Genomic DNA, 57,398 nt, shown 5'->3' on the forward strand with positions numbered 1-57,398 from the left:
CATTGCCATCCGCATTGTGGATGACATAGGCGAAATCAACCCCCGGCGCTGGCGAGGAACGCACCGTCAGGATCTGATCGGCACCGACGCCGAAATGACGGTCCGCCAGAAAACGGTATTGCGCCGCCGTCAGCCCATAACGGGTCCGGGTTTCGTCCAGCACCACAAAGTCGTTGCCGGCACCCTGCATCTTGGTAAAAGGAACTCTCATGGGCGTGATTATCTACGCCTGCTGCGGGTCGGCCTCGGGCCGCGCCAGCCGTCCGGGCACCGGGTGTTTGATGGCGTTTTTGCGCATCTTGACCTCCACCGCGGCCGGGATGTCAATGGCACAGTGGTCCGCCAGCTGCAGCAGGTACAGCAACACATCGGCCACCTCATCGGCAATGCGCTGGCGCGTCTCGGGGCAACCCGGCGCGGCCTGCGAGGCCTCGGGGCTCATCCACTGAAAAATCTCGGCCAGCTCGGCGGCCTCCACCATCAGCGCAGTGCTCAGATTTTTCGGGGTATGAAACGGCTGCCAATGGCGCTCGACAGCAAACTGACGCAAACGCGCCTGAAGGATTTCAATATCCATGCCATGGTTTCCTGAAAAAAGAGGGATCGGCTCGCCCGCTGGCGAGTGCCTGCCCGCATGGTAGTGCGCTTGTCAGACCGCCGCTGGCCCAGCGCAGGACTGTGGCATTTCGTTGCAAAATGACCGCATGCCCCGTTCCACCCAACTCCTGCACCCCCCTTGTCCTCCTGCCGTGCCGCGCCTGGCCGCCACGGTTTTGTTGCTACGCGACAGCCCTGAAGGGCTGGAAGTGCTGATGACCCGGCGTTCGGCCAGCGCCAGTTTTGCCCCTGGCGCTTATGTGTTTCCAGGTGGTGGTGTGGACGTGGCCGATGCCCAGTGCCATCACCTGGCGCGGCACCGCCCCGGCCAGAATGAAGTGTCCCTGACCGAAGCCATTGCCGCCATCCGCGAAAGTTTTGAAGAACTCGGCGTCTTACTCGCCCACCACCCGGATGACCAGTGGGCCAGCCAGGCCGATATTGACGCGCTGCAACGGCAAGGTGACTTCGCCGCCCAATGCGCCGCCCGCGGCCTGACCCTGGCGGCGGACCAGGTGTTTGTGCTGGCGCGCTGGATCGGCAGCCGTGATCTGCCCCGCCGCTTTGACGTGCCGTTTCTGGTCGCGCGCATGCCGGACGGCCAAACCCCGGTGGCCGATGAGTCCGAACAGTTCGAGCCGGTCTGGGTCCGCCCGGCCGAGGCGCTGACGCGCCATGAGGCCGGCACGTTTTTCATGATTTTCCCAACCATCCGCACGCTGGAGCGTCTGCAAGCCTTTGCCACGGTGGACGCGGTGCTGCAAGCCTGCGCCGTGAATGAAGAACCGCTGTGGACCAGTTGCCCGCGCGGTGGGTTGCTGGGTGGGCGCGATGTGCGCTACATGGAGCACGAGCACCCCTATGGTGAGCTGGCGCTGGTCTGTCCCGACGGCCAGGTGGCCCATCCGCTGGACTGGCAAAGCGAAAATCCCGTTGCGCTGCTGAAAAACGTGCAGCGCCTGACCGCCCCCAACCCCGGCGCCATGACCGGTCCCGGTACCAACAGCTATCTGGTCGGTGACCCGGGCACCGGGTATCTCGTGATTGACCCGGGGCCGGCAGACCATGAGCACCTGGACAAACTCTGGCGCGCCGCGGCAGGCGACATCCGCCTGATCGTCTGCACCCATTCCCACCCCGATCATTCACCGGGCGCCCGGCCACTGCAGGCCATGTGCCAGGTGCCGCCGCCGATTCTGGGCCTGCCCAGTGCCGCCACCGCCCGTGCCGCCAGCCACTTTTCGCCCGACAGATCACTATCAAATCATGAGCTACTCAGGCTTTATCCGTCCGGGCTAGAGGGCGATTTTGCTTATGAAAGAGGGCATACCCTGCGGGTCATCCACACCCCCGGACACGCGGCCAATCACCTGTGTCTGCTGTTGCTGCAGGACGGCCTGCTGTTCAGCGGTGACCACATCCTCAACGGCAGCACCACGGTGATTGACCCGCCCGATGGCGACATGAACGCCTACCTGGACTCGCTGGACCGGCTCAGCGAACTCTGCGCCGAACACCAGGTCAAGTTCATCCTGCCGGCCCATGGTTATGTCATCGGCGGCCCGGGCGACGAAGCCCAGGCCGCCATCAGCCGCCTGAAACAACACCGCCTGCAACGCGAAGCCAAGGTGCTGCAAGCCATGCAACAGCTGCCAGAAGGCACCCTGGACGACTGGCTGGCGCTGGTCTATGACGACGTGCCGAGCCGCATGTGGCCGGTGGCCCGGCGTTCCCTGATGGCGCATGTGGCCCGCATCGAGGCCATGGCGCCCTGACCCTGCCCGTGCGCGCCACCGCCCGCGCCTCTTGAAAACGGCGGCAGCGGGCCCAGCTACCGGCCTGTTACCCCCGATATCAGGAACCCTGCCATGCCGGCCTTCATCCTTTTCTGTCTGGGCCTGCTGCTGGTGTTGTGGTTCACGCTCCAGCCCTGGTGGCAGAGCCGCCGCCGCCGCGCCTGGCGCGCCCGCGTGTTTCCCGCCGCCTGGCGCCGTATCCTGCAGCGGCGCGTGCCTTACCTGCGCCGCCTGCCCGCTGACCTGCAGCAACAGCTCAGGCAACACATCCAGGTGTTTGTCCAGGAGAAAGTCTTTATTGGCTGCAACGGCCTGCAGGTCACCGACGAGATGCGGGTGACGGTGGCGGCCCAGGCCTGCCTGCTGATCCTGAAGCGGCCGGGCGGTTATTACCCGAATTTGCGGCAAATCCTGCTCTACCCCGACAGCTTTATCGTCGAGCGTGATCAGACCGACGGCATCGGTGTGGCCCACCGCAGGCGCCAGGTGCTCGCCGGGGAGTCCTGGTCACAGGGCCAGGTCATCCTGTCATGGCAAGACACCCTTGACGGCGCCGCCGTGGACGATGACGGCCACAATGTGGTCATCCACGAATTTGCCCACCAGCTCGATCAGGAAAACGGCAGCGCCAATGGCGCCCCGCCGCTGGCCAGCAGCGCCGATTACCAGCGCTGGTCCAGTGTGCTGGGCAGAGAATTCAGCACCTTGCAGGCCCGCCTGACCCGCGGCGAACCCTCCCTGTTCAGCGACTACGGCGCCACCGATCCGGCCGAATTTTTTGCCGTGGTCTCCGAAGTATTTTTTGAACAACCCGAGCAGATGGCGCAAGACCACCCGGAGCTGTACCGCGAGTTGAGCCAGTTTTACCGGCTCGACCCGCTGAACTGGCACTGACTCGCATTGGTGCCCCCACACGGTTAACATCCCCGGCAATGACCAAGTCCCCCAAACCCACACCGGCCACACCAGCCCCCGCCGGAGAACGCCTGTCCAAACGGGTCGCCCAGCTCAAGGCCTGCTCGCGCCGCGAAGCCGAGCAATACATCGAAGGCGGTTGGGTGCAGGTCAATGGCCAGGTGGTAGAAGAGCCCATGGCCCGGGTGGCCGACCAGACTGTCACGGTCGACCCGCATGCCAGCTTGATGGCGCTGACCGAGGTCACGCTGCTATTGCACAAGCCGCCCGGTTTTGACACCCTGGCCCTGCCAGGCGAGGCTAACAAACGGGTCAAACCGGCCCAGCAGTTGCTGCAACCAGCCAGCCATTGGCCGCAGGATGCGTCAGGACAACGCCTGCTCAAGCGTCACTTCAGCAAACTCAGCGCCGCGGTTGCGCTGGAAACCGGCGCCAGCGGGCTGGTGGTGTTCACCCAGGACTGGCGCGTGCTGCGCAAGCTCACCGAAGATGCTGCCTTCATCGAACATGAATTGCTGGTCGAAGTGCAGGGTGACGTGTCTGCCGACACCTTGCAGCGTCTGAACAGCCCTCACGCCAGCGAGCGTGACACCTTGCCGGCGGTGAAAGTCAGCATCAACAGCACCAGCGACACCACCACGCGGCTGCGTTTTGCCTTCAAGGGTGCTCACCCGGGGCTGGTGGCCTACCTGTGTGAACGCAACGGTTTGCCCATCCACAGCATGAAACGCCTGCGGATCGGCCGAGTCATGCTGGCCCAGTTGCCGCAGGGCCAATGGCGCTACCTGATGCCGCACGAGCGGTTTTAGGCGCCGGCCTCAGACGCCAAACAGCTGGCCTCGCGCCGCATCGGTGATGGCCTGGACACAAGGGTGACTGATGCGCCGCTCGACCGACACCGCATAAAACTCCTCAATCAGCTCGGCCGTGCGCCCAATCGCGGCCACCCCAAACTGGCTGCAGGTTTCCTCCTCCAGCACACTGGGGGCCATGAACACGCCCTGCCCTTCGCGACCAAAGGCCTTCATCAGCGCCGCGTCGTCGAATTCACCCACCACCACCGGCGCCACCTGGTGTTGTGCAAACCAGCCCTCCAACTGCCGCCGCACCGACGATGACGCCCCCGGCACCAGCATCGGCACAGCATCCAGGCAAGCCGGAAAAGCCCCTTGCAGACGCGGCATCAGCGCCGGCGCCGCAAAAAAACTCATGGCGCTGCGGCCCAGGGCGTGATTAAAAGCCTTGACGCTGACACGACGTGGCATCGGTTCGTCAGCGATCACCAGATCCAGCCGATGCAAGGCCAAGGCGGCCAGCAAATCGTCAAACTTGCCTTCGCTGGCCAGCAACTTGACCGGCTGAGCCAGTGAAAACGCCGGCTCCAGCAAACGATAGGCGACGGACTTGGACACCGAATCGGCCACTCCCACGCGAAAGTCCAGTCGGCGCTGGGCCCCCCGGACCTGCCGCAGCGCGGTTTCCAGGTCCTGCCCCAGACTGAAGATCTGGTCGGCGTAGCCCAGGGCCAGGCGGCCATGTTCGGTGAGTTCGAGCTGCCGTCCACTTTTGCGAAACAGCTGGCGCCCCAGCCGATCTTCCAGCAGCTTGATCTGTCCCGACAGGGTCTGGGGCGTGGTGTGCAGCTGTTCCCCGGCCCGCATGATGCCGCCGGCACGCGCCGTTACCCAGAAATAGTAAAGGTGCTTGAAATTCATGCCAACGGCCTCATTTATTTAGACAATGATTCGTTTTTATCGAAGTTTAATTCTCATAAATACGAATTTACACGAAGTGATATGAACTTTATAGTTTCCAGCGTGTCCACTTCTTTGACACAGACAGGAGAAACCAAATGCGTTTAAGTACCAAAGGCCGTTTTGCGGTGACCGCCATGATTGACGTTGCCCTGCGCGAAAAGCTCGGGCCGGTGCCGCTGTCAGACATTGCCGTGCGCCAGCAGATTTCCCTGTCCTATCTGGAACAGATGTTCAGCAAACTGCGCAGCCAGGGCCTGGTCACCAGCACCCGCGGGCCGGGCGGTGGCTACACCCTGGGTCAGCGCTCCGACACCATCACCGTGGCCGACATCATCAGTGCCGTCGAAGACGCTGCGCCCAAAGCCAAGGTCCAGGGTGACTCACCGGCACAGGACATGGCGCAGGATCTGTGGGACTCGATGAACGCCAAGCTGCTGGACTTCATGCAGTCCGTCACCTTGCGCAGCCTGGTGCTGGAGCAGCTGGCCAAAGGCGTGCGGATCGAACAGAAACCCGCGCCCAACCGCGGCGTGTTCAAGAAACCGGCGCCACAACCGGTGCGCACCACGGCCCCCAACTCGGTGTTTGCCCTGGGACAAACCCTGCTGGCGCGGGGGTAGACCGGCACCACCCCAAGGTGCCGCGCCATTCATCAAAAAGGTGTGAAGCCCACCGATAAGCCGGATTCTGTGCACGCCGGTTGCCCGGCGTGTGACTGCCATTAATCTGGGCCACGGATCGCTCCGTGGCTCGGTGCTACCTACCCGCCAGCTCTGGGGGCCCCATCAACGCTGGCCTACTTGGTATTGCTGCGCGTAGAGATTGCCCGTTTCACCCATTGCAGGCAGAGCCTGCAATGGGTGGCTATGCGCTCCCGGTTGCCCGGGGGCTGGCTTACGCCAGCCTACACGCATAGAACACCCTCCACAGGGTACCTACACTGACTCGTCTCTGTTGCTCTGATCCTCACCTTATACCTTGCGGCTTTCAGTGGACAGCCGTTAGCTGCTACGCTGCCCTATGCAGTCCGGACGTTCCTCCAGTGCTCTGTTTCCAGAATTGCACCAGCGGCAGTCTGGTGGGCTTCACACGACCATTATCGCGGCTGGCAGCCACCGGCCACAGGCCAGGGCCAACAAAAACCTCAGCCCGGCAACGCTTTATCATGGAGGATTGCTTGATCACCACGAGCCCCATGATCCGCCTGACTGAACTCAAACTCCCCCTTGCCGCCTTGCCGGTACGCGCGCGCCGCGCTGCCGATGCCCCCACTGAAACCGAGGCCGACCGCAGCCCGGTGCCCCACCCGGTGGACGCCCTGAAACAACTGTGCTGCCAGGTCCTGGGGCTGGAGGCTGCAGCCATTGCCGATCTGCAGGTCTTCAAACGCAGTTTTGATGCCCGCAAGGCCGAGCTGCTGGCGGTGTACATCGTTGACCTGACGTTGACCGATCCGGCGCTGGAAACCGCTGTGCTGGCCCGGCTGCAAGACCACCCGCACATCCTGCCGACGCCCGACATGGACTACCAGCGGGTCGCCCAGGCGCCGGCCGGGCTGCCGCTGCGCCCGGTGGTGGTGGGGTTTGGTCCCTGCGGCATGTTTGCCGCCCTGCTGCTGGCCCAGATGGGGTTCAGGCCCATCGTGCTGGAACGTGGCAAACCGGTGCGCGAACGCACCAAGGACACCTGGGGCCTGTGGCGCAAACACGTGCTCAACCCAGAGAGCAATGTCCAGTTTGGCGAAGGTGGCGCTGGCACCTTTTCCGACGGCAAGCTGTGGAGCCAGATCAAGGACCCACGCCATCTGGGCCGCAAGGTGATGACCGAGTTTGTCAACGCCGGGGCGCCGCCTGAAATCCTGGTGGAAGCGCACCCGCACATTGGCACCTTCAAGCTGGTCAAGGTGGTGGAAAACCTGCGCGAGCAGATCATCGCGCTCGGAGGCGACATCCGCTTCCAGCACAAAGTCGTCGACATTGAGGTGCCAGCCAGCTCCGACCGACGGCAACTGCGTGGCCTGAGCGTGCTCAATCAGGCCACCGGCCAGACCGAGACGCTGCGTGCCGACCAGGTCATCCTGGCGCTGGGCCACAGCGCCCGCGACACTTTTGCCATGCTGCATGAACGCGGCGTGGCCGTGCAGGCCAAACCGTTTTCGGTGGGGTTTCGTGTCGAGCACCCGCAAAGTGTGATCGACCGGGCCTTGTGGGGCCGCCACGCCGGCAACCCGATTCTGGGCGCAGCCGCCTACAAACTGGTGCATCACGCCAGCAATGGCCGCTCGGTGTACAGCTTTTGCATGTGCCCGGGTGGCACGGTGGTGGCGGCCACCAGTGAACCGGGGCGGGTGGTGACCAATGGCATGAGCCAGTATTCACGCAACGAACGCAACGCCAATGCCGGCCTGGTGGTGGGCATTGAGCCGTCCGACTACCCGCAGGACGATCACGCCTTTGTCCACGCTTTTGGCGAAAGTGCCGGCGCCCGTTACGCCGAAGAAGCCCGGCGACTCCAAGACGGTGCCCCGGACGCCTGCCATCCGCTGGCCGGCATCAATCTGCAGCGCCAGCTGGAGTCCAACGCCTACCTGCTCGGTGGCAGCAACTATGAAGCGCCCGGACAACTGGTGGGCGAATTCATCGCAGGCCGGGCCTCCAGCAGTTTTGGCAGCGTGTTGCCCTCGTACCGGCCCGGCGTCAGGCTCGGTGACCTGCACCCCAGCCTGCCTGGCTACGCCATTGCGGCGCTACGTGAGGCGCTACCGGCCTTTGGCAAGAAAATCCGCGGCTTTGACATGCCCGATGCGGTGCTGACCGGAGTGGAAACCCGCACCTCGTCACCCTTGCGCATCCCGCGCGGCGACGACTTCCAGAGCCTCAACACCGACGGACTCTACCCCGGTGGGGAAGGCGCCGGTTACGCTGGAGGCATTCTGTCGGCGGCGGTGGACGGCATCAAACTGGCCGAAGCTGTGGCGCGCCGGCTTTCGCCTTGAGTTGCCCAGAAAATCACCCTCCAGCCCGGATAAAACAAGCCTTTTTAGCTATTATTTTAATAGCAATCAAACCGAGCGTTTGAACAGCGCCAGCAGCGAACCGGCCAACACAAACAGGCTGCCAAAAATGCGGTTCATGGCGCGGATGTGTGACGCTTCTTTCAAAGCTCCCAGCACCCGGGCGGCCAGCGCGGTGTAACCCGACATCACCACCAGGTCGGTGAAGGCCAGCGTGGCGCCGATGGTCAAATATTGCGGCAGCAGCGGCTGCGCCAGATCCATGAACTGCGGCAACACCGCCAGCAAAAACACCGTGCCCTTGGGGTTGACCACATTGATCATCCAGGCCCTGAGAATCAGCGAACGCCGGCTGGCGACCGCCTTGGTATCGGACAGCGCCACCATCGGCCGCGCCGGTGCGCGCCATTGCTGAATGCCAAGCCACACCAGATACGCCGCCCCCAACCACTTCACCACGGTAAACGCGGTGCTGGAAGTCGCCATCAGTGCGCCCAGGCCCACCCCGACGATCAGCAGTTGTGACCAGATGCCCAGCACCAGCCCGAAGATGACGACATACCCGCTCCTGAAACCGTGGCTGAGCCCGGCACTCATGGCGGCAATGGCGCCCGGCCCGGGCGAGAGACTGATGGCCCAGGAGGCGGCAAAAAAAGCTAACCAGGTAGAAAGTTCCATGACCCAAGTCTAGCGGACACAAGCTGGTGTGCCGTGCCACCAGGCCATAAAGCCGCCGCACAGCCATGGCGGGCGCACCCATGACCAGCCGGTTAAAGTGGCCACTCCGACAAATGTCCAAGCTCTGACCCGACCATGACAACGCCCGAATGGCAGGATCGCCGGCGCCTGCTGCAATGGCTCAGCGCCAGCGCCGCCACCCTGTATGTGCCCCGCAGCGCTTGGTGCCAGCCGCGCTGGGCCAGCAACCCGTTCACACTGGGGGTGGCCAGTGGTTCGCCCACCGCCGACTCGGTGCTGTTGTGGACACGGTTGCATGTACCCGGCATCCCCGCCGCCGGCCTGGGGGCGCAGCCCATCACGGTGCACTGGGAACTGGCCCATGACGACCAGTTCAAACACTTGGTCCGCCGTGGGCAAGCGATCGCACCGGCCGAGCTGGCACATTCGGTCCACGCCGAGGTGGCCGGTCTGGCGCCCGACCGCTGGTATTTTTACCGTTTCATGACCGGTGATTTTGTCAGCCCGGTGGGGCGCACGCGCACCTTCCCCAGGCCCGAGGCCGTGGTCCAGCGGCTGCGCCTGGGTTTTGCCTCCTGCCAGAAGTGGGAAGACGGCTACTTCACGGCGTGGCGCCACATGCGTCAGGAAAACCTGGATCTGGTGATGTTTCTGGGCGACTACCTCTACGAATACCCAGCCAAACGCAGCAAGCTGCGCACCCCGCCGGGCGGCTGGCTGCACACGCTGGACGATTACCGCCAGCGTTATGCCTTGTACAAGGGTGACGCCGATTTGCAGGCCATGCACGCCAGCTGCCCCTGGCTGATGACCTGGGATGACCACGAAGTGCAAAACGACTATGCTGGCGTGCACGCCGGACACAGCGCCGCCAAGGACCCGGCGGACCCGGCCCACTTCCTGGCGCGCCGGGCGGCGGCTTACCAGGCCTATTACGAACACCAGCCGATCCGCCCGGCAGTGCTCACCCAGGCCATGACCGGCTTGCTGACAGGAGCCGAGATGCGCCTGTATGGCCAGCGGCCCTACGGCCAACTGGCCAGCTTGTACCTGCTGGACACCCGCCAGTACAAAGACCTGCAGGTCTGCACCAAAGAGGCGACGCTGGGCTCGGGCATGGTCGACCCGGCCCGCTGCCCGCAGTGGTTTGAGGCGCGGCGCAGCCTGCTCGGCCTGGAGCAGGAGCGCTGGCTGTCCACCCAGTTCGCCAAGCCGACTTCCGCCCGCAGCAGCTGGACGGTTTTGGGGCAGTCCACCCTGTTGGGCCAGCGCGACGTCAAGGTCGGTCCCGGACAGCGCTTGTGGAACGATGGCTGGGACGGTTACCCCGCTGCCCGGCGCCGCCTGACGGATGCGTTGCACCAGCACGCGGTGCCCAACCCGGTGGTGTTGGGCGGTGATGTGCACGCCAACTGGGTTGGCCACGTCAAGGCCGACTACGCAGACGCCAACAGCGCCAGCGTGGGGGTGGAGTTCTGCGGCACCAGCATCACCTCACACGCCGGTGATGGCGCCAGAACGGCCGAGCTGCTGGCCGAGAACCCCCACTTCATCTTTGCCGACGCGCTGCACAGAGGTTACGGGGTAGCGGAATTCACCCCCGCCCAACTGACCACCACCCTGCGAGTGGTGGATGACGTCACCCATCAGGACAGTCAGATCGACACCCTGGCGCGTTTTGCCGTCCAGTCCGGCCGGCCACTGGTAGAGCGGGTCTGACGGCCTGCGGATCACTGTGCGTTTTGCAGCGCGGCGATCCGGTCTTCCAGCGGCGGGTGGGTCGAGAACAGCTGGCCGATGCCGCCGGTGATGCCAAACGCCGCCACACTCTTGGGCAATTCGCCCGGCTGCATGCCGCCCAGACGGGCCAGGGCGTTGATCATCGGCTGGCGGCGGCCCATCAGCTGGGCGGCTCCGGCATCAGCACGGAACTCGCGCTGGCGGCTGAACCAGGCCACCACGATGGCGGCGGCAAAACCCAGCACGATGTCGAGCACGATGGTGGTGATCATGTAACCAATGCCAGGTCCGGAGTTTTCGTTGTCACCCTTGCGCAGGAAGCTGTCCACGGCATAACCAATGACCCGGCTCAGGAACACCACAAAGGTGTTCATCACGCCCTGGATCAAGGTCATGGTGACCATGTCGCCGTTGGCCACGTGGGCAATTTCATGGCCGATGACAGCCTCAATCTCTTCGTGCGTCATGCCTTGCAACAAGCCGGTGCTGACCGCCACCAGCGCGGAGTTTTTGAAGGCTCCGGTGGCAAAAGCGTTCGGGTCGCCCTCAAAAATGCCGACCTCGGGCATGGCGATGCCCGCCTTGTCAGCCAGTTTCTGCACGGTGTTGACGATCCAGGCTTCGTCCGCATTGGCGGGCTGGTTGATGATGCGCACCCCGGAGGTCCACTTGGCCATGGGTTTGCTGATCAGCAGGGAAATGATGGCACCGCCAAAACCCATCACCAGGGCATAGCCCAGCAAGGCGCCCAGGTTCAGGCCGTTGGCGCTCAGGTAACGGTTGACGCCGAGCAGGCTGGCCACAATGCCCAGCACCGTCACCACCAGCACGTTGGTCAGCACAAACAAAATGATGCGTTTCATGATTTCCTTTTCAAAACAGGCGGCTTGGCCGCGAAACAGTGCAAATGGTAGTGGCGAACCCGGCAAATTCAAGCCAAACCGGGTTCAATTCCCCACAGCGTCAAGCGATTTGACCGACGCCGGCGCAACGGTTCTGGCGGCCCGGAACACCGACGGGTCGTCGTAAAAACCCGGAGCCTCATTGCCCGGCCACCAGCCGGGCACCCCCAGCACTGGCAAATGCGCAAACGGCTTGGCGGCCAGTTTGTCAGCGCTCAGGTCGGCCGCCACCCAATCGTCCAGACTTGCTACAGAATCCGTAGCTGAAAAGACCCGATAAACGTGGGCTGTGATGGGTTTTCTTGGGTAAACCAGTTTTTCCAGCAAGGCGTGGCCAAACAACAGCAAATGGGTTTGTTGCCACAGCGGGCGCAGGTCGATGAAGACGCGCCGCCAGTCTTTGGCCACCAGCGCCTGCCACAGGGCCTCGGGGGCGCGCAGCAAGGCGGCGTTTTCGTCAAACAGCGTCAGGGCGTCCCGCGCCGGACCACGCACCGGCGCGATACCGGTTTGGGCGATCTGGTCCACATGCAACTGGTTGAGCCGGCGCTTGACGCGGGGAAAGTGCAGCCAGGCCAGGCCATTGAAAAAGTCGTGCAGCCCCTCACGGGTAGGGCACTGGTGGTACTCAAAAATATAACTCTCGTAGGCCACCCCCGCAGGCAGGTCGGACTGCGGCACAAAACACACCGGCGCCTGTCCGGCGACCGGCCAGAGCGTTGATCCCACGGCATTGAGCGCCTGCGGTTGTGTTTGGCCAGCCAGCACCCGCTGGGCGGTGGCCTGCCCCAACCCGCGCCAGGGCACCAGCCACGGCGCGGACCAATCAATGGCATTCAGATCACTGACGAGCGGTGGACTCAAGCGTGGTCTACCGCACGAGGTAGCGTACGGTGTTGGGGTTGACCGCCGGCAGCAGTTCAAAGCGGGCGGGGAATTTTTTGAACAATTTGGGTGAAGCGGCCTTTTTCCCCAGCAGTTGGGCGGCTCGCAAAGCCTGGGTAACGGCATTGATGTGCTGCGGCTGCCCGGTTTGCAAGGCGGGCACCGCCTGCAAGATGTCTTCCAGCTGGACCGCCGCCGACACACTCTCTGCGCTGTCGGCGACCACAACCCGCGGCGAGGGCTGTTGAGGCGCCACCGGGTTGACGCTGACTTTTTTGGCGACGGGTGTTTTGCCCGTTGCTTTTTTGGCACTGGCCTTTTTGGCGGGCGTTGGCGGCGCCGGAACGTCACCCGCAGCGGCTGGTTTGGCAGCCGTTTTTCGGGCGGTAGCCACTCGTCTGGCCGGGGCCTTGCCCGAGGATTTTGCCGAGCTGGGCTCTGGCAATGCGGGCTCCTGCCCCACCAAAATGACACGGTCGTAAGCGGAGACGGCTTCGCGGCCCATTTTGCTGCGCTCTGAGACACACACCATGCGGATGCCGCGTTCACGCAGGCGCACCACCAGCGGCACAAAGTCAGCATCACCGGAGCCGATGATCAAGGTCTGGGGCGGTGGTGTCCGGCAGGCCAGTTCCATCGCGTCGACGGCCAGCGCCACGTCGGTGGTGTTTTTGGTCAGCGGCAGGTTCACAAAGGGGCGCACCGCCCAGGCGCGCAAGGTCTCGGCCAGGGCTTTGAGGCTGTCGGCGCTGCCATAGGCGCGGCGCACCGGCATCCGGCCTTCGGTTTCTTCCAGCACCCGGAACGCCTCGTCCAGCCATGGGCCGGAGTTCAGATTGTCGGCATCCAACAAAAAAACATTCATGGGAACTCCTTGCTGAAATGACCAGCACCAGCTGGGAAGAGGATCAGCCCGCCACCCGCCAAGCCAGCGCCTCACCGCTGGCCAGCGGCTTGAGCTCGGCCTGACCAAAAGCAAAGCGCTCGGGCGGGGTCCAGCTTTCACGCTTCAAAGTCAAGGTGCTGGTGTTGCGCGGCAGGCCGTAAAAATCGGCACCGTTGAAGCTGGCAAAGGCTTCGAGCTTGTCCAGCGCACCGACCGAATCAAAGGCCTGGGCATAGAGTTCCATGGCGGCGTGGGCGGTGTAACAACCGGCGCAGCCAGTGGCATGCTCCTTGAGGTGCACCGGGTGCGGCGCGCTGTCGGTGCCCAGGAAAAACTTGGCGCTGCCGCTGGTGGCGGCCCCCAGCAGGGCCTGGCGATGGGTTTCGCGCTTGAGCACCGGCAGGCAGTAGTAGTGCGGGCGGATGCCGCCGGTGAAGATGGCGTTGCGGTTGTACAGCAGGTGATGCGCGGTGAGGGTGGCGGCCAGAAAGCGGTCGGACTCGCTCACATATTGGGCCGCCTCACGGGTGGTGATGTGCTCAAAGACGATTTTGAGTTCGGGGAAATCGCGCCGTAGCGGGATCAGCTGCTGGTCAATGAACACGGCCTCGCGGTCAAACAGGTCGATGTCAGGCGAGGTGACTTCACCGTGCACCAGCAGCAGCAGGCCTGCGCGCTGCATGGCTTCGAGTGTTGGGTAGGTCTTACGCAGGTCGGTCACGCCGGCGTCACTGTTGGTGGTGGCCCCAGCGGGGTAGAGCTTGGCAGCGACCACACCGGCGTCTTTGGCACGCTGGATCTCGTCAGCGGGCAGGTTGTCGGTGAGGTAGAGCGTCATCAGCGGCTCAAACGCCAGACCCGGCGGCACGGCGGCCTGGATGCGCGCCTTGTAGGCCAACGCCTGCGCGGTGGTGGTGACCGGCGGGCGCAGGTTGGGCATGATGATGGCGCGCCCGAATTGGGCGGCTGTGTGCGGCACCACGGTGGCCAGTGCGTCGCCATCACGCACATGCAGGTGCCAGTCGTCGGGGCGGGTGAGGGTCAGGGTGTGGATCATGTGCGCTATTGTCCCAAAAGCGCGCACCAGTCCCGGCTCAGAACGGAACCTGGTCGCTGGGGTATTTCCAGAAGTCCCTGAGCAGATAGCTGACCGGCATGGCCAAGGCGGTATTGCTGGGCACAATCGGTTTCATGAACCACTTGTCGTAGATCTGGAAGATTTCCTTGCTGAAGACCAGCCGGCGCATTTCTTCATCCACCACCTTCTTGAAGTCCGGGTCGTTCTTGGGCAGCATGATGGCCAGCGGCTCGGTGGTGAGGAACTTGCCGACGACCTTGAGGGCGCCCGGGTTGGGCCGGTTGGCGGCCAAGCCATACAACAACACGTCATCCATGACAAACGCTTCGGCTTCGCCCTTTTCCACCATCTCTACCGCCTTGGCGTGGTCTGGCGCCTCGACGATGGTGATGTTCATCAAGCGCTCGCGGTTGGCCTGGATCGCCGCCTTCAGCGGGGTGGTGCCTTTGGTCGACACCAGGCGCTTGCCCTGCAGCTCTTCCATGCGCTGGACCGGACTGTTGGCCTTGACCAGCAAGCGGGCACCGGTGATGAAATGCGGCACGGTGAACGCCACCTTTTGCCGCCGTTCGGCATTGTTGGTGGTCGAGCCACATTCCAGGTCCGCCTTGCCCTGCACCACCATGTCGATGCGGTTGGCCGGGGTCACCTGCAGATAATCAACCGGCAGGTTTTTGAGTTCCAGTTTTTTCTGCACCGCCTGGGCAATCTTCAGGCACAGGTCCACCGCATAGCCGATGGGCTTCTTGTTGGCATCCAGGTAGGAAAAGGGAATGGAAGATTCACGGTGGGCAATCACCAGCTTGCCGCCGCCGGCAATGCGCTCCAGCACCGGTACCAGCGCAGGCGCCGGTGCTGGCGCCGACGCGGGCGGCTGGGCCTGTGCCAGCACGGCAGGTCCCCAGGCCATCAGACTCATCAGCCACACCCATTCCCAACTTGTTCGTTTCATGCCTGTTCCATTCAAAAATGTTCACGCTCCGGGTGTCGCGTCCTGGTCCACCAGCCCGATCAAAGCAACACTCATGCCGATTTCATGATACACGCCCATCATCACCGCTGACACTAGGGCTAACGCCCCTGCGCCACCAGGAAGTCCCACAACGCCTGCGCGTTGCTCTTGGGTACACCATTGGCCAGGCGTCCCGAGGCACTGGCCGGTTTGAGGGATTCCCGGCTGTTGGGGTGCTCGCGGTAGGCGCGCACGTCCATGACGATGTGCAGGTCCTTGAGTTCTGGCGGCGCCGCACTGACCAGCCGCTTGGCACGCAACTCCTTTTGCACCGCACTGGTGGGCAAAAACGCAATGCCGTGGCCTTCGAGCGCCATGGCCTTGAGGCCCTCGGCCATGTCGGTTTCATAAACCCGGTCAAAGTGGATCGGGGCGCTGCAGCGTTTCAGGATCAGCTCCACCATCTGCCCCAGATACGCTCCCGGTGCGTAACCGAGATATGGCAGGGGTCGCCCGGCCTTGCCTGGCAGTTCATAGAGCGGGTTGCCGTGCACATCAGGCTTGACATACGGCGCCACCAGCTCCTCCCCCAGGCTGACCATTTCGTAACGGTCCGCATCCAGCTGGTACGGCTGGGACGGGTGATGGTAGGCAATCAGCAAATCACAGCTGCCCTCCACCAGGCGCATCACCGCGTCATGCACGTTGAGCGCAATCAGCCGGCTTTTGATCGGGCCAAACTGGTCGCGCAGCCCCGACACCCAGGCCGGGAAAAAGGTGAATGCCAGGGTGTGCGGCACGGCAAACTCAATCACGTCCTGCGCTGCCGTGGCATGGCCGCGCAGCATGGCGCGGGTGGTTTGCAGCGCCTGCAACACTTCCAGCGACTGCGCGTAAAGTGTCTCACCCGCCGGGGTCAGCCGGGTCGGGTAACTGCTGCGGTCCACCAGGTCGGAGCCCGCCCACGCCTCCAGCGACTGGATGCGCCGCGAAAACGCCGGTTGCGTGACGTGACGCAGCTGCGCCGAGCGGCTGAAACTGCGGGTTTCAGCCAGACTGACAAAATCTTCAAGCCATTTGGTTTCCATGCATTCAACCTTGTTGCGCCGAAGCGCCCGGGCGGCGCCAGATCAAGACGCGAATCGCCGCCAGCCGCGCATTATGCGGTGCCCGTCAGGCCCGGATCAATGCCAGATAGGCCTGGCGGGTGTCTGGCGCCACGGCCGCCAGCACCTGCTCATAGGTGGTTTGATGACGCGCCAGCAGCCGGGTCGATGCCACGGTTCTGGAGCGACAGAACCAGTGGCAGGTGTGCTGCATCAGCATCAGCTCGGCCATCAGCGTGAAGGCTTTGCGCTTGGGGTCCTGCGGCTGGCCGGCGCTGGTGGCCTGCGCCAGCGCGTGGGCGTGGATGCCCAGTGCCTTGCGCAGGTCAAAGGTCTGACTTGCCAGCCAGCGGCTGGCATACGGCAGGGCCAGCGCCAACTTGCTGACACGGGTCTGCGCCTCATCCACCTTGGCAAAGTCCAAGGTGAAGGCGTTGAACTGCCCGGACAACTCGGTTTCGGCGCTGGACAACATGCTCCAGATCGCGGCCTGGCGGGCCGGGTCGGACTCACCAAGCGCCCGCATGTACCCCTGCATCAGGTTTTCCATCAGCTTTTCGATACGGTAGCGGCTCAGATAACTGCCCAGCAGGGTGATACGGTCGCGCTGGTCACGCCGGTTCAGCAGGTACACACCAAAGAGCAGCAGGGGCAGAAGGGTCAATAAATCCATGGACAAGGGTGGCAAGCGTTTGAGCGTTGGACGCAGTGTAGGTCACAGCCATAGGCCAGCGGGATGGGGCATTGGGTCAATTCATCGATATTTGCTATACTAATGATAGCTAACAAGGCATATTATTTCCGGGCTAGAGGTCAATTTCATCCATCAACCGGGGCCACCTGAAGGTGGCCGTTTGCACCAGTCCTCCCGGCTGGACGGTCAATCTGGCGCGGCCCGGTATTCAAACCGCTGCTCGTTGACCTCAACCCCCCATTGCCTGCCGCGCTGCTGCAGCGCCAGCCGGAAACCGGCCTTCTCATAGAGGTGGCGGGCGGCATCAAGGCCCTCAAAAGTCCACAAATAGACCCGTAGGTCATGACGCGCGGCACAAAAAGCCATCGCCGCAGTCAACAAGGCCGTCCCGACCCCGGTTCCACGCAACGCGTCCGACGTGATGAACCAGCGAAGATGCGCGCCGTCCTGCCCAGCATGGGAACCGTCAATGGCAATCGACCCGGCGACCTGGCCATCTTGCAGCGCCAGCCAGAGGCCGTCGCGCTCGTCGTCATACCGTTCGCAGAACGCGCACAGCTCGCGTGCCACCTTGGTCTCAAACGCCAGACCAAACCCCGCCAGATCCCGGTAATAACGCGCGTGCAGCGCCACCACACTGCCGATGGCGCCGGGAATGTAGCCCTTGTGAATGTGCAGAGACATGATCCCATCCGTGAAAAATCAAACTACTCGGCACTCTGCTGCAGCGCCCACATGTCGGCGTAACGCCCGTTGGCGGCCAGCAGTTCGGCATGGGTGCCGCGCTCCAGGATGCGCCCGGCTTCCATCACCAGAATTTCATGCGCATCCACCACGGTGGACAGGCGGTGGGCGATGACCAGGGTGGTTTTGTTGTGCGCCACGCTTTGCAGCTCGGCCTGGATGGCGCGTTCGTTGGCCGAGTCCAGCGCGCTGGTGGCTTCGTCAAAAATCAGGATCGGCGGGTTCTTGAGCAGGGTGCGGGCAATCGCCACCCGTTGTTTTTCGCCACCCGAGAGTTTCAGGCCGCGCTCTCCCACCATGGTGTCATACCCTTTGGGGGTCGCCACGATGAAGTTGTGGATGTGCGCCGACTTGGCCGCCTCTTGCACTTGTTCGCGGGTCGCACCGGGCTTGCCGTAGGCGATGTTGTATTCGACCGTGTCATTGAACAGCACGGTGTCTTGCGGCACGATGCCGATGGCTTGCCGCACGCTGGCCTGGGTGACCTGCTTGATGTCTTGCCCGGCGATCAGGATCTGGCCCTGCTGCACGTCGTAAAAGCGAAACAGCAGGCGTGCCAGCGTGGATTTGCCCGAACCCGATGGCCCGACCACGGCCACGGTCTGGCCAGCCGGGATCTCAAAGCTGATGTCGTGCAGGATCGGGCGCGCCGGGTCATAGGCAAAACTGACGTGCCTGAAGCTCACGCTGGCCTGGCCCTCCAGCGCCAGCGGCAAGGCACCGGGCAGGTCGGCAATCTCGCGCTCACGCTCCATCAGGGTGAACATTTTTTCCAGGTCGGTCAGGCCCTGCTTGATCTCGCGGTACAGCACGCCCAGAAAACCCAGCGGAATGTAGAGCTGGATCATGAAGGCGTTGACCATCACTAGGTCACCCAGCGTCATGCGGCCATCCACCACGCCTTGCGTGGCGCGCCACAACATGGCCACCAAGCCAGCGGCAATGATGAGCTGCTGGCCAGTGTTGAGCACGCTCAGCGTGGTCTGGCTTTTCAGCGCGGCCTTGCGGTAGCGTTCCAGGTTGTCGTCGTAGCGCCGGGCCTCAAACTCTTCGTTGTTGAAGTATTTGACGGTCTCAAAATTCAGCAGCGAGTCGATGGCCCGGCTGTGCGCCGTGGAGTCGAGTTCGTTCATCTGCTTTCTGAACTGCGTGCGCCATTCCGTCACAACAATGGTGAAGATGATGTAGAGCACCAGCGCGGTGATGGTGATCCAGGCAAACCACAGGTCGAACTTGACCGCCAGCACCCCCAGCACCAGCGCCACTTCGATCAGGGTGGGGAAAATGCTGTAGAGCGAATAGCTGATGAGTGAATGCACGGCGCGGGTGCCGCGCTCGATGTCACGCGTCATGCCGCCGGTCTGGCGCTCCAGGTGAAAACGCAGGCTCAGCGCATGCAGATGGCGAAACACCTGCAGGCTGATCGAACGGGCCGCACCCTCGGTGGCCTTGGCAAAGATCAACTCGCGCAGCTCGGCAAACAGCGTGGTGGACAGGCGCAGCAGGCCATAGGCCAGCAACAGCCCGAGCGGCACCACCAGCAGTGCCTGCGCCCCCAGGCCGGCCTTGGGTGTCATGGTGTCCACCAGTTCCTTGAGCAGCAGTGGCACGCCCACATTGGCCAGTTTGGCCCCCACCATAAAGGCCAGTGCGGACATCACCCGCCACTTGTATTGCCACAGGTACGGAAACAGGCGCTGCAGCGTGGCCCAGTCGGAGCGCTGGGGAGCGGTGCTGTCAGTGGCTGAAACAGGCGGTGTTCCGCGGTGAGAGGCGGATGAATGACGGCTCATGGAGGACAATCGAAAGAAATAACCTGAGGATTGTGCCCATGTCTGCAAGCCCCCACACCACACCACCCAGCCCGACACTGCTGGCCTTGCCCACCGACGAGGAACTGGTGCTCAAAGTGATCCCGATGCCGCGTGACTGCAACGCCAATGGTGATATTTTTGGCGGCTGGGTCATGGCCCAGGTGGACCTGGCCGGCGCGGTGATTGCCGCGCCCTATGCCGACGGACGCATGGCCACCGTGGCGGTGAATGAATTCATCTTCAAGCAACCGGTGCGGGTGGGCGACATCCTGTCCTTTTTTGGCAAGCTGGTGCGCATTGGCCGCACCTCCATCACCGTCAAGATCGAAGTCTACGCCGAACGATTCCGCGCCCAGGGCCAATACACCAAAGTCACGGAAGCCTCGCTCACCTACGTGGCCATTGACGACAACGGCAAGCCGCGCCCGGTGTCCAAATCAGCACCCTGATTTGCTATTATTACAATAGCAAACTATGCTTGATTGATCCGGGCTAGCGGTCAATTTCATTCACAAACTCAGACAAACCCGAGCCGCTTTGCCGCCGACAGGACCATCACCACATCACTGGTGGCCTGGGTGAACGGGGTGTTGGGCGCCAGGGCATCCAGGGCCTGGTCATAACGGTGTTCATTGATGAGTTGCCCGACCTGGCCGGCTACCTGGTGAAAGTGGGCATGGTTGTTGACCAGTGCCGTGAAGCTGGCCCGCTCCCGCAGGCGCTGGCCGTCGGCGTAAATCCATTTGCCCAAGGCGCAACAATCATCCCGCGACAGGGTGGCCACATCGACTTTGTCACCCGCCTCGATGGCATCGCGCAGTTTGACTTTCCACTGACGGTGTCCGTCAATGATGGCATCCACATCAATGCCTTCCACCAACGCGGACGATTTGGCCCCCGGCAGCCGGAATTCATCCACCTGCGCGGCCATGCGCACGGCGGCGCCACTGAGGGCTTTGGATTGCGAGGCGGTCTCTTCCACCAGGGCCGCATTGGCCTGGGTGTTGTGATCCAGCTCGTGCACCGCCTGACCAATCTGGCCAATGCCCAGGCTTTGCTCACGCGCGCCGTTGGCCACTTCGTCGAGCAGGTCTTTCACCTGAGCGGCGTTTTCCACGATCTGGTGCATGTGTTCACCGGCCTGACGCACGATCTCGGCCCCCTTGGTGACCTCTTCGGTACTGGTGGTGATCAGGGTCTTGATTTCCTTGGCGGCGGCGGCGCTGCGCCCGGCCAGTGCCCTCACCTCGGTGGCTACCACGGCAAATCCCCGCCCCTGTTCGCCCGCACGTGCAGCTTCCACGGCGGCGTTGAGCGCCAGAATATTGGTTTGGAACGCAATACCGTCAATCACCCCGATGATGTCGCTGATTTTTTGCGACGACGTCTGGATCCGCGCCATGGTCTCGGCCACATCGCGCATCACCTGTCCACCCTGGCTGGCGGTACTCGCATTGCCGGTGGCGATCTCGGACGCTTTGCTGACCGACTCGGCCGTCATGGCCACGGTGGAGTTGGTTTGCTCCAGCGCGGCTGACGACTCCTCAAGCGCAGCGGCGGCCGATTCGGTGCGGGCAGACAGGTCCTGCATGCCATGTGCAATGTCAACACTGGAGCTCACCACCGAGTTGGAGGCCTCCTGCACCTGATGCACCGTGATGGCCAGCGCGGTCTGCATGTGGGAGAGTTCTTTGAGCAAACCAGCCACCTCGTCTTTGCCACTGAAACTGGCTGAAGCGCGCAAATCGCCCATGGAAATACTGATCAACTGACGCCGCAACAGCGCGAAACCACTGCTCATGGCGCGGGCAAATCCCATGAACAGGTAGATGGCGGCCAACACGCCCAACACCACCGCAGCCACCGTCAGCCACAAGCCACGCGCGAGTTGCCCTTGCCGGTCAGCCAGCATCAGGTCAAGCACGTCCAGGTTTTTATTAACCTGGACAAACTGCGTTTGCATCACCTGGTTGGCAGCGTTCAGATACGCTGCAACATCGCCTTTGACTTCGGTCACACCGGGTGGGAAGGTGGTGCGTACCAGCGCCTCGAAGCCTTCGGTCGCGGCTGAGGCATTGGCCTGCAGGAGGCTGGCACGTTCAGGCGCGGCCTTTTGCACCTTGCCCAGCGCGAGGATGCCCAATTGCCGCTCGTGGCCAATGATCGCCAGACGTTGCTGGATCCCGGCCTCGGCTTCAGGGGACAACTTGCCGGACTTGAGCGCGTCGCGCCCCATGCCGCGCAACTCCGAGGTGCTCTGGATCACGGAGGGGCAATGCATCAGCACCGAATTCATCAGGTAATAGGTGGGCAACTCGGGATCAAGCGCCAGGCCAGAGCCATCCGTCACCCCATCCAGCAAGGCCACCAGGGCGCGTGAAATCGCGTTCATGGACGAAAACAGCGCCTCCGGCTTGCCCTGGGCTTGCGTCGCGGCTTGCCAACTGGATCGGGCGCTGCTCATCAGTGCGCTGGTGCCCAAGGTTTTGCCGAGTTCTGCATCCAGGGCTTCCAGCTTTTTGAAAGCGTTCTCAAAATGGCGCCGCGCCTCTTCGACCTGGGCACCACTCTCCCCTGCGGCGGCATTGCGGGCCTGAAAACGCCAAGCCCCAGCGGCCTCGATGGCCGGGTAGATGGCCTGGGCATAATGCACCCCCTGGCGTTCCTGCTTGACAAAATCCAGCCCGTCCAGACTGCTGTTGACATACAGCGCCAACAACCAGGCCAGGGGCACCGAGAAGGCGATCCCGACGATGGTCATCTTGCCGGGGAACCGCAATTGCCGCATCAGCGCCACCGATGGGCGCCAAAAAGAAGAATTCATCAGCCCAACGACCAGCTTATTTATTGCCATGAAAAGACACCCAAGACCTGTTTTTGACCTGTTTCCGACCGAAGCTAGTATGCCAGCCTGACACAGCCTTGTCACCGAAGAGAAGACCGCAGACACCAAATACCTGTGGTATCCATGCAGAAATGCCGCTTTGAGCCAGTTCGGGACCAAAGTCCCAGGCGCCGAATCAGGCCCATGGGCACTTTTACCATCACCACCGGCCTTCTGGCACCTGCCCAAGAAAAAGAGACGGTCCATGTCTTGGCAACCGCTTCTGTCTGTTTTCCTGTCACCACACTCTATGAAAAAAACGGTGGAACCCATTCGGAGTCATCCGACCATGTGGCTCAAGCTGATGTTTGCCGTGTTTGCGCTGGTCTGCGCAGGCGATGTCTCGGCCACCCCGCTCGGTTTGGTGGAGGCCATTCGTCATACCCTCAGCCAAAACCCCGACATCCAGATTCAGCAACAGCAGCTGCAGGCCAGCCAAGGGGAGCTCCAGCAAACCACCGGTCAGTTTGATACCACGGTCAAGCTGGCCGGAACCCACGCCGTTGACCACAACCCGCTCAATCAGCAAAGCCGCGCCAGTTATGCCGACCAAGGCCAAAACCTCCAGGAGCTGGCATCTTCCAGCACCACCTACAGCCTGACCGTCAACCAGGCCTTGCGGAATGGCCTGGTGCTCAGTCCGAGTCTTTCCGCCACCCGCAGCGCGGGAACCACCCTTGACCTGGGCCAACAGGCCGCGCAAACCAGCGCCAAGGTCAGCTTCAACCTCCTGCTCCCGTTGAACAAGGGCCGCAGGGAATCGGCGGCTCTGAGCGAAGCCGCCGCCGTTCTGGCCCGGGATGCCAGCCAGCAGGACCTGCGTCTGTCCATTGCCCGAGCCGTGGTCAACACCGTGTCGGCGTATTGGAAATGGGTGGCAGCCAGGCACGCGCTCACCATCACCCGCGACGCTGAAACCAGCATGGCGCAACAGCTCAGGGAAACACAAAAGCTGATTGAGGCGCAGGAAATTCCGGCGGCCGATCTGCTCCTGGTACGCGCCAGCCTGATGGACAGAACCAGTGCCCGCCTGGGGGCGGAACAAGCCGTGCTGGAAGCGCGCCAAAAGCTCGGTCAGGCCATGGGCATGAATCCGGCCCAAATGAGCACGCTGGCCCCCCTGGACGACCTCCCTCCCTTGCAGCAGGGCTTGCTGGCAACTGACAACGTGCAACAACGCCTGCTGGCCCTGGCGCTGCAACAACGCGCCGATCTGGCCGCAGCCCGGCTACGCCAGGAAGCCGCCAAGGTGTCACAAACCGTGGCCCAGAGCGCACTGCAACCACAGCTTGATCTGAACCTGAATGTGGGTTATGCCACTTTGCTGGAAAGCAATGCCGCCAGCAGTCTGGTCAGCGTTCTGGGCCAGCAGCGCTCAAGTGCCAACATCGGCACCAGCATCAGTTTTCAGTGGCCGGTGGAAAACAATGTCGCCAAAGGCCGCTATGTGCAGCGGTCTGCCGCCTATGATCAGGCCACCATCCAACTCAACACGCTGGAGCAAACCATCAGTCTGGGGGTTGAGGCGGCATGGCAGGCGGTGATCCGAAGTGCTCGGCAAGCGCAGGAAGCCCAAGCCTCGGTGGCGCTGTACCAGATCACGGCAAAAAATGAAAAAACCAAGAGCCAGCTCGGCAGTGCAACCCTGATCGACGTGTTGTCCGTCAATGACCGCTTGCTCAGTGCGCGGCAAAACCAGATTTCCTACCACCTCAATTACCTCAACGCCCTGGTGCAACTGCGCTTTGAGACCGGTGCGCTGCTGACCGACGATGTTTCCGCCTCGTCGATACGGTTCGAGACCTTCGTCAGCCCCCCCACACTCGATTAACACGCCGCCATGTCAGAAAAAAGCCCACTGTTTCGCAAAGCCTCTTTGGATCGGCTGTCCTCACCCGAACAGCTTGACGCGCTGATGCAAGTGACGTCGCCAAAAGGCTGGGTCGCGCTGCTGGCCATTGGCGGCTTGCTGTTCATGGCCTTGCTCTGGGGCATTTGGGGCAGCATTCCTACCCGCATCACGGGCACCTGCATTTTGATCCGCCCCGGTGGTGTCAGCGAAGTCGTGACCAGCGGGGGTGGCCGTGTGGCTGACATTTCGGTCGATGTCGGTGACCTGGTGCGTGAAGGCCAGATGATCGCCCGCATCGAGCGGCTCGATACGCTGGAGCAAATTCGCAGCGTGGAGGCCAAGCTGCACGAACTCAAGCAACAGGAAGAGCGCTTGAAAACCGTCAACGCCATGAGTGCCAACCAGCAAGCCATTTATTTGCAGGATGCCGAGCGCAACCTGACCAAGCGCATCCACACCGCGCAGGAGCGCCTGGCCGCGCTGGAGGCCAAAATCCAAAGCCAGAGCAAGCTGCTCGATCAAGGCCTGATCACCCGGCAGACCCTGTTGTCAACCAAGCTGGAATACGCCGGTGTGCAGCAGGAGATTGACACCCATCACAACGACATCCGCCAGCTCGACGTACGCCGCCTGGACAGTAAAAAGCAGATTGACAACGAGCTCTCAGCCATCCGCATCCAGATCAACGAAACCACACGTAGCCTGGCCGGACAAATGCGCAGCTTTCAGGAAACCTCGCAGGTCTACAGCCCCTACACCGGGCGGGTACTGGAGGTTCGGCTATCGGAAAACACCATGGTCAGTACCGGGGCGCCCATCCTGAGCATTGAACGCACCGGTGACAACCTGTCTGACCTTGAAGCCCACATTTACGTTCAACCCACCGATGGCAAAAAGATCAAGCCCAACATGGATGTCCAGATTGCGCCGTCCATGGTCAAGGGCGAGGAATTTGGTTTCATGCTGGGCAAGGTCAAGACCGTGGCCAAGTTTCCGTCGACCGCGCCGGGCATGATGCGCATCTTCAACAACGACAAACTGGTGCAGCAACTCGCCGCCGGCGCGGCCCCGATTGCCGTGCTGGCTGATCTGACCCCCAGCGCCAGCACCCCCAGCGGCTACAAATGGTCGTCCCCGCGCGGGCCGGACACCGAGGTTGAGAGCGGCACACTGTGCTCGGCCACCATCACCGTGCGGCAGCAGCGCCCGATCACCCTGGTGGTCCCGATGCTGCGCACCACCCTGGGACTCTGAACATGCGCCGCAGCCTCCACCGGGACAGCCCTGATCAGCGCCGTGTGCGCACCCCCACCATTTTGCAAATGGAAGCGGTGGAATGTGGTGCGGCCGCGCTGGCCATCGTCATGGCTTACCACGGCAAACATGTGACGCTGGAGGAACTGCGCGAGAGCTGCGGTGTCTCGCGTGATGGCAGCAAAGCCAGCAACGTCGTCAAAGCCGCGCGCACCTACGGCTTTACCGCCAAGGGTTACCGCAAGGAGCCGGGCGACCTGAAAAGCATGACCCTGCCGGTCATCGTGTTCTGGAATTTCAACCACTTCCTGGTGGTCGAAGGGTTTAACAAGGGTCTGGTTTACCTCAATGACCCGGCCTGCGGTCCGCGCACCGTCACCGAAGCGGAGTTTGACCAGTCCTTCACCGGCGTGGTGCTGGTGATTGAACCCGGCCCCGACTTCCAGCCCAGCGGCCAGCCACGCAGCATGCTGAGCAGTCTGCGCGCGCGTCTGCCCCTGTCCGAGCCCGCTTTGGCCTACCTGATCCTGGCCGGGCTGGCACTGGTGATTCCGGGCCTGGTGTTGCCAGTGTTCACCAAAACCTTCATCGACGAGTACCTGATCGGGCGCATGGACGCGTGGGTCAAACCGGTGTTGCTCGGCATGTTGTTCACCGCCATCGTGCGCGGGGTACTGACCTGGCTGCAAAGCTACTACCTCACCCGGTTTCAGACCAAGCTGGCGCTGTCCACCTCCAGCAAATTCCTGTGGCATGTGTTGCGCCTGCCGGTGCTGTTTTACAGCCAGCGCTCACCGGGTGACATCAGCGCGCGTGTGGGCATCAACAACCGCGTGGCCGAGTTGCTAACGGGTGACCTCGCCACCACCGCGCTGAATGTCGTGATGGTGATTTTTTATGCCGCGCTGATGTTGTCTTACGACCCGGTGCTGACCCTGGTGGGCATCGCCATTGCCGCGCTCAACATCCTGTTCCTGCGCCTGATGACACGCAAGACGGTTGACATCACCCAAAAAATGGCCAATGACAACGGCCGGCTGCTGGGCACCTCCATGAATGGTCTGCAAATGATGGAGAGCATCAAGGCTTCGGGCATGGAGGCTGACTTCTTCACGAAATGGGCGGGTTACCAGACCAAGGTGATGAACGGCCAGCAGCGTGCCGGCTCCATCGGCGTGGCCATGATGACCGTGCCGCCGATGCTGACCGCGCTCAACACCACGCTGATTTTGGCCCTGGGTGGCCTGCGGGTGATGGACGGCGCCCTGACCATGGGCATGTTGGTGGCATTCCAGAGCCTGATGGCCAGCTTCATCGACCCGATCAACCAGCTGGTGGCCATGGGCAAGAAAATCCAGGAAGTCCAGGGCGACATGAACCGCCTGGACGACGTGTTGCAATACCGCAGTGAGCCGCGGCTTGACAGCGCCGCCCAGCCTCAAACCCCGGCTCAGACACCCGCCCCCCAACTGGAGGGGCATGTGGAACTGCGCAACGTCACCTTTGGCTACAGCAAGCTCGAAGCCCCGCTGATCGAGAACTTCAACCTGGTGCTCAAGCCCGGTGAGCGTGTTGCCCTGGTGGGCTCTTCGGGTTGTGGCAAATCCACCATCTCGAAACTCGTGGCGGGTTTGCATGAACCCTGGGCCGGAGAAATTTTATTTGACGGAAAACCCCGCAGCGCGGTGGATCGCCAGGTGTTGCTGCAGTCCCTGGCCATGGTGAGCCAGGAGATCACCCTGTTCGAGGGCAGCCTGCGCGACAACCTGAGCATGTGGGACACCACCCTGCCTGAAGCCCAGGTGGTGCAAGCCGCCAAAGATGCCTGCATCCACGAGGCCATTGCCTCGCGCGCCGGGGGGTATGACAGCACGGTGCAGGAGGGCGGTGGCAATTTCAGCGGCGGCCAAAAGCAGCGCGTCGAGATCGCCCGCGCCCTGGCCCAGAACCCGCGCATCCTGGTGCTGGATGAGGCCACCAGCGCGCTCGACCCGATCACCGAAATGCAGGTCGACGACCACCTGCGCCGCCGTGGCTGCACCTGCCTGATCGTGGCGCACCGCCTGAGCACGATCCGCGACTGCGACGAAATCATCGTGCTCGACAAAGGCAAAGTGGTGCAACGTGGCCGTCACGAACAAATGCGCGACACCGATGGCCTGTATGCCACCCTGATGAAAGCGGCGTGATCATGCATCCATTGCCCACAACTTTGCTCACCCTTTTTGAGGCCGAGGGACAAGCCTGCCAGGCACGCACCGGGCACCCCCTGTGGTTAAGCCCGCCAGAGCGTTTGTGGCTGGTGTCCCGCGGCCAGGTAGACCTGTTCTTGACCCGCATCGAAGACGGGCAAGCCTGCGGTGCGCTGCACCCCCTGTTTCGCATGTCGGCAGGGGCCGTGCTGTGTGGCCTGCCCTGCGCCGATGGCTGGGGCATGGTGGCCGTGGGTCTGGCAGACACCTGCCTGTTGGCGTTGCCGCGCACCCGGCTGATGCCCCAACCACACCAGCAAGCCACTCAAACCGAGACGACCTGGCTGACCCACTGGCTGGTGCAACTGAGCATCTGTGCCTACGGCCCCTTGCATGCCAAAGCCAGCCAGGAGCCCGCGCATGCCGCCACCAGTTGGCAAGACGTTGACGCGTTGCAGGCAACCCTGCTGTCCAAGCTGGTTGAGCAGCGCCATGCCAGCGAGGCTTTGGAGCAGCAGCGCATGCTCGTGAGGACGTCCCGTGAGCAGCAAAACATCCAGGCCGCCATGCAGCGCCTCTCAGGCATTCTTGACCCTCACCAAAAATCCAGCATGACCGTGGCCCAACACCGCTCAGCCTTGTTGAGCGCTTGCCAGGTGGTTGGCCAAGCCAGTGCCATTGAATTCATTCAGCCCCAGAGTGCCGACACGCCCTCAACCAGCAAACGGGACATGCTGGCCGAGATGGTTGAAGCATCGCGGGTGCGCAAACGCCAGGTCGCCCTGAAAGGGAACTGGTGGCAACAAGACCAGGGCCACCTGCTGGCCACGCTGGAAGACGGGCAGCGCCCGGTGGCGCTGATCCAGGTGGGCCAAGGTTATGAGCTGCATGATCCCGAGCGCGGCACGGTGAGCGCCGTCACAGCCAGCCTAGCCGCCAGCTTGAGCCCCTTTGCGTTCACGTTTTACCGCTCGTTCCCCGGCACGGCCATCACCCTGTGGGAGATGATCCGCTTTGGCAGCCAGGGCTGTCTGCGCGACTATGGCACCGCGATGGCCATGGGGGCTGCCATCGGGCTGCTCGGCATGGTGACCCCGATGGCCACGGGGATGCTGTTTGATGTGGTGATTCCCGCCTCTGAGCGGACCCAGCTGCTGCAACTCACCTTGGCCCTGGTGGCGGGTTTACTCGCCACGGCCATGTTTGAGGTCACCCGCGGTGTGGCCATGCTGCGGGCCGAGGGCAAGATGGACTACACCATCCAGGCCGCCGTGTGGGATCGCCTGCTGAGCCTGCCGACCTCCTTCTTTCGCCGCTACTCTGCCGGCGACCTGGCGGTGCGGGCCAACGGCATCAACGCCATCCGCCAAATGCTGTCAGGCAACGTGATGCACACCTTGATGGCGGCGGTGTTTTCCATCTTCAACCTGGGGCTGCTGTTCTACTACAACCTGACCCTGGCGCTGCTGGCCCTGGCCCTGGTGGCGGTCGCCATTGTGTTCACCACCAGCACCAGCCTGATCCGCCTGCGCCACGAACGCAAACTGGCCGACATCGAAGGGCGCATTTCCGGCCTGCTGTTCCAGCTGCTGGGCGGCATTGCCAAGCTGCGCACCACCGGGGCCGAGGGGCGCGCCTTCTTCAACTGGGCCATGCTGTTTGCCAGCCAGCAGGAGCACCAGTTCAAGGCCACCATGGTGCGCAACGCACTGGACGTGTTCAACGCGGTGTTTCCGGTGGCCGCCAACCTCTGCATCTTTGGCGTGGTGGCGTTTTACCTGGGCGACAAGACCAACTTTTCCACTGGCTCGTTCCTGGCCTTCAATGCCGCGTTTGGCGGTTTTTTGGCGGCCATGCTGGGCACCACCTCAGCCATCACGGCGGTGCTGGACATCATCCCGATGTACGAGCGCTCCAAGCCCATTTTGCAGGCTTTGCCAGAAGTGACCGGCGACAAGGCCCATCCCGGCCAATTGGCGGGTGACATCGAAATCGCCCACCTGTCCTTCAGCTACAGTGCCGACGGCCCAACCATTCTCAAAGACCTGTCGATGCACATCAAGGCGGGGGAATTTGTGGCCATCGTGGGTGCGTCGGGCTCGGGCAAATCCACCCTGCTGCGCTTGCTGCTGGGGTTTGAACAGGCCAGCTCGGGCGCCATCTACTACGACCAGCAAGACCTGGCCGGACTGGACATTGGCGCACTGCGCCGCCAATTGGGCGTGGTGCTGCAAAACGGGCAATTGATGGCGGGTGACATCTTCAGCAACATCCTGGGATCAGCCGCTACGCTGACACTGGACGACGCCTGGCAGGCCGCCACCCAGGCCGGCGTGGCCGACGATATTCGCGCCATGCCCATGGGCATGCACACCGTGGTCAGTGATGGCGGCGGCACACTCTCAGGCGGCCAGCGCCAGCGGCTGCTGATCGCCCGCGCCATCGTCAACCGGCCCCGCATCCTGTTTTTCGACGAGGCCACCAGCGCCCTGGACAACCGCGCACAGGAAATGGTCAGCACCAGCCTGGAACAGTTGCAGGCCACCCGCGTCGTGATTGCCCACCGCTTGAGCACCATCATCAACGCTGACCGTATTTTTGTGCTCGACCAGGGGCAACTGGTTCAAACCGGCAGCTATGACGAGTTGATGAGCTGTCACGGCCTCTTCGCCGACCTGGTGCGTCGGCAAATTGTTTAGTCATTGGAGAATGCCGTGAATTTTTGGCGACTGTTTTTTCTCTGCGCATGGGCGCTGTCACTGGCCGCCTGCGCCCCGGCAGACGACCCCAGGCAAGCCCGCGCCCTGCATGCCCAGAGCGCCACGGGTGACATCGTGATGGGTGCCGCCTGGGCCTGGGACGGGGCCAAGGGCCAGTTATGGCATGGCATTGAGCTGGCGGTGGATGAAATCAATGCCAGTGGCGGCGTGCTCAACCGCAAGATCAGGATCATCAAGGAAGACGATGAATCGTCCCTGGCCAAAGGACGAAAAATTGCCCAGCAGTTTGCCGAAAATCCCGACATGGTGGCGGTGATCGGCCATCAGAACTCTTATGTGGCCTTGCCTGCGGCGGCCACCTATCAGGCCGCTGGCCTGGTCTACCTGACACCCGGCGCCTCAAGCTACCAGCTCAACGACCAGGGCTACGACCTGGTGTTTCGTACCGCGCCCAGCAACCGCAGCATTGGCATCCAGATGGCCAGCTACATGGCGCAAAAAGGTTACCGGCGCCTGGCCATCTTGTATGTGAAGGCCAAAGCCAGCCAGGACATGGCCAATTATTTTGAACAACACGCCAAAGACCTGGGACTGACAGTGGTGGATCGCCGCTCTTTCCCCAAAGGAGCGCAGGACTTCAGCAGCACCATCCAGAACTGGAACGACCTCTACCACTTTGACGCGTTGTTCCTAGCTGGCAGCATGCCCGAGGGTGCGGCCTTTGTGGCCCAGGCACGCAAAATGGGTTTCACCGTCCCCATCGTCAGCGGCGATGGACTCGACACCGCCCAATTCATCAGCTCCGCAGGAACGGCTGCCGAAGGTGTGGTGTTGCCCGAGACCTTTGTGCACGACCCCAGCCGACCCGCTTACAGCCGCTTCCACGCCTTGTTCACCCAAAAATACAACATGCCGCCGCGCACCAACCACGCCCGCGGCTATGACGCGGTCCACCTGATCGCCCAGGCCATCCGGCAAGCCAACAGCACGCAACCCGAGCAGATTGCCAAAGCCTTGCACGCCACGCGCGGCTGGCAGGGAGCCACCGGGGAATTCACTTTTGATGACAAGGGCGACATTCCCGACAAACCGATTGGCCTGAAGGTGGTGCGCAATGGCCAGTTTGAAACCCTGAAATAAATCCGCACCATGCTGCAACCTTTTTGCCGCCTCGGTGACTCATGCCATGCGGACATCCCCCATCACCCCAGGAGAAACCCATGAAGACTTCAGACCCCAAACTCAAAACCCAGCCCATACCTGATGCGGCGCTGACCGAAGCCCAATTGGCTGATGTCGTTGGCGGGGCCACCTACACCATCAACCTGATCAACCGGACGCCTGCCAATGGTGGCTTCACGCTCTTTCAGAGGCCATCCACTGGACAAGATCAACAGACAGGTGATTGGTTGCGTCAGTATTGGTTCAACCGGCCCTGAAGTTCACCGCTTGCCCCCCGCCACGCCCATGCCCACCGATTCCTCTATCACGGCAATCGCCCAGCGCTTGCTGCAAGACCCCCTGTTTGCCGGCCTCACAGGGCGCGCGCACGCCCGCTTGCTGGGCGCGGCCCGGCTGGTGCAGGTGCCAGCCGGACAAACCGTGGTCAACTCGGGCGCACCGGCGACCGAGCTGTGGCTGGTGCTCAGCGGCGCTTTGTCGGTGCGGTCTTTCGCCGGGGAAGAACGTGGCCCGGCCCAGCGCGTGGGTGAAGAAACCCTGGCCGGGCAAGCCCTGTATTGCCGCAGCGCGCTGGCGTTGACCGACTGCAGCCTGGTTGCCCTGCCTCGGCGGGTTTTGCAAGAAGTCCTCGGCGACGCGCCAGCCCTGGCCTCAAAAGCCCAGGATGCACTGCTTGGCAGCATCGGCGGCGCAGCCCTCCCCACCGCACCGATCAAACGCAGCAGTGCAGCAGCGCCCACGCCTTCGCGCGAACTGTGGGGCTGGGCTTGCACCCTGCTGTCGCCGGCGCTGCTGTTGGCGGCCGGCCTGTGGCAGGGCTGGGCCATTCACAACACGCTGTTCGCCGCCATCCTGGCGGCCACGGTGTCGATGTGGATGTTTTCCATCGTTGACGAATTTGTGCCTCCGCTGTTTGCCATGACGGCGATGCTGCTGGTGGACCTGGCCCCGGCCAAGGTGGTGCTGTCTGGCTTTGCCTCCAGCGGGCTGATCCTGTTCGTCGGGGTTTACGTGCTGGGCGGGGTGCTGGTGGCCTCGGGCCTGTCTTACCGCTTCATCCTGTGGATGCGGCTGCACCTGCCTGACACCCCGTTCTGGCACGGTTTTGCGCTGCTGGCCTCGGGTTATATGCTGTCGCCCATCATGCCTTCGGGCAATGCGCGCCTGAGCCTGCTGGCTCCGCTGTACCGTGATTTCTGCAGCGCTGACGGGGTCAAACCCGGTAGTCTGGATCACACCCGGCTGGCCGCCGCCACGCTGGCGGGATCGATGAACATGTCGCCCATGTTCCTCACCAGCAAAAGTGCCAACCTGATTGTGTTTGCCATGCTGCCGGCGCAGTTGCAAGAAGAATTTCAGGGCTTCTTCTGGTTCCTGGCCGCCATCGTTTGTGCGCTGGTGGTCACGGTCGGACACTTTGTGCTGGAACGGGTGTTTTTTGGCCCCGGCCACGCGCTACCCGCGTCCAAGGCCCAGGTGCGCCAGCAGCTTCAACTGTTGGGCACCCTGGGCCGGGACGAGCTGTTTGTGCTGGGTGCCTTGGGCGTTTTCCTGCTCGGGGCCACCGGGGTCAGCTGGCACCACATTTCGCTGCCCTGGGTGGCCGGCTTTGTGTTGGTGGCCCTGTTATTCCACGGCCTGGTCAGCAAAAAGAATTTCCAACACTATGTGGACTGGCCGATGGTGTTTTTCCTGCTCTCACTGCAGGGCCTCACCGGCACCATGGAACACCTGCACCTGGTGGAGCAACTCACACCCTGGGTCGACAGCCTGGCCGCGTTGTTGCAGCAGGACGTGACACGCCTGGTGCTGCTGGAGCTGGTGGTGGTGCTGGTCATTCGCCTGGCGCTGCCGATCACCGCTGGCATGGTGGTGTCGGCCATTTTGTTCATGCCGATTGCCGAGGCCACCGGCATCAACCCCTGGCTGATCGGCTTTCTGGCCGCCATGTTCTCCGACCTCTGGTTCCTGCCCTACCAAAGCAGCGCCTACAGCCAGCTGCGCTCGGTCAGCGGGGCCTCCACCCTGTTCAATGAACCACTGTTTCTGAAGTTCAACCTGGCCTCCTGTGCCTTGCGCGTGGTCGCGGTGTTCGTCTCGATTCCCTACTGGGACGCACTGGATCTGATATGAAAAAGGCCTCCAAAGCGGTGCTGATCAGCACCTTCCTGCTGCTGTCACTGGTGCTGTCGGTCTACTACAACCTGACCAACCCGCGGGTGCTGGTGGTGCACAGTTATGACGAAAACTACAACTGGGTCAAGGGCCTCAACGCCAGTTACCTGAGCGTGCTCAAAGCCTACCCGCGTTCGGTGCAACTGCGCATGCACTACCTGGGTCTGCTGGGCGCACCCAACGCCCAGCACAAGGCCACCGCAGCGGCGTCGGCGCTGCGTGCAGTCGAGGCGTTCGAGCCCGATGTGCTGGTGGTGTTTGACGACTTGGCGGTCGAGCTGGTCACGCCTGCACTTTTGAACCGGCCGGATCTGAAGATCGTGTTTGCCGGCATTGACGGCCAGCGCTCCGAACATGGTTTTGACACCGCCAGCAACACCACCGGCATCTTGGAGCGTGTGCCACTGGTGGCGCTGCACGAGGCCATGAACGACCTGGGGCGCGGCAAGGCGCTGACCATCGCCTGCCTGGGGGATGCGGGCGGCGTGTCCGTCGCCGAAGCCCGCCAGGTGAGCCAACATGACTGGTCCCCCCACACCCTGTTGCCATGCCAGCAGGCGGCCAGTTATGCCGAATGGCAAGCCCAGGTCAAGCGCCTGACGACCCAGGCCGACGTGCTGTTCATTTCCGGCTACCGTGGTGTGGTTCGTGTGCCGGGTGAGACCAAGGTGGTGCCCCCGGCGGAACTGATGACCTGGACCGAAGCCCACAGTCAGGCCTTGCCGGTGGCGGCCAAGAACGGTTTTGTGGCCGATGGCGGCGCACTGGCGATTTCATCCTCGCCACAGGAACAGGGGCAATCGGCCGCACGCCTGACGGTAGCGCTGCTGCAAGGCAAAGCAAGCAAGGACTTGCCGGTCAAAGAGGGCCAGGCCTTTGTGGTGGCCATGCACGCCGACAAACTGGACAAACGCGGCTACCGCCTGCCCAAGGTCTACGAGGCCGCAGCCCGGGCCGCCGGGGCGTATTACTGAACGCTGTTTTGATGGCGCCCCCACCTGACTGGAACCTTTTTGACGGCCCCGTTACTCACCCAATGCATCCGGTCAAATCCCTGACCGGGTATTTCAAGGACATGCCCATGAACACCAATGACCGCAGCACCAAAATGAACCAGCTCATCGCCAAGGCCTGGGCTGACGAGGCTTTCAAACAACGCCTGATGGCCGACCCGGTGGCGGTGCTCAGAGCCGAGGGGCTGGAGCTGCCCGACGGGCTGAGCGTCAAGGTGCTGGAAAACACCGAGCAGCTCTACCACCTGGTGCTGCCCCCCAAACCGACTGAACTCAGCGACGACAACCTGGATCGCGTCAGCGGCGGCATCTGCCTGTGCACAACGAATGATCCCGACAATGACCCCTACCACGTGCGCTGGGCCGACCCGAAACGCCATTGAGCCGCGCCGTCTGGGCACAGAGGCGCCTCAAATTCACTACTTTTTTTATAGCTACATCCGCATTGTTTATCCGGGCTAAGGCCGATTTAGACACTCACCCACCGACCAAGGAGACGCCACGTGAACCAGGACGAACAAGCCAAAGCCCTCAGCCAGCTGATCGCCAAATGCTGGGCCGATGAGGGGTTCAAACAGCAGCTTTTGGCCGACCCCGTGGCCACACTGAAGGCGCAAGGGCTGGCGCTGCCTGCGGGGCAGCAGGTGAAGGTGCTCGAAAACACCGACCAGGTGGTTCATCTGGTGATTCCGGCCAAACCCAATGATTTGTCCGACGAGGACCTGGACCAGGTCAGTGGCGGCCATTTCTGTTTCAGCCTCCTTCCCCCGCCGCCCTGGATGCCCCGCCCTGACCCGATTCCGCCCTATGTCACCGCGCCCGCACCATGGAAGCGTTAACCGCCTGAGCCCCGCCCCATGCTCAACACCCCGATTTTCAAGGCCCACCTCTGCGTCGAAGTCATTCCCGGCGAAGGCGTGCTGCTGCTCACCGAGGATGGTGCCAAGGCCCTGCACGGCGCGCTCTTTGAGGCGCTGGTGCCCCTGCTGGACGGGCAGCGCAGCAGCGACCAGATCGTCGCCGCCCTGGCGGCGCAGGCCGATGCCGCCCGGGTCTATTACGCGCTGCTGCGGCTGGAACAACTAGGCTATCTCTGCGAGGCCGCGCCCGGCATCGCTGCCGAGACCGCCGCGTTCTGGCATGGCCTGGGCATGGCACCCAGCACAGCGCTGCAGGCGTTGCGCCGCCAGCGGGTGCAGCTGTTGACGCTGGGTGGGCTGGACGATGCACCGATGCGCCGGGCCTTGGCCGACCAGGGCATCCACCTCCGCACTGACGCGCCAGCCGACTTCACCCTGGTGCTGACCGACGATTACCTGCACCCCGGCATCGCGCCCATCCACCGCGCCGCGCTGCACAACGGCCAGCCCTGGATGCTGGTCAAGCCGGTGGGCCTGGAAACCTGGATGGGCCCGGTGTTCAGGCCCGGACACAGCGCCTGCTACAGCTGCCTGCACCAGCGCCTGTCACGCAACCAGCCGGTGAGCCAGTTTGTGAGCCGACGGCTCGATCGCCCCGATCGGCCCAAGGTGTCACGTGCCGCCACCCCGGCCACGGTGGAGGCAGCCTGCCGCCTGGCGGCGCTGGAGGTGGCCAAACAACTCGCCGGGGTGCCCGGTGGCCTGCTCGGTCAGGTCTGGAGCCAGGACAGCCGCAGCTGGGCCACCCACACCCACCCGGTGCTGCCCGACCCGTGTTGCCCGGATTGCGGCACACCCCAGCCACGCCCGCCGCAAGCCCTGACGCTGCAAAGCCGCCGGGCAAGCTTCACCCAGGACAGCGGCCACCGCACCGCCACGCCGCACGACACGCTACAGAAATACCAGCACCTGGTCAGCCCCATCACCGGCGTGGTGACGCTGCTGGAACCCGTGCAGCGCAGCCATGAGCTCACCCACGTCTATGTTGCCGGGCACAACTATGCCATGCGCATGGACCGGCTCGATGTTCTCAAACACAGCCTGCGCAATGCCAGCAGCGGCAAAGGCCTGTCGGCGGCCCAGGCCAAGGCCAGCGCCCTGTGTGAAGCCATTGAGCGCTACAGCGGCGAAGACAGCGCAGCCGTCCACCGGGTGTGCGCCAGCCGCCAGGAACTGGGCGCGGATGCGATTGCCCCCAACACCGTGATGCTCTACAGCCCGCAGCAACTGGCCCAGCGCGAGGCCTGGAACGCCAGAAGATCCAAGTTCAACCGCGTGCCCGAGCCGCTGGATGACGACACCCGCATCGACTGGTCGCCGGTCTGGTCACTGACCGAGCAGCGCCACAAATACCTGCCCACCCAGTTGCTGTACTACGGCGCCCCGGCCAGCGCCGGCAGCCGCCAGGTGTTTGCCTACAGCTGCTCCAACGGCAACGCCTCGGGCAACCAGCTTGAAGAGGCGGTGTTGCAAGGCTTTTTTGAGCTGGTGGAGCGCGACGCGGTGGCGCTGTGGTGGTACAACCGTCTGAAAAAACCCGGCGTGGACGTGGCCAGTTTTGACGAGCCCGGCTTGCTGGCGCTGATGGCCCACTACCAAACCCTGGGCCGTGAGACGTGGGCACTGGACCTCACCAGCGACTTGGGCATTCCCGTCTTTGTGGCGCTGTCGCGCCTGAGCGACGGCCCGCAGGAGCGCATCCTGTTTGGCCTGGGCTGCCACCTCGATGCCCGCACCGCCTTGCAGCGGGCCTTTGCCGAGATGAACCAGATGCTGGCGCTGGCCGAGCGCACCGAAGACGGCCAGTTGCGCATGGAAGACGAAGAGACCCTGTCCTGGCTGAGCACCGCCACCCTGGCCAACCAGCCCTACCTGGCCGCCGACAACCGGGTGCCGCCCAAGCAGCACCGCGACCACGCCCAGCGCCACAGCGGCGACCTGCTCGAAGACATTGCGCTGTGCCAGCGCATCGTGGAGCACAAAGGCCTGGAGCTGCTGGTGCTCGACCAGACCCGTGCCGATGTCGGCATGCCGGTGGTCAAGGTCATCGTGCCGGGCCTGCGCCACTTCTGGGCGCGTTTTGCACCAGGACGTTTGTACGACGTGCCGGTCAAGATGGGCTGGCTGCAGCGCCCCTTGCGCGAAGAAGACCTCAACCCGATCGCCATCTTTTTCTGACGATTCAATTGCTACTATTAATATAGCTTAATACGATTGTTTTATGCGGGCTAGAGGCCAATTTTTCATCTAAACCATGCTCCCCCCTGCACCTTACCACCTGTCCTGGGCAAGTTCAGTCCGTCTTGATGCCGATGGGGGCGACCTGCTGCTGCGCAGCCCCAACCGGGGCACGCTGCGCTTGCGCCAGCCCGATGCGGCCCAACGCCAGCTGCTGGCGCTGGTGGGCAGCGGCGGGCACACGGCCGACGCGCTGTGCCAGGCGGTGCTGCGCCAGACACCCGGTGCGGATCTGGCCCGGCTCTACCACCTGCTGATGCAAACCGCCGACAGGGCCCTGCTGCGCTACACCGTCTGCCAGCAGGGGCAGCCTTGGCTGACACTGGAGCCGCTGGCCTCAGCCTTTCGCCTGGAGCCCAGTGCGGCCACGCCGCGCTACCAGCTCTCGCGCTTTGCCTGCCTGCGCCGCCTGGGGGCACAGATGGTGCTGGAATGCCCGCTGGGTCATGCCCAGCTGTTGCTGCACGATGCCCGCGCCGTCCACCTGGTGGCACTGCTGAGCCAGGCCCACAGCATCGCCGAGCTGGCGACCCAGCTGCCAGAGCTGAGCGAGTCCACGCTGGCGGCCGTCATCACCCTGCTGCACAGTGCCCGCGTCGTCCAGGCCGTGGATGCCGATGGCCTGCTGCCTGAAGACCGCGACGAGCCCTTGCAACAGTGGGAGTTTCACGACCTGCTGTTCCACAGCCGCAGCCGCGCGGGCCGCCATGACGCGCCCATGGGGGCCACCACCCGGTTCGCCACACGCCTGCGCCCGCTGCCTGCCGTGAAGCCCCCCATGTCAACCCGGCGCATCATGCTGGAGCCGCCCCAGGAAACGCTGAACAAACCGTTTGGGGAAGTCATCGAGGCCCGTCGCTCACAGCCCCAGCCGGGCACCACGCCCCTGCATGTGGCGCGCTTGAGTGCGCTGCTGTACCACGCAGCGCGCGTCAAAGCCCGCCATGAGCCATACCCGGCGCAGCCCCAGGCCTATGCCGCCACCCAGCGCCCCAGCGCCAGCGGCGGCGCCATACACGCGCTGGAGCTGTACCTCACGGTGTCGCGCTGCGACGGGCTGCCCAGCGGCTTTTACCACTACGACCCGCTGGCCCACGCGCTGGAGCACCTGGCCGATCTGGGCGCCGACCACCAGCGCCTGCTGCAATCTGCCTGTCAGGCCTCAGGCACAACGCAGCCACCCGATGTGCTGATCTCCATGGCGGCCAGGTTCCAGCGCAACAGCTGGAAATACCAATCCATCGCCTACGCGCTGATCCTCAAGGACGTGGGTGCGCTGTGCCAGCAGCTGTACCTGGTGGCCACCGCCTTGCAACTGGCCCCCTGTGCCCTCGGTGGCGGTGACTCGGATCTGTTTGCCCAGTTGACCGGGACCGATTACTACGCCGAAACCACGGTGGGCGAGTTCACCGTGTCAGGTGCCTGAGGCCAATAAAAAAAACATGCGATGAACAAACCTTTGCCGCGGGAGACCCGGTTGGAAGCCGCGTCAGCAGACGACGCGCCCTGGGTCATTTCGCCACCAAGACCCGCGGACATGGCAGCCCTGGCGGCCCTGACCTTTCCGTCGTACCGGCCGCTCCTGCCTTGCTGCCTCACTGGCGAGGTCCCAAACGGCTTGATGGTGCTCGCCCTGGTTGCCCGCGCTGGCGACACGCCGGTGGGGCTGGTGATGGCGCAATGGCAGCAGCATATCGACGTGGCCGGGGACGGCTCACCAAGTCACATCGCGGCCCAATTGATCTCGGTTTGCGTCGCTCCGGCCTGGCGGCGCAGTGGCATCGCTGTGCGCCTGATGCGCGCCATGGAAGACGAGGTGTGCAAGCGCGGCGGCATGTACCTGACCACCAGCTACACGACACGGATGCCGGCATGGCGGGCGTTTGAGCAGCTGCTCGCCACCTGTCATTGGGCCACACCAACACCCAGCCTGCTGATGTCGCAGGGGCGCGTGGCCGACGTCCTGGCATCACCCACGCTTGCCCAGGCTCATGAAGCGCCGCCGGGTTTTGAGTTGTTCGATTGGTCGCAACGCCGCGCTGACGAGGTCGCCAGGCTGCAACTCGATGTGGAAAACGGGGCAATACCCGGCACTCTCTCGCCTTTTGCCGATGTCGAGGAGATTGAGCCCAACATCAGTGTCGGGCTGCGCCACCAGGGCGAAGTGGTCGCCTGGATGATCGTGACCCGCTCCCCACTGATGCAGAACGCGCTGTGTTACCGGTCTTTGTACGTTCGCCCGCAGCTGCGGGCCGCCTACGCCCTGGGACCGCTGGTGTTGGCGCATGCCCTGCATCGTCACAACGCCAGCCCGGTGAAAGCAGAACGCCCGGTGGGGGTGTTTGGCATGTCGGTGGAGATGTCTACCAAAATGATCAATTTCTTTCGCAAACGCCTGAGCCCCTATTGCTTTAGCACCTATGAGAGCCGCACGTCAGTGAAAAGGCTGAACAACTGAGGCCAGCCCAGGCCACGGTGAAACCAGTTCACTGCGGCAGTTACTCCTGTACGGAAAACGCTTTTTACCTCCCTGCGGCTCGGGTGAAAAATGGGCGTCACACAGAGCCGCTTTCACGCAACGATAGGAATCACCATGAACCAAGACAAGACCATCCGCGAGATCATGGACAAGTGCCAGACTGACGAGGGCTTCAGGCAGCGGCTGCTGAGCGATACCAACGCCACGCTGGCAGCCGAAGGCATTGCCATCCCCGCAGGCATCAAGGTGAATGTGCTGGAAAACACCAGCACCGTCACCCACTACATCCTGCCCCCAGCCCCCCAGGCGGAATTGTCCGACACGGATCTGGCGCAGGTGGCGGGCGGCCGCAAGAACTACATGGATGCGGATGGGCATTGGCATGGCATTTTCGGTTGACTGAGGTCATGGCCATGGCCAAAAAAACAAAGCGCAGCGTCGCCACTCGTACCCTGGAGCCTGGAACAAATCCGTGATGCCTGTTACTCATGCCCTGAGAGCGTTTTTCACCTCCCGGCGGCTCGGGTGAAAGATGGGAGTCACACAGAGCCGCTTTCACGCAACGATAGGAATCACGATGAACCAAGACAAGACCATCAGCGAGATCATGGACAAATGCCAGACTGACGAGGGCTTCAAGCGGCGGCTGCTGAGCGATGCCAACGCCACCCTGGCAGCCGAAGGCATTGCCATCCCTGCAGGCATCAAGGTGAACGTGCTGGAAAACACCAGCACCGTCATCCACTACATCCTGCCGCCAGCACCCCAGGCGGAATTGTCCGACGCGGATCTGGACATGGTCGCTGGTGGCGGCAAGGTCGTCGTGATGCCTGATGGCAGACGGATGCCTTACGGAGACTGGATCAATCTCAATTGGCGAGACCGCCAGCAGAATCGCGGAACCATTGTGATGGAGTAAAGCCGCCTTACCGCAAGGGACGGGAAACAGCGGTACTTGGCAAGCGGACGAGCACACCTGTCCGCTGCCGGTGAATACAGATTTGTGGTTCACGCCCCCAACCCCAATCTGAAAGCAGCTTACGGCACGGGGGCGGTACACACCAGGCGCCAGTGCGGCCACCCCCGCCACCGGCGGAGCTGGCGTTTCGGGGATTTTTGCAGTCCGAGCTGCACCTGCGCCTGCCGTGGTCGCTGGGGCGCATCAGCCTGGCCAATGGGCTCACCAGCGCCGTGTTTGTGCTGGCGCACCGGGTGCAAAACCCGAGCCTGCTGGCGCTGGCGGTTTGGGTACCGTCTTGGGTGTTTGGCTACTTCAGGGATCGCTTCAACACGGTCAAGCCGGCGATCTTCCTGCACGTGGTCTACAACGCAGCCTACTTTGCCGTGTTTGGGGTGTCTGGCCAGGTGCTCAGCCAGTCCAGCATTTTCTGACTGTTAAAGGGGGTTCCGGCCGCAGCCACCTGATCAAGCTGGGCGTCGCTGAGCTCATCATTGGCGGCAGCGGCATGCAGCAGGCGGGTGACCTCCGTGGCCTGGAATTGGTAGCCGCTGGCCTGGCCGAGCTCAACATACAGCGCGACAAACGCGGCTTCATTGGCCGCTTCGGCCAGCTTGCGGCGCAGCCGGGCATCCTGCGCCACCTGGCGCCCGAAGCGCTGGAGAGGTGTGGCGCCCGGTTGCGACTGGGCCGGCTGCCAGTCCAACCGGTGCATCAGGTGGGCGTGGAAGTCAGCGCCCAGTTCAGCATCCTCATAGGGCCGACTCAGCGCTTTCAAGGCACAGTCAACGCCGGCCAATTCACCCATGGCCCGCCGGCAGTCGTCGCAACCTGCCAGGTGCGCATACATCACACGGGTTTCAGCATTGGACAGGTCACCGTCCAAGCCGCGGCTGAGCAGGAGCAGTGCGTGGTCACAAGTGACAGGTTCAATGGTCATGTGGATTGCCGTGGTGTTGATCGCCATGAAACCATGAGTAACCGCACTGCGCAAAAGGTTGCACGACATCGAAGAATTATCGAACAGCGCTCAAATCACCGGCTCGGCAACCGACATGAACTCACGCAGTCGCTGCCTGGCCCGACTCACCTTGCTTTTGACAGAGCCGACCGGCATGGCCAGGGCCTGGGCCGCCTCTTCGTAAGACAGCCCTTCCATGCCGACCAGCACGATGCAGTCCCGCATATCACCCGGCAAAGTGGCCAAGGCGGCGGACATGGCCTGCAAGGCCTGGCGGTCTTCCAGTGCGCGAACCGGGTCGCCCTGTGAATGCAAGCCTGCGGCCAGGCCGTCATCGGCGTATTCCTCAAACTGGGCGGCAGGTGCGCGATTGACATGGTTACGCGCCAGATTGAGGGCAATGCCGGTCAACCAGGTGGAAAACCGGGAGTGCCCGTTGAAAGAGCCAATGCAGCGGTAACCCTGCAACAAAGCCTCCTGGGTGATGTCGCGTGCGTCGGCCACCGACTTCACGTATTTCAGGACAAAACGGTAAAGCTTGGTCTGATGTGCCAGCGCCAGTTGGCCGTAGGCTTGTATGTCGCCGGCTTGCGCCAACGCGACCCAGCGTTCATCATCGCTGGCCAGTTCTGAGGGGGCATCTCTGTTCACGGTAGGGCTCGACTGAAGCTGACCCGCAAGCGGGCTTGGCGAATGCTCTGCACCAAGGTCAGCGCATCCGCGGTGAGGGTTGAGTTGGGCACAGTGTTTCCCGGTTGGATGAATCAATGGCAATGCCTGCAAGCATAGGTCGCAGGCGGCCCGGCGCAGGCCATTTGGGACCTTTGTCCCATGCCAAGGCTGCCAGGCCCTGGCGTTCTTACCATTTGCAGCCATCACGCTTGTGCGGACATTTCAGAAACCATCGATATGAATCAAAAAGAAGTTTTCTCAAAGCGGGGCGCAGCATCCATGCTGCTCGTCTTGGCGGGCTGCGGTGGGGGTAGCGGTAGCAACAGCCCTTCATTGGTCACACCACCGGTCGCCGACGATCCGCTGGCGGCTTATGCTTGGCACTTGAACAACACGGGCCCCACCCAGACGGTTTCGGCCATCGACAACTCCGATGCGGTGGCCGGCATTGATGCGCATGTGGCATCGGTGCATTTGGGCGGTGCAGGCCTCACCGGCAAGGGCATCCGCATTGCGGTGGTTGACTCCGGGCTGGAAATCGGTCACGAGGATGTCAGCCCCAACGTGTTGGCGGGCATGTCCTTTAACTTTCTCAACAACTCGTCAGACCCCAGTCCGTCACGCACCCGTGCGGACTCCAACCTGGCCGATCATGGCACCGCGGTTGCCGGGGTGGCGGCCGCCAAGGGCTGGAACAATCTGGGCTCCCGCGGGTTGGCGCCCAATGCCTCATTGCAGGGCTTTGCCCCGCTGGAGCTGGTCAACGGCGTGGCGGAGGGTTTGAGTTTTGGCGCACATGCCGATTTGGTTACAGCAGTTTCAGGCACGGATCTGGTGCTGGCCAACACCTTCGGCTCGCGGGCCGATCTGGTGGATATCTTCAACTACAGCGCGGGAGCGGACTATGCCTCCCCCAAAACCGACCCCACGGCACCCGATCCGCGAACCATCTCGGCCCACTATGGCACCACCGCCCTGCGCGCTGGTAAAGGGGCCATTTACTTTCAGGCCGCCGGCAATGAATTTCTGGGTTCGCGCGAGGCGTTCTTGCAGGACGGCAGCACGATGCTGGTTCGATGCGCAGGCGCCTACGCCCAGGACGGTATCCTGGAGCGTTTTTCCAACAGCGCTGCGGGCTACTCTTGCCTGGACACCAATTACGAGATTCAGGGACAACCCTATTTCATGAAGGTGGCCGCCATTGCCGCCAACGGCCGGGTCGCGCCCTACTCCAGTGCCGGCGCCAGCAACTGGGTCACTGGTTTTGGCGGTGAATCCGGCACTGACAAGCCAGCCATCGTGGCGCCCGATGACAGTGGCTGTGACCTTGGGCAAAACAACGTGGCCAACCAGGCCTCGCTGGTGGCCAGGTACGCTGCAGCAGCGCTGAAGCTGGTGGCTGATCTATTTGGCCAGTCCAAGCTGGACCCCCATTGCAACTACACCGGCACCATGAATGGCACCTCTGCGGCGGCGCCATCGCTGTCTGGCATTGCCGCCTTGATGCTGGAGGCCAACCCGGCTCTGAGCTGGCTGGATGTGAAATACATCCTGGCCAAGACCGCCCGCCAGGTCGACAGCGGCATTGCCCATGGGGCGCAGGCCGTGACCTACCTGCCCGTGGGCGCCAGCCAGCCGCTGGTGCTGAGCGACCCGTGGGTGACGAATCAAGGGGGGTTTCACTTCCAGCCGCGTTACGGATTCGGTTTGGCGGATGCCGCAGCGGCGGTGGCCATGGCCAAGACCTATGCCCCACCCAGCGGACGCCGTGCTGCACCGCTCACCGCCAACCTGAGCGGTGCATCCAGCGCCTCCAACCTGGCACCCAGCGCTGGGAATGTGGCGGTCATCACCCAGGACGCCACCTTCCCGGCTGGGGTGTCCGGCCCGATCCAGGTGGATCTGACCCTGACCAACACCACCGGGCGAGCCCTCAACCCCGGGACACTGCAGTTTGAATTGCTCAACACACTGACCGGCGAACGCTCGATTCTGTTGCCGGCCTATGGCGCCTGGTATGTGGGCGGCAAAACCGATCAGATCCTGGCCAACGGGCGGCAACAATTCCGTTTCTTCACCAATGCCTTCTATGGCGACAGCCTGACTGGCACCTGGACGCTTCAGATCATGCTGGTGGACGGCCCGGCCAACGAATCCAGCACATTCAATACCAGCACGCTGACGGGCGTGACACTCACCTCTTACAGCATTTAAGGGCAAGACCATCATGACCCCCCACACACCACTGCGCACACTCGGCCTGGGCATCCTGCTCACACTGGCCAGCCAGGCCATGGCCGGCAACGTCTTTACCATGAATGGCCGCAGTGTCGAACTGCTGCCGTCAACAGCGGCGACCAACAAGGCCACACCAGCAGGCAGCACGCCGCTCATCTCGGTGAAAGATATCGAATCTGGTCAGGTAAAGCTGTACGCCAGCGGACTGATCATCACCCTCAAAGAAAGCAGCACCCTGAAGGCCCTGCTGAGCGATTACCCCGCGCTGAGTCTGCAATATGCGCCAGGGGTGTATGCCTATGTGCAAGTTTCCAATGCCGCCTTGGCCAGCACCTTCGACGCCTTGAGTGCCGACCCCCGTGTTGCTGCCGTTCACCTGCGTCCGGTACCGATCCGCGTCCATCCCAGGTAAGCAGCCCGACACGAGGCGTCAAGCGGCTTGCACGCTCATGCGGTCAGAGCGCCACAGCCAACGTATCAGGACACGATGTAGGCGGCCGAACCGGTTGACAACAATTTGCCATCGGCGCCCAGGAACTCCATGCGCGTCGAGGCCACACGCGAGCCCAGGCGCATCACTTCAGCACGCAGTTCAAACCACTCACCAATACCAGGACGCAGGTAGTCCACCCGCAGGTCAATGGTGCCCAGCTTGGCAAACCGCTGCAGCCGCAGGGCGGGTGGCTCATCCATGTGCCGGGCACCGATGGCGGCCATCACCGCCAGTCCACCCATGGCATCGAGTCCGGCGCTGATGACGCCGCCATGCAGACGGTTGTAGGCATAGTGCCCCACCAGTTCATGACGCATGTCGATGCGGGCCCGGACCTGCTCCGGTCGCAACGAGGTGATTTTCAGGCCCAGGACCTGGTTGAACACAATCAACTCTTCAAACACTTTTTGCAGCCCGGCAATGAATTCGGGTTCAAAAGTGACGGCGGTATCAGCGCTGTTTGCGATTTTGGAGTGGGGCATTATTTACTATAATATTTATAGCTAAAGATCATTATATTATGCGGGCTAACACCTTATTTTTCTTACAAATTTGAAAAATCCGGCTTGCGCTTTTCCAGAAATGCGCCAAACGCCTCCTTGGCTGCCGGTTCCCCCAACATGCGGCCAAACACAGCAGCCTCCTCGGCCATGCACTGCGCCACCTGAGCGGCCTGACCCTGCTTCATCAGGCGTTTGACTTCGCGCAACGCTGCCGTCGGTTTGGCTGCCAGCTTGCTCGCCTGGCGCTGCGCCAGCGCATTGACCTCGGTCGGCGGCACGATGCGGCTGATCAGACCCATCTCCAGCGCGGCTTCAGCCATGAACGGCTCCCCCAGCATCAGCGCCTCGGCGGCGCGGACATAACCCATGCGTTGCGGTGCCAGCAGGCTGCTGGCGGCTTCCGGGCACACGCCCAGATTGACAAACGGCATGGAGAACGCGGCGTTGTCACCGGCATACACCAGATCGCAGTGAAACAACATGGTGGTGCCAATGCCCACTGCCGGGCCACACACGGCGGCGACCACCGGCTTGGGGAAGGTGCTGAGCGTGCGCAGAAAACGGAACACCGGCACGTCAGGCGAGACCGGCGGTGCTTTCAGGAAGTCGGCGATGTCATTGCCGGCACTGAAGACAGTCTCATGCCCCTGGAAGACCACCACCCGCACACGCTCGTCGGCCTGCGCCAGTTCCAGAGCGTCAGCCAGGGCGGTGTACATGGCCGTGGTGAGTGAATTTTTCTTGTCCACGCGGTTCAGCGTGAGGGTGGTGACACCGGCTTCGGTGTGACTCAGGATATCGGCGCTGTGGCCGCCTTGGGTTGATGTGTGGCTCATGGTTGTCGGTCCTTCATGTTCGGGATTGTCACAGCTTAGCGGCCCTTTTTGCCAGCAGGTGACGGTTGCCATGGAGGATCTCCACACTCACACCGCTCGCGGCACGGCCAATCCGGCTAGCCAGTCGGCCATGCGTGGCCAGAGTTTGCTTTCCTGCTCGCTGCGAAACGGACCAAAATGGCCGATGCGGTGCACGGCCAGATCGGACGGGACAATGCGATGCACCTCGCGCTGGGCGTTTTCATACAAATTGATCAGACTGTGCGTACCGCGCAGGGTCATCAGCTCGTCATCAGCGATCGACAGGGCTGTGACCGGAAAACGGACGCTGGCATAACGTTGCCGCACCGCCTCACCCTCCGCGCCCACACTGTAGTTCGGGTGCAGGCACCAGGAACGCCATTGCATCATGACACCGGCAGGCAGGTCTCCCACCTTGCGCAGCCGGCGGCCCGGAAAATAGCCGAACAACCGGGTCGCCACAGGCACGAGAAAGTACCAAAAATAAGGCACGATGCGCTTGAGCTGCGGCGCGTTCTCGCGCCAGTAGCCGCTGCCTGCCGCCACGCTGAGCATGCCAGCCACCTTGTGTGTATTCCCCAGCAAGCCCGGCAACTGCGCGCCCAGACTGTGTCCCAGCAGGTACAGCGGCTGGGCCGGCAGGCAGGCTTTGGCGTGATCAATCACCGCCTCGTAATCACGCACCCAGTCGTGCAAATCGGCCTGGAAGCCCTTGAGCCCGCCGCTGGGCCGGGAGTCGCCCATGCCACGGTAGTCAAAAGTGCAGACCTGCCAGCCCCGCGCTGACAGCCATTGGGCAAAAGGCGCGTAATAGTCTTGCCGCACGCCCATGGCTCCCCCAATAACCACGCTGCCGTGCGCCACGCCCTGGGCCGGGTAGCTGCGCACCGAAATCGGCGTGCCATCGCTGGACAACTGGGTGTAGACGAGGGGCGAAAACTCGGTGTCCATGTTGTGCTCCTGTGGTCAAGATAGGGGTTCAAAGTCAAAGAAAAAAGCCACCCAAAGGTGGCCTGTGTGATGAACGTTCAAACGCGCTCAAAGATGCCGGCAGCGCCCTGCCCCATGCCGATGCACATGGTCACCATGCCGTATTTGCCCTGAGTGCGTTGCAGCCCATGGATCACGGTCGCAGCACGAATCGCGCCGGTGGCCCCCAGCGGGTGGCCCAGCGCAATGGCACCGCCCATCGGGTTGACTTTGGACTGATCCAGCCCCAGGGTGTTGATGACGGCCAGCGACTGGGCAGCGAAAGCTTCGTTGAGTTCGATCCAGTCGAGCTGATCCAGCGTCAAGCCACCGTTTTTCAGGGCGGCAGGAATGGCCTCAATCGGACCAATGCCCATGAACTGCGGCGGCACACCCTTGGCCGCAAAGGACACAAAACGCGCCAGCGGTTTCAGGCCAAATTGCTTGACGGCTTTTTCGCTGGCCAGAATCAAAGCGCCCGCGCCGTCGGAGGTTTGTGAACTGTTGCCCGCGGTGACCGAGCCACGTGCGGCAAACGGTGACTTGAGCTTGGCCAGGCCTTCCAGCGAGGTGTCGGGTCGCGCGCCTTCGTCCAGACTGACCACACGCTTTTTCTCGATGACGCCACCCGTGACCAGGTTCGGCGCACGGTCGATGACCTCAATCGGCGTGGTCTCGGCAGTGAAGTAACCCGCAGCCTGGGCGGCCAGGGCTCGCTGGTGCGATTGCAGCGCAAAGGCATCCTGCGCCTCACGGCTGACCTTCCACTGGGTGGCGACTTTTTCAGCCGTCAGGCCCATGCCATAGGCGATGCCGACGTTTTCGTCCTTCTCGAACATCATGGGCGAAAACGAGGGGGCGTTGCCGCCCATCGGCACCATGCTCATGCTTTCCACACCAGCGGCGATCATCACATCAGCTTCACCCACGCGGATGCGGTCAGCCGCCATCTGGATCGCCGACACGCCCGAGGCACAGAAACGGTTGATGGTGACACCGCCGACGCTGGTGGGCAGGCCCGCCAACACAGCAGCGATACGCGCAATGTTCAGGCCAGCCTGGCCTTCGGGCATGGCGCAACCGCAGACGATGTCTTCGATCGCATTCGGGTCCAGGTTGGGCACCTGGGCCAGCGCGGACTTGAGCACAGCCACCAGCAAGTCGTCCGGGCGGGTGTTGCGGAAGAAACCGCGTGAGGATTTGCCGATGGGGCTGCGGGTGGCCGCAACGATGTAGGCGTCTTGAACTTGTTTCATGGGGAAACTCCTTTATTTTTTCGACGTGGGTATCCACGCCCAGATGAATTCACATTGGATGGGCTCAGCACCCGACTCGTCACTGACCTGCACCTGCACGCTGACTTCGCCCTTGTGGCTTTGCTGCATCAGCGCACGTTGCTCATCCGACAACATGGCCACGGCGCGCATGGCACCCTGGGCACGTTTTTTGAAGTCAATGTGCATGCTCTTGGCCAGCGGCAGGCAGTCGTCGCGCACATTCATGCCGACCACCATGCCGGTGGCGGTTTCGGCCAGCAAGGCCATGGCCGCTGCGTGCACACCGTGGATGTGGTTTTGCACCGGGCGGCGGTTGGCAATGGCAATCTCGACCCGTTGCGGGGTCATCAGCACAAACTCCAGCCCGGCCGTGCCGGTGAAGGGCACGGTGCGGCCCATCACCTTGTTGCGCACCCAGGGGCGCAGTGGCGCGGGGACCCGATCCAACTTGGCGAGGGAACGCGCTAGGCGGTTGGGCTTCATAACGGCAGCGTGGGTCATCGTGGCCTCTTATAGAAGTGAGTTCGTGATTGAGGAAGCGTAGCGCGCGGCTCTCAGGCTAGGTGGACGGAGCGCAGCAACCGGAACGTACATCTGTACGTGAGGATTGCGAGCACCGCCCAACGACGCCTGGGAGTCGCGCAGTAGCTTCATCAATTACGAACCGGCTTGCCGGTGGACATCATGCCCATGACGCGTTCTTGCGTCTTGGGGTGTGTCAACAGCGAGCAGAAGGCCTGGCGCTCCAGCGTCATCAGGTATTCCTCGCTCACCAGGCTGCCGGCATCGACATCACCGCCACACACCACGTTGGCGATCAGGCTGGCAATGTGGAAGTCGTGCGCGCTGATGAAGCCACCGTCGCGCATGTTGACCAGTGTTCCCTTGATGGTGGCGGCACCACTGCGACCGGCCACCGGGAACAGGCGCTTGTGCGGTGCGCGGTAGCCACTGTCGAACAGGGCGCGGGCTTGCGCCAGGGCGACGAACAGCAGCTCGTCCTTGTGCGGCACGACCACATCGCTGTCCAGCAGGTAGCCCAGTTTGCGCGACTCCAGCGCGCTGGTGCCCACCTTGGCCATGGCGGCGGCGGTGAAGCCTTCGGTCAAGAACGGCAGCAGGTCTTTGCCGGTCGAGTTTGCTGCGTTTTCTGCAGCACGCCGCGCAATGTAGGTGAGGCCCCCTGCCCCGGGAACCAGTCCAACGCCGACTTCCACTAGGCCCACGTAGCTTTCCATGGCGGCCACGCGTTTGGCGGAGTACACCGCCAGTTCGCAACCACCACCGAGTGCCAGGCCACGCACGGCAGAGACCACCGGCACGGCGGCATAACGGATTTTCAGCATGGCTTGCTGCATCTCGGCCTCGGCCCCGTCGATGGCCTTCACACCGCCGACCATGAAGGCCGGCAGCATGGCTTGCAGGTCGGCCCCGGCAGAGAACATCTCGTCGTTGCTCCAGATCACCAAGCCCTTGTAGTTGGCCTCGGCCAGGTCCACCGCCTGCACCAGGCCTTCGACCACGCCAGGGCTGATGGCGTGCATCTTGGTCTTGATGCTGGCAATCAGCACATCGGCATCCGCACCGGGCAGCGTCCACAGGCGGATGGCTTCGTCTTCATGCAGCGTGGTGCCTGCGGTGGCCGCATCTGCCGCCTGGGATCCGAGCACGTTTTCCGGGAAATACTGGCGCACATAAACCGGCAGGCTGCGCACGGGCACAAATTGGCCGGTGGTGGGGTTCCATGAGCCTTGTGGGGTGTGTACACCACCGGCTTCTGCCACCGGGCCCTTGAAGACCCAGTCGGGCAGCGGTGCGCTGCACAGAGCCTTGCCTGCGTCAATGTCTTCCTTGACCATGTTGGCCACGGTGAGCCAGCCGGCCTCTTGCCACAACTCGAACGGACCCTGCTTCATGCCAAAACCCCAACGCATGCACAAATCCACATCGCGGGCGTTGTCGGCGATCTCGGCCAGATGCACGGCAGCGTAGTGGAAGCCATTGCGCAAAATCGCCCACAGGAACTGACCCTGGGCCCCTTCGCTGTTGCGCAGCAGTTGCAGGCGCTCGGCAGCGGGCTTTTTCAGCATGCGGGCATAGACCTCGTCGGCCTTTTGACCGGCGGGCACATACTCTTTGCTGGCCAGATCAAAACGCATGATGTCGCGGCCAACCTTCTTGAAGAAACCGGCCTTGGTTTTCTGGCCCAGGTTGCCCATGTCCAGCAAGGTCTTGAGCACCTCGGGGGTGGCAAAGCTGGCGTAAAACGGATCGGTGTCGAGGGACAAGGTGTCTTGCAGCGTCTTGATGACGTGAGCCATGGTATCCAGGCCCACCACGTCGGCGGTACGGAACGTGCCGGAGCTGGCGCGACCCAGTTTCTTGCCGGTCAGGTCGTCCACCACATCAAAACTCAGGCCAAAGTTGGCCACCTCTTTCATGGTGGCCAGCATGCCGGCCACACCGACGCGGTTGGCGATGAAGTTGGGGGTGTCTTTGGCACGCACCACACCTTTGCCCAGGTTGCTGGTGACAAAGGCTTCCAGGTCGTCGAGGATTTGCGGCTGGGTGGTAGGGGTGTTGATCAGCTCCACCAGCAGCATGTAGCGTGGCGGGTTGAAGAAGTGGATGCCGCAAAAACGCGGTTTGATTTCTTCCGGTAGCACTTCACTCAGTTTGGTGATCGACAGGCCGGAAGTGTTGGAGGCAACGATGGCGTGCGGCGCCAGGAAGGGGGCGATCTTTTTGTACAGATCAAGCTTCCAGTCCATGCGCTCGGCAATCGCCTCGATCACCAGATCACATTCCTTGAGCAGGTCCATGTGCTCTTCGTAGTTGGCTTGGCTGATCAGTGCGGCGTCTTCGGGCACCCCCAGGGGGGATGGCTTGAGCTTTTTCAGGCCGTCAATGGCACGGGTGACGATGCCGCTTTTGGCACCTTCTTTGGCCGGCAGGTCGAACAACACCACCGGGACTTTGACATTGGCCAGGTGCGCTGCAATTTGCGCCCCCATCACACCGGCACCAAGCACGGCAACTTTTTTCACATTGAATCGAGACATGTCTTTTCCTGAAATTTCATGGAAGGTTCTGACCCAGCAGCCCGTTGCAACACAACGCAAGCACAGGCTGCCTGGTGCGGTATCACATTGCGCGAACCCAGGTCTGGGTGCGCCCAAAGAAGGCGATGGAGCCACGCACTTCGAGCTTTTTGCCGCCCTCAATCGGGGTCAGGCGCAAGGTGTACTCCTTGCCGTTTTCCGGGTCAAGAATCTTGCCGCCTTCCCAGACTTCTTTGCCTTCAACCTGTTTGGCACCTCGGATGATCTCCAGGCCCAGCAAGGGTTTGTCCTTGCGGTCGTCCGAGCACTCTTTGCACACGGCTTTTTGGTCAGCATCCTTGCGCAGCAACTTGTCAATGCGACCCTTCAGCACGCCGCCGTTGTCGGCAATGACGATCAGGCTTTTGAGTTCGCCGGTTTTGTCGTCAATGCTGTGCCAGCTGCCCACGGGGGACATCTGGGCCGATGCCGCACCGCAAGCCGCAATCAAAATAAGAGCAGCTTGCGCACGTTTTACAAGGGATAGGGCCTGGTTTGTCATGTAAGTCTCCGGTTGTGGGTGTTTCGGTCAAGTTCAGGCCAGGGCTGCATCGGTGTCCATCAAGACCTTGCTGCCCGCGCGTGCGGTGCGCATGGCGGTGGCGGTCTCGGGGAACAGCTTGGCAAAGTAGAAGCGTGCGGTTTGCAGCTTGGCAACATAGAACGGGTCAGTGTTGCCCGCGGAGATCTGGCGCAGCGCGACTTGCGCCATACGTGCCCAGAAGTAGCCAAACACCAGGTGACCGGCCACACGCAGGTAATCCACCGCAGCCGCGCCGACCTCATCGGGGTTCTGGAATCCTTTGAAGCCGATCTCAGAAGTGAACTTGGTCATCTGATCAGCCAGCACGGCCACCGGGGTGATGAATTCGGCCATCTTCTCGTTGACACCTTCTTCGGCCACCAAGGCACCCACCAGCTTGCCAAATTTCTTCAACGTAGCGCCGTTGTTGCTCAGCACCTTGCGGCCCAGCAGGTCCAGACTCTGGATGGTGTTGGTGCCCTCATAGATCATGTTGATGCGGTTGTCGCGCACAAACTGCTCCATGCCCCATTCCTTGATGAAACCGTGGCCGCCAAACACCTGCATGCAGGCATTGGTGGAGATGTGGCCGTTGTCGGTCAGGAAGGCTTTGCAGATCGGTGTCAGCAGGGCCAGCAATTCGCCAGAGTCTTTGCGCACTTTTTCATCGGGGTGGTTGTGCTCTTTTTCCAGCAGCATGGCGCTGAAACACAGCAGGGCACGGCCACCTTCGGCGTAGGCCTTGGCAGTGAGCAGCATCTTGCGTACATCGGGGTGCACCAGAATCGGGTCTGCCGGTTTGTCCTTGGCTTTGGGGCCGGTGAGGGCGCGCATCTGGATGCGGTCTTTGGCATAAGCCAGCGCGTTCTGGAAGGCCACCTCGGTCAGGCCCAGGGACTGGTTGCCAACGCCCAGGCGGGCGGCATTCATCATCACAAACATGCCCTGCATGCCCTTGTTGGGCTGGCCGACCATGGTGCCGACCGCACCGTCAAGCACGATCTGCGCAGTGGCATTGGACTTGATGCCCATCTTGTGCTCCAGGCCGCCACAGTAAATGCCATTGCGCTCACCCAGGGAGCCATCCGCATTGACCATGAATTTGGGCACGATGAACAGGCTCACGCCCTTGATGCCGGGGGGCGCATCAGGCAAGCGGGCCAGCACCAGGTGGATGATGTTGTCAGCCAGGTCGTGCTCACCGGCGCTGATGAAGATTTTGTTGCCAGTGAGGCGGTAAGTGCCGTCGGCTTGCGGCTCGGCCTTGGTGCGCATCAGGCCAAGATCGGTACCGCAATGCGGTTCGGTCAGGCACATGGTGCCAGTCCATTCCCCGCTGGTCATCTTGTGCAGGTAGGTGGCTTTTTGCTCGGGTGTGCCGTGGGTGTGCAGGGCCGCGTAGGCCCCGTGGGTCAGGCCGGGGTACATGGTCCAGGCCTGGTTGGCCGAGTTCATCATCTCGTAAAAACACTGGTTGATCACCAGCGGCAGGCCTTGGCCGCCAAACTCGGGGTCACAGGCCAGCGCGGCCCAGCCGCCTTCAATGTACTGTTTGTAGGCGGCCTTGTAGCCGGTGGGAGTGGTCACCGCATGGGTGGTGATGTCAAGCTGGCAGCCTTCGGCATCGCCAGAAATGTTCAGTGGCAACAGCACATCGGTCGCGAACTTGCCACCCTCTTCCAGAACGGCATTGATGGTCTCGGCATCCATCTCGGCATGCACTGGCATAGCTTGTAAATCAGCCGTGACGTTAAGCACTTCATGCATGACAAACTGCATGTCACGCAAAGGGGGGGTGTAAACAGCCATGGGGTTTCTCCTAGAAAAAATGGGAATCAGACAGTGAATGGGGGCACGCGAACGGCAGCCTTGCCGTAGCGCAACAAAATGTTTTCGAATCCGGTGTTGGCCCGCTCAATGGCTCCCGGATTTTTCAGGAAGCGGGCTTCGTAGTGCAGCGCCAGAATCAGACCGTGAATTTCAAACGCCATCTGCTGCGCGTCGGCATCGCTGACCAAATGGCCTTCATCGCGGGCCTGTACTACGGCACGGTACATGGCATTCAACCAGGTCTGGACAGAACTTGCCAGCGCGTCCCGCACCGGGCCTGGACGGTCGTCAAACTCCACGGCGCCGCTGATGAAAATGCAGCCGGATTGGATTTCAACCGCCACGACTTTCATCCAGTTGGCAAACAGGGCACGCACCCGTGGCAAGCCACGCGGCGCATTCATGGCCGGGAAAAATACCTCATCGGAAAACCGCCGGTAGTACTCACGCACCACCGAAATCTGCAGTTCTTCACGCGAGCCAAAGTGAGCAAACACCCCGGATTTGCTCATGCGAGTGACTTCCGCCAACGCGCCAATACTCAGGCCCTCCAGGCCAATCTGCTCAGCCAGACCCAAAGCAGCATTGATGATCAACTGCTTGGTCTGCTGGCCTTTTTGCAAGGCACGTTCACCACGCGAGGCTTCAGAGCCTCGGGCGTCAGCGGATCGGCTCCGCTTGGGTTTAGGATTCAGCTGGGTCATGTTGAACAAAAAGAACGATCGTTCTATTTTGCAACATTTCCCTGGATAGTGCACTGCCCAGAGGGCTTCTAGGGGAAAGTTTCTAGCAAATTCAAGGGTTTACCCTGAAAGAAAAGGTTGCCGACCTGCTCACCCCGCGAGCATCAGCGCCAGACAGGCATCGAGTTGTTCACACGGGGAGCGTTTAAACCCCGATCTGACATAACGTTGCAGGCGTCCCCGGACAAATGCCGCCATGACAGCGGCACACACCTGAGCCTCCAATGTTGGGGTTACAGCGTTGGCAGTGACGCCCTGTTCGCGCAAACTTTGTTTGAGCGTCGCTTCAATCTTGTCAAAGAAAAGAGTCATGCGATGTTGCAACCGTTCATGTTCCAACACCAGGGCATCCCCCACCATGACCCGCGCCATGCCCGGATTTTTTTCGGCGAACTGCAGCAGCATGGCCACCGTCTGTGCCACCCGACGCCGCCCCGATTCCGCTGTCCTGACCTCGATTTGGTTGATCAGTGCAAACACGGTCTGTTCAATGAAGTCGATCAACGCCTCGTACATCTGTGCCTTGCTGGCAAAGTGGCGGTACAGCGCGGCTTCACTCACCTGCAAGCGGGCCGCCAACGCCGCCGTGGTGATCCGGTCGCCGTCAGGTTGCTCCAGCATGCCCGCCAAGGCCTGCAAAATTTGCTCACGCCGCTCACCGGGTTTAGGCCGGGAGCGACGCTCCGGTGTCACAGCAGTCATGAGCGGTTCCGTCATGTAGCGTGTCATCAATGTGAGCGAATCATCGTGCCAAAAGCCTGGTCCGTCAGAATTTCCAGCAGCAGCACATGCGGTACACGCCCGTCAATGATGTGCACCGAGTTGACGCCGCTTTTGGCGGCATCCAGAGCACCGGCGATCTTGGGCAGCATGCCACCACTCAAGGTGCCGTCAGCAAACAACCCATCAATTTGACGGGCCGTCAGGTCAGTGAGTAATTCACCGGCCTTGTTCAGCACACCGCTGATGTTGGTCAGCATCATGAGCTTTTCGGCCTTCAGCACAGTGGCCAGTCTGGCGGCTACCACATCAGCGTTGATGTTGTAGCTTTCATTGTTCTCACCAAAACCGATGGGGCTGATGACGGGAATAAAGGCGTCGTCCTGCAGCGCCTTGACCACACCGGGGTCAATGCTGATGATGTCACCCACCTGGCCAACGTCATGCTCCTTGCTGGCATCGGCACTGTCCAGCATTTTGAGCTTCTGGGCGCGAATCATGCCGCCATCGCGCCCGGTCAGCCCCACCGCCTTGCCACCCGCGTGATTGATCAAACCGACGATATCCTGCTGAACCTCGCCAGCCAGGACCCACTCCACCACCTCCATGGTTTCAGCGTCGGTCACTCGCATGCCCTGGATGAATTCGCCCTTCTTTCCCAAACGTTTCAAGGCTGTTTCGATTTGTGGCCCACCGCCATGCACCACCACCGGATTGATGCCCACCAGTTTGAGTAACACCACATCTTCGGCAAAAGCCGCCTGCAGCGCAGGATCTGTCATGGCGTTGCCACCATATTTGATGACCATGGTTTTGCCGTGAAACTTGCGGATATAGGGCAGCGCCTGCGCCAGTATTTCGGCTTTGTCGCGTGGAGCAATGTGGGTCACGTTGGTCATGGAAGATTCATCCAGCTAATTGGAAACAGTCTGACACAGCAAATTGTGCCGCATGTCGCGATACCCTTCGCGCAGCCGGTCATCGGCGTCCTCCCGCAGACACCACCGGAGCCACCCGAATACCAGGCATCATGCCCCTGACTGTGCCTGATAGCCATGCACACAAG

52 protein-coding genes, 1 other RNA gene and 1 pseudogene (1 of these 54 cut by a window edge) are annotated in these 57,398 nt (G+C 62.3%); 25 read left to right on the top strand and 29 right to left on the bottom strand.

Annotation, left to right across the window (positions count from 1 at the left end; translation table 11 throughout):
- Both PHW99_RS00085 and PHW99_RS00090 read right to left on the bottom strand, forming a co-directional pair.
- Positions 1–211, bottom strand: a pseudogene (locus PHW99_RS00085) (diaminopimelate epimerase); the annotation flags it as partial.
- 12 nt (positions 212–223) lie between these two features.
- Positions 224–577: a nucleotide pyrophosphohydrolase gene (locus tag PHW99_RS00090; protein ID WP_300172500.1), complete on the bottom strand. Its 354-nt coding sequence runs from the start codon at positions 575–577 to the stop codon at positions 224–226.
- A gap of 127 nt (positions 578–704) precedes the next feature.
- On the opposite strand from PHW99_RS00090, the gene PHW99_RS00095 reads away from it, so the two are divergent.
- The 3 genes from PHW99_RS00095 to PHW99_RS00105 all read left to right on the top strand — a co-directional run bounded on the left by PHW99_RS00095 (position 705) and on the right by PHW99_RS00105 (position 4,117).
- Complete coding sequence (locus PHW99_RS00095) at positions 705–2,372, top strand: MBL fold metallo-hydrolase (RefSeq protein WP_300172502.1); 1,668 nt, start codon at positions 705–707, stop codon at positions 2,370–2,372.
- A gap of 93 nt (positions 2,373–2,465) precedes the next feature.
- Entirely contained in the window at positions 2,466–3,287 is an 822-nt protein-coding gene (locus PHW99_RS00100; RefSeq protein WP_300172504.1) for a M90 family metallopeptidase, read from the top strand.
- A 38-nt stretch (positions 3,288–3,325) separates the two neighbouring features.
- Entirely contained in the window at positions 3,326–4,117 is a 792-nt protein-coding gene (locus tag PHW99_RS00105) for an RNA pseudouridine synthase (protein WP_300172505.1), read from the top strand.
- Between the two features lie 9 nt (positions 4,118–4,126).
- On the opposite strand, the gene nhaR is transcribed toward PHW99_RS00105, so the two are convergent.
- Complete coding sequence (gene nhaR, locus PHW99_RS00110) at positions 4,127–5,023, bottom strand: transcriptional activator NhaR (RefSeq protein WP_300172507.1); 897 nt, start codon at positions 5,021–5,023, stop codon at positions 4,127–4,129.
- Positions 5,024–5,160: 137 nt separating this feature from the next.
- On the opposite strand from nhaR, the gene PHW99_RS00115 reads away from it, so the two are divergent.
- Entirely contained in the window at positions 5,161–5,685 is a 525-nt protein-coding gene (locus tag PHW99_RS00115; protein WP_300172509.1) for an Rrf2 family transcriptional regulator, read from the top strand.
- Between the two features lie 40 nt (positions 5,686–5,725).
- On the opposite strand, the gene rnpB is transcribed toward PHW99_RS00115, so the two are convergent.
- An RNA gene (gene rnpB, locus PHW99_RS00120) (RNase P RNA component class A) lies at positions 5,726–6,152 on the bottom strand.
- Positions 6,153–6,260: 108 nt separating this feature from the next.
- Between rnpB and PHW99_RS00125 the strand changes: the two genes are divergently transcribed.
- Entirely contained in the window at positions 6,261–8,060 is a 1,800-nt protein-coding gene (locus PHW99_RS00125; protein WP_300172664.1) for an FAD-dependent protein, read from the top strand.
- Between the two features lie 66 nt (positions 8,061–8,126).
- Here PHW99_RS00125 and rhtB read toward each other — a convergent pair whose 3' ends face one another.
- On the bottom strand, positions 8,127–8,756 hold the full coding sequence (gene rhtB, locus PHW99_RS00130; RefSeq protein WP_300172511.1) for a homoserine/homoserine lactone efflux protein: 630 nt from the start codon (positions 8,754–8,756) through the stop codon (positions 8,127–8,129).
- A 135-nt stretch (positions 8,757–8,891) separates the two neighbouring features.
- Between rhtB and PHW99_RS00135 the strand changes: the two genes are divergently transcribed.
- Positions 8,892–10,496 carry an alkaline phosphatase D family protein gene (locus PHW99_RS00135; protein WP_300172513.1) on the top strand — a complete coding sequence of 535 codons (1,605 nt, stop codon included), beginning with the start codon at positions 8,892–8,894 and terminating at the stop codon, positions 10,494–10,496.
- 11 nt (positions 10,497–10,507) lie between these two features.
- Here the strand turns inward: PHW99_RS00135 and htpX are convergent, their stop codons facing one another.
- From htpX to PHW99_RS00180, 9 genes are all read right to left on the bottom strand, one after another.
- Positions 10,508–11,380, bottom strand: a complete 873-nt coding sequence (gene htpX / locus PHW99_RS00140) for a protease HtpX (protein WP_300172514.1) — start codon at positions 11,378–11,380, stop codon at positions 10,508–10,510.
- An 84-nt stretch (positions 11,381–11,464) separates the two neighbouring features.
- Positions 11,465–12,283: a DUF3025 domain-containing protein gene (locus PHW99_RS00145; protein ID WP_300172516.1), complete on the bottom strand. Its 819-nt coding sequence runs from the start codon at positions 12,281–12,283 to the stop codon at positions 11,465–11,467.
- Positions 12,284–12,290: 7 nt separating this feature from the next.
- Positions 12,291–13,169, bottom strand: a complete 879-nt coding sequence (locus tag PHW99_RS00150) for an NYN domain-containing protein (RefSeq protein WP_300172518.1) — start codon at positions 13,167–13,169, stop codon at positions 12,291–12,293.
- A 43-nt stretch (positions 13,170–13,212) separates the two neighbouring features.
- On the bottom strand, positions 13,213–14,247 hold the full coding sequence (pyrC, locus tag PHW99_RS00155; RefSeq protein WP_300172520.1) for a dihydroorotase: 1,035 nt from the start codon (positions 14,245–14,247) through the stop codon (positions 13,213–13,215).
- 37 nt (positions 14,248–14,284) lie between these two features.
- Positions 14,285–15,220: an amino acid ABC transporter substrate-binding protein gene (locus PHW99_RS00160; protein ID WP_300172522.1), complete on the bottom strand. Its 936-nt coding sequence runs from the start codon at positions 15,218–15,220 to the stop codon at positions 14,285–14,287.
- Positions 15,221–15,339: 119 nt separating this feature from the next.
- A complete protein-coding gene (locus PHW99_RS00165) occupies positions 15,340–16,308 on the bottom strand; it encodes a LysR substrate-binding domain-containing protein (RefSeq protein ID WP_300172524.1) in 969 nt (322 codons plus the stop codon).
- 85 nt (positions 16,309–16,393) lie between these two features.
- The gene (locus tag PHW99_RS00170; RefSeq protein WP_300172526.1) at positions 16,394–16,999 is read right to left on the bottom strand and encodes a hypothetical protein; all 606 of its coding nucleotides are present in this window, start codon (positions 16,997–16,999) and stop codon (positions 16,394–16,396) included.
- A 207-nt stretch (positions 17,000–17,206) separates the two neighbouring features.
- Complete coding sequence (locus PHW99_RS00175) at positions 17,207–17,704, bottom strand: GNAT family N-acetyltransferase (protein WP_300172527.1); 498 nt, start codon at positions 17,702–17,704, stop codon at positions 17,207–17,209.
- A 23-nt stretch (positions 17,705–17,727) separates the two neighbouring features.
- Positions 17,728–19,557, bottom strand: a complete 1,830-nt coding sequence (locus PHW99_RS00180) for an ABC transporter ATP-binding protein/permease (RefSeq protein ID WP_300172528.1) — start codon at positions 19,555–19,557, stop codon at positions 17,728–17,730.
- Between the two features lie 38 nt (positions 19,558–19,595).
- On the opposite strand from PHW99_RS00180, the gene PHW99_RS00185 reads away from it, so the two are divergent.
- Complete coding sequence (locus PHW99_RS00185) at positions 19,596–20,027, top strand: acyl-CoA thioesterase (RefSeq protein WP_300172530.1); 432 nt, start codon at positions 19,596–19,598, stop codon at positions 20,025–20,027.
- Positions 20,028–20,095: 68 nt separating this feature from the next.
- Here the strand turns inward: PHW99_RS00185 and PHW99_RS00190 are convergent, their stop codons facing one another.
- The gene (locus tag PHW99_RS00190; RefSeq protein WP_300172531.1) at positions 20,096–22,402 is read right to left on the bottom strand and encodes a methyl-accepting chemotaxis protein; all 2,307 of its coding nucleotides are present in this window, start codon (positions 22,400–22,402) and stop codon (positions 20,096–20,098) included.
- A gap of 349 nt (positions 22,403–22,751) precedes the next feature.
- Here PHW99_RS00190 and PHW99_RS00195 point away from each other — a divergent pair, with 349 nt between their 5' ends.
- The 16 genes from PHW99_RS00195 to mrtJ all read left to right on the top strand — a co-directional run bounded on the left by PHW99_RS00195 (position 22,752) and on the right by mrtJ (position 41,879).
- On the top strand, positions 22,752–24,293 hold the full coding sequence (locus tag PHW99_RS00195) for a TolC family protein (RefSeq protein ID WP_300172532.1): 1,542 nt from the start codon (positions 22,752–22,754) through the stop codon (positions 24,291–24,293).
- 9 nt (positions 24,294–24,302) lie between these two features.
- Positions 24,303–25,568 (top strand): NHLP bacteriocin system secretion protein, encoded by a 1,266-nt coding sequence (locus PHW99_RS00200; RefSeq protein ID WP_300172533.1) that lies wholly within the window; start codon positions 24,303–24,305, stop codon positions 25,566–25,568.
- A gap of 2 nt (positions 25,569–25,570) precedes the next feature.
- The gene (locus tag PHW99_RS00205) at positions 25,571–27,757 is read left to right on the top strand and encodes an NHLP family bacteriocin export ABC transporter peptidase/permease/ATPase subunit (protein WP_300172535.1); all 2,187 of its coding nucleotides are present in this window, start codon (positions 25,571–25,573) and stop codon (positions 27,755–27,757) included.
- Between the two features lie 2 nt (positions 27,758–27,759).
- The gene (locus PHW99_RS00210) at positions 27,760–30,459 is read left to right on the top strand and encodes an NHLP bacteriocin export ABC transporter permease/ATPase subunit (protein ID WP_300172537.1); all 2,700 of its coding nucleotides are present in this window, start codon (positions 27,760–27,762) and stop codon (positions 30,457–30,459) included.
- A gap of 15 nt (positions 30,460–30,474) precedes the next feature.
- Positions 30,475–31,620 (top strand): ABC transporter substrate-binding protein, encoded by a 1,146-nt coding sequence (locus tag PHW99_RS00215; RefSeq protein WP_300172540.1) that lies wholly within the window; start codon positions 30,475–30,477, stop codon positions 31,618–31,620.
- Between the two features lie 80 nt (positions 31,621–31,700).
- Positions 31,701–31,919 carry a hypothetical protein gene (locus PHW99_RS00220; protein ID WP_300172542.1) on the top strand — a complete coding sequence of 73 codons (219 nt, stop codon included), beginning with the start codon at positions 31,701–31,703 and terminating at the stop codon, positions 31,917–31,919.
- A 28-nt stretch (positions 31,920–31,947) separates the two neighbouring features.
- Complete coding sequence (locus PHW99_RS00225; RefSeq protein ID WP_300172544.1) at positions 31,948–33,795, top strand: SLC13 family permease; 1,848 nt, start codon at positions 31,948–31,950, stop codon at positions 33,793–33,795.
- Positions 33,792–34,811: a hypothetical protein gene (locus PHW99_RS00230; RefSeq protein WP_300172546.1), complete on the top strand. Its 1,020-nt coding sequence runs from the start codon at positions 33,792–33,794 to the stop codon at positions 34,809–34,811. Before PHW99_RS00225 ends, PHW99_RS00230 begins: the two co-directional genes overlap by 4 nt.
- Before the next feature lie 107 nt (positions 34,812–34,918).
- Positions 34,919–35,233: an NHLP leader peptide family RiPP precursor gene (locus PHW99_RS00235; protein ID WP_300172548.1), complete on the top strand. Its 315-nt coding sequence runs from the start codon at positions 34,919–34,921 to the stop codon at positions 35,231–35,233.
- A 120-nt stretch (positions 35,234–35,353) separates the two neighbouring features.
- Positions 35,354–35,689 (top strand): NHLP leader peptide family RiPP precursor, encoded by a 336-nt coding sequence (locus PHW99_RS00240; protein WP_300172550.1) that lies wholly within the window; start codon positions 35,354–35,356, stop codon positions 35,687–35,689.
- Positions 35,690–35,707: 18 nt separating this feature from the next.
- Entirely contained in the window at positions 35,708–37,948 is a 2,241-nt protein-coding gene (locus PHW99_RS00245; RefSeq protein WP_300172552.1) for a TOMM precursor leader peptide-binding protein, read from the top strand.
- Between the two features lie 76 nt (positions 37,949–38,024).
- Entirely contained in the window at positions 38,025–39,434 is a 1,410-nt protein-coding gene (locus tag PHW99_RS00250; protein WP_300172554.1) for a SagB family peptide dehydrogenase, read from the top strand.
- A 21-nt stretch (positions 39,435–39,455) separates the two neighbouring features.
- Positions 39,456–40,466, top strand: coding sequence for a GNAT family N-acetyltransferase (locus PHW99_RS00255; RefSeq protein ID WP_300172556.1), 1,011 nt, complete (start codon positions 39,456–39,458; stop codon positions 40,464–40,466).
- 135 nt (positions 40,467–40,601) lie between these two features.
- Complete coding sequence (locus PHW99_RS00260) at positions 40,602–40,886, top strand: NHLP leader peptide family RiPP precursor (protein WP_300172558.1); 285 nt, start codon at positions 40,602–40,604, stop codon at positions 40,884–40,886.
- 178 nt (positions 40,887–41,064) lie between these two features.
- Positions 41,065–41,406 carry an NHLP leader peptide family RiPP precursor gene (locus tag PHW99_RS00265; RefSeq protein WP_300172560.1) on the top strand — a complete coding sequence of 114 codons (342 nt, stop codon included), beginning with the start codon at positions 41,065–41,067 and terminating at the stop codon, positions 41,404–41,406.
- A gap of 152 nt (positions 41,407–41,558) precedes the next feature.
- Positions 41,559–41,879 (top strand): JDVT-CTERM system glutamic-type intramembrane protease, encoded by a 321-nt coding sequence (gene mrtJ / locus PHW99_RS00270; protein WP_300172562.1) that lies wholly within the window; start codon positions 41,559–41,561, stop codon positions 41,877–41,879.
- Here mrtJ and PHW99_RS00275 read toward each other — a convergent pair.
- On the bottom strand, positions 41,822–42,385 hold the full coding sequence (locus tag PHW99_RS00275; RefSeq protein ID WP_300172564.1) for a zf-HC2 domain-containing protein: 564 nt from the start codon (positions 42,383–42,385) through the stop codon (positions 41,822–41,824). The two genes, mrtJ and PHW99_RS00275, sit on opposite strands and share 58 nt — an antisense overlap.
- Before the next feature lie 90 nt (positions 42,386–42,475).
- The gene (locus PHW99_RS00280; protein WP_300172566.1) at positions 42,476–43,057 is read right to left on the bottom strand and encodes a sigma-70 family RNA polymerase sigma factor; all 582 of its coding nucleotides are present in this window, start codon (positions 43,055–43,057) and stop codon (positions 42,476–42,478) included.
- Positions 43,058–43,357: 300 nt separating this feature from the next.
- Between PHW99_RS00280 and PHW99_RS00285 the strand changes: the two genes are divergently transcribed.
- Positions 43,358–45,292: a S8 family serine peptidase gene (locus PHW99_RS00285; protein WP_300172568.1), complete on the top strand. Its 1,935-nt coding sequence runs from the start codon at positions 43,358–43,360 to the stop codon at positions 45,290–45,292.
- A gap of 13 nt (positions 45,293–45,305) precedes the next feature.
- On the top strand, positions 45,306–45,728 hold the full coding sequence (locus PHW99_RS00290) for a hypothetical protein (RefSeq protein ID WP_300172569.1): 423 nt from the start codon (positions 45,306–45,308) through the stop codon (positions 45,726–45,728).
- Positions 45,729–45,793: 65 nt separating this feature from the next.
- Here PHW99_RS00290 and PHW99_RS00295 read toward each other — a convergent pair whose 3' ends face one another.
- The 12 genes from PHW99_RS00295 to PHW99_RS00350 all read right to left on the bottom strand — a co-directional run.
- On the bottom strand, positions 45,794–46,291 hold the full coding sequence (locus PHW99_RS00295; RefSeq protein WP_300172571.1) for a thioesterase family protein: 498 nt from the start codon (positions 46,289–46,291) through the stop codon (positions 45,794–45,796).
- 62 nt (positions 46,292–46,353) lie between these two features.
- Positions 46,354–47,148: an enoyl-CoA hydratase gene (locus PHW99_RS00300; RefSeq protein WP_300172573.1), complete on the bottom strand. Its 795-nt coding sequence runs from the start codon at positions 47,146–47,148 to the stop codon at positions 46,354–46,356.
- Positions 47,149–47,235: 87 nt separating this feature from the next.
- The gene (locus tag PHW99_RS00305; protein ID WP_300172575.1) at positions 47,236–48,120 is read right to left on the bottom strand and encodes an alpha/beta fold hydrolase; all 885 of its coding nucleotides are present in this window, start codon (positions 48,118–48,120) and stop codon (positions 47,236–47,238) included.
- Positions 48,121–48,197: 77 nt separating this feature from the next.
- A complete protein-coding gene (locus PHW99_RS00310) occupies positions 48,198–49,394 on the bottom strand; it encodes an acetyl-CoA C-acyltransferase (protein ID WP_300172577.1) in 1,197 nt (398 codons plus the stop codon).
- Positions 49,395–49,406: 12 nt separating this feature from the next.
- The gene (locus tag PHW99_RS00315) at positions 49,407–49,916 is read right to left on the bottom strand and encodes a DUF4442 domain-containing protein (protein ID WP_300172579.1); all 510 of its coding nucleotides are present in this window, start codon (positions 49,914–49,916) and stop codon (positions 49,407–49,409) included.
- A 152-nt stretch (positions 49,917–50,068) separates the two neighbouring features.
- A complete protein-coding gene (locus tag PHW99_RS00320) occupies positions 50,069–52,477 on the bottom strand; it encodes a 3-hydroxyacyl-CoA dehydrogenase/enoyl-CoA hydratase family protein (RefSeq protein ID WP_300172581.1) in 2,409 nt (802 codons plus the stop codon).
- 82 nt (positions 52,478–52,559) lie between these two features.
- On the bottom strand, positions 52,560–53,018 hold the full coding sequence (locus PHW99_RS00325; RefSeq protein ID WP_300172583.1) for a DUF2147 domain-containing protein: 459 nt from the start codon (positions 53,016–53,018) through the stop codon (positions 52,560–52,562).
- Between the two features lie 33 nt (positions 53,019–53,051).
- Positions 53,052–54,848 (bottom strand): acyl-CoA dehydrogenase C-terminal domain-containing protein, encoded by a 1,797-nt coding sequence (locus PHW99_RS00330; protein WP_300172584.1) that lies wholly within the window; start codon positions 54,846–54,848, stop codon positions 53,052–53,054.
- 26 nt (positions 54,849–54,874) lie between these two features.
- On the bottom strand, positions 54,875–55,573 hold the full coding sequence (locus tag PHW99_RS00335) for a TetR/AcrR family transcriptional regulator (protein WP_300172586.1): 699 nt from the start codon (positions 55,571–55,573) through the stop codon (positions 54,875–54,877).
- Between the two features lie 129 nt (positions 55,574–55,702).
- Positions 55,703–56,314, bottom strand: coding sequence for a nucleoid occlusion factor SlmA (gene slmA, locus PHW99_RS00340; protein WP_300172588.1), 612 nt, complete (start codon positions 56,312–56,314; stop codon positions 55,703–55,705).
- A 26-nt stretch (positions 56,315–56,340) separates the two neighbouring features.
- A complete protein-coding gene (argB, locus tag PHW99_RS00345; RefSeq protein ID WP_300172590.1) occupies positions 56,341–57,231 on the bottom strand; it encodes an acetylglutamate kinase in 891 nt (296 codons plus the stop codon).
- A 129-nt stretch (positions 57,232–57,360) separates the two neighbouring features.
- Positions 57,361–57,398, bottom strand: partial view of a nucleoside-diphosphate sugar epimerase/dehydratase gene (locus tag PHW99_RS00350; protein WP_300172592.1) — the 3' portion only. It continues 1,831 nt past the right edge of the window; 38 of the gene's 1,869 nt are visible here — the last part of the coding sequence; the start codon falls outside the window, past its right edge — the gene reads right to left on this strand; its stop codon occupies positions 57,361–57,363.

Origin of the sequence: Rhodoferax sp. (genome assembly GCF_028689305.1) — a bacterium.
Taxonomy (GTDB): Bacteria; Pseudomonadota; Gammaproteobacteria; order Burkholderiales; family Burkholderiaceae_C; genus Rhodoferax.

Excerpts from the sequence above, each read along its gene's own strand:
- PHW99_RS00090 (WP_300172500.1), bottom strand. The coding sequence starts at position 577 with ATGGATATTGAAATCCTTCAGGCGCGTTTGCGTCAGTTTGCTGTCGAG.
- PHW99_RS00095 (WP_300172502.1), top strand. The coding sequence starts at position 705 with ATGCCCCGTTCCACCCAACTCCTGCACCCCCCTTGTCCTCCTGCCGTG.
- PHW99_RS00100 (WP_300172504.1), top strand. The coding sequence starts at position 2,466 with ATGCCGGCCTTCATCCTTTTCTGTCTGGGCCTGCTGCTGGTGTTGTGG.
- PHW99_RS00105 (WP_300172505.1), top strand. The coding sequence starts at position 3,326 with ATGACCAAGTCCCCCAAACCCACACCGGCCACACCAGCCCCCGCCGGA.
- nhaR (WP_300172507.1), bottom strand. The coding sequence starts at position 5,023 with ATGAATTTCAAGCACCTTTACTATTTCTGGGTAACGGCGCGTGCCGGC.
- PHW99_RS00115 (WP_300172509.1), top strand. The coding sequence starts at position 5,161 with ATGCGTTTAAGTACCAAAGGCCGTTTTGCGGTGACCGCCATGATTGAC.
- PHW99_RS00125 (WP_300172664.1), top strand. The coding sequence starts at position 6,261 with ATGATCCGCCTGACTGAACTCAAACTCCCCCTTGCCGCCTTGCCGGTA.
- rhtB (WP_300172511.1), bottom strand. The coding sequence starts at position 8,756 with ATGGAACTTTCTACCTGGTTAGCTTTTTTTGCCGCCTCCTGGGCCATC.
- PHW99_RS00135 (WP_300172513.1), top strand. The coding sequence starts at position 8,892 with ATGACAACGCCCGAATGGCAGGATCGCCGGCGCCTGCTGCAATGGCTC.
- htpX (WP_300172514.1), bottom strand. The coding sequence starts at position 11,380 with ATGAAACGCATCATTTTGTTTGTGCTGACCAACGTGCTGGTGGTGACG.
- PHW99_RS00150 (WP_300172518.1), bottom strand. The coding sequence starts at position 13,169 with ATGAATGTTTTTTTGTTGGATGCCGACAATCTGAACTCCGGCCCATGG.
- pyrC (WP_300172520.1), bottom strand. The coding sequence starts at position 14,247 with ATGATCCACACCCTGACCCTCACCCGCCCCGACGACTGGCACCTGCAT.
- PHW99_RS00160 (WP_300172522.1), bottom strand. The coding sequence starts at position 15,220 with ATGAAACGAACAAGTTGGGAATGGGTGTGGCTGATGAGTCTGATGGCC.
- PHW99_RS00165 (WP_300172524.1), bottom strand. The coding sequence starts at position 16,308 with ATGGAAACCAAATGGCTTGAAGATTTTGTCAGTCTGGCTGAAACCCGC.
- PHW99_RS00170 (WP_300172526.1), bottom strand. The coding sequence starts at position 16,999 with ATGGATTTATTGACCCTTCTGCCCCTGCTGCTCTTTGGTGTGTACCTG.
- PHW99_RS00175 (WP_300172527.1), bottom strand. The coding sequence starts at position 17,704 with ATGTCTCTGCACATTCACAAGGGCTACATTCCCGGCGCCATCGGCAGT.
- PHW99_RS00180 (WP_300172528.1), bottom strand. The coding sequence starts at position 19,557 with ATGAGCCGTCATTCATCCGCCTCTCACCGCGGAACACCGCCTGTTTCA.
- PHW99_RS00185 (WP_300172530.1), top strand. The coding sequence starts at position 19,596 with ATGTCTGCAAGCCCCCACACCACACCACCCAGCCCGACACTGCTGGCC.
- PHW99_RS00190 (WP_300172531.1), bottom strand. The coding sequence starts at position 22,402 with ATGAATTCTTCTTTTTGGCGCCCATCGGTGGCGCTGATGCGGCAATTG.
- PHW99_RS00195 (WP_300172532.1), top strand. The coding sequence starts at position 22,752 with ATGTGGCTCAAGCTGATGTTTGCCGTGTTTGCGCTGGTCTGCGCAGGC.
- PHW99_RS00200 (WP_300172533.1), top strand. The coding sequence starts at position 24,303 with ATGTCAGAAAAAAGCCCACTGTTTCGCAAAGCCTCTTTGGATCGGCTG.
- PHW99_RS00205 (WP_300172535.1), top strand. The coding sequence starts at position 25,571 with ATGCGCCGCAGCCTCCACCGGGACAGCCCTGATCAGCGCCGTGTGCGC.
- PHW99_RS00210 (WP_300172537.1), top strand. The coding sequence starts at position 27,760 with ATGCATCCATTGCCCACAACTTTGCTCACCCTTTTTGAGGCCGAGGGA.
- PHW99_RS00220 (WP_300172542.1), top strand. The coding sequence starts at position 31,701 with ATGAAGACTTCAGACCCCAAACTCAAAACCCAGCCCATACCTGATGCG.
- PHW99_RS00225 (WP_300172544.1), top strand. The coding sequence starts at position 31,948 with ATGCCCACCGATTCCTCTATCACGGCAATCGCCCAGCGCTTGCTGCAA.
- PHW99_RS00230 (WP_300172546.1), top strand. The coding sequence starts at position 33,792 with ATGAAAAAGGCCTCCAAAGCGGTGCTGATCAGCACCTTCCTGCTGCTG.
- PHW99_RS00235 (WP_300172548.1), top strand. The coding sequence starts at position 34,919 with ATGAACACCAATGACCGCAGCACCAAAATGAACCAGCTCATCGCCAAG.
- PHW99_RS00245 (WP_300172552.1), top strand. The coding sequence starts at position 35,708 with ATGCTCAACACCCCGATTTTCAAGGCCCACCTCTGCGTCGAAGTCATT.
- PHW99_RS00250 (WP_300172554.1), top strand. The coding sequence starts at position 38,025 with ATGCTCCCCCCTGCACCTTACCACCTGTCCTGGGCAAGTTCAGTCCGT.
- PHW99_RS00255 (WP_300172556.1), top strand. The coding sequence starts at position 39,456 with ATGAACAAACCTTTGCCGCGGGAGACCCGGTTGGAAGCCGCGTCAGCA.
- PHW99_RS00260 (WP_300172558.1), top strand. The coding sequence starts at position 40,602 with ATGAACCAAGACAAGACCATCCGCGAGATCATGGACAAGTGCCAGACT.
- PHW99_RS00265 (WP_300172560.1), top strand. The coding sequence starts at position 41,065 with ATGAACCAAGACAAGACCATCAGCGAGATCATGGACAAATGCCAGACT.
- PHW99_RS00275 (WP_300172564.1), bottom strand. The coding sequence starts at position 42,385 with ATGACCATTGAACCTGTCACTTGTGACCACGCACTGCTCCTGCTCAGC.
- PHW99_RS00285 (WP_300172568.1), top strand. The coding sequence starts at position 43,358 with ATGCTGCTCGTCTTGGCGGGCTGCGGTGGGGGTAGCGGTAGCAACAGC.
- PHW99_RS00290 (WP_300172569.1), top strand. The coding sequence starts at position 45,306 with ATGACCCCCCACACACCACTGCGCACACTCGGCCTGGGCATCCTGCTC.
- PHW99_RS00295 (WP_300172571.1), bottom strand. The coding sequence starts at position 46,291 with ATGCCCCACTCCAAAATCGCAAACAGCGCTGATACCGCCGTCACTTTT.
- PHW99_RS00300 (WP_300172573.1), bottom strand. The coding sequence starts at position 47,148 with ATGAGCCACACATCAACCCAAGGCGGCCACAGCGCCGATATCCTGAGT.
- PHW99_RS00305 (WP_300172575.1), bottom strand. The coding sequence starts at position 48,120 with ATGGACACCGAGTTTTCGCCCCTCGTCTACACCCAGTTGTCCAGCGAT.
- PHW99_RS00310 (WP_300172577.1), bottom strand. The coding sequence starts at position 49,394 with ATGAAACAAGTTCAAGACGCCTACATCGTTGCGGCCACCCGCAGCCCC.
- PHW99_RS00315 (WP_300172579.1), bottom strand. The coding sequence starts at position 49,916 with ATGACCCACGCTGCCGTTATGAAGCCCAACCGCCTAGCGCGTTCCCTC.
- PHW99_RS00320 (WP_300172581.1), bottom strand. The coding sequence starts at position 52,477 with ATGTCTCGATTCAATGTGAAAAAAGTTGCCGTGCTTGGTGCCGGTGTG.
- PHW99_RS00325 (WP_300172583.1), bottom strand. The coding sequence starts at position 53,018 with ATGACAAACCAGGCCCTATCCCTTGTAAAACGTGCGCAAGCTGCTCTT.
- PHW99_RS00330 (WP_300172584.1), bottom strand. The coding sequence starts at position 54,848 with ATGGCTGTTTACACCCCCCCTTTGCGTGACATGCAGTTTGTCATGCAT.
- PHW99_RS00335 (WP_300172586.1), bottom strand. The coding sequence starts at position 55,573 with ATGACCCAGCTGAATCCTAAACCCAAGCGGAGCCGATCCGCTGACGCC.
- slmA (WP_300172588.1), bottom strand. The coding sequence starts at position 56,314 with ATGACTGCTGTGACACCGGAGCGTCGCTCCCGGCCTAAACCCGGTGAG.
- argB (WP_300172590.1), bottom strand. The coding sequence starts at position 57,231 with ATGACCAACGTGACCCACATTGCTCCACGCGACAAAGCCGAAATACTG.